The sequence below is a fragment of the Aquabacterium parvum genome, assembly GCF_001447195.1.
Classification (GTDB): Bacteria; Pseudomonadota; Gammaproteobacteria; order Burkholderiales; family Burkholderiaceae_C; genus Aquabacterium; species Aquabacterium parvum.
In genome coordinates, this window is sequence record NZ_LFRI01000206.1 from 1 (window position 1) to 47,915 (window position 47,915).

The following is a 47,915-nucleotide window of genomic DNA, read 5'->3' on the forward strand; positions in this document are numbered from 1 at the left end:
TGTGCTCATCTTCAGGTCCTCAAAACTCCCAGAAACTGAGCGTCATTGCACACAAACCTGGGAGTTCTGACCATCCCCAGTTGCCAGGTTTGATCAGTGTTCATCGAGGATGTGGCAGTTTTGCAGGGCCGACTCTCGAACTCGGGCAGCAGCTCGTTCAACTTCTCGATCGACAACCTCGTCACGTCGAGCGTGCCCGAACCCACCTCGCTGGCACTGACCCTGGTTGGTCTGGCGGCAGTGGGCGCCACCGCCGCACGCAAGCGCAAGTAAGCCCACGCCTCACGGGGCTGGATCGTTCAGCCCCGTTTGAGTGACAGGTAAATCACGTGCGCCATCACTCTTCTGCATCATTCGGGCGGTCGTCGAACGAGCCAGGCACCCGCTCTTCGCAGGTCTCGAAATGCAGCACGCCCTGCTCCTCCTGCTCATCAAGGTGGTCGAGCAAGGCGTCGATGTCAACGTCGGGTGGCACGTTGAGCGCCACGAAAGTGGCGTTCGCGCGCTCGACCTCCGCGCCCAGGGCCTGCAGGTGCTCGATGCAAGGCGCCTGCTGTTCGCGCTCGATGGCAAAGCTCACGCGTAGCGTCTGGTTGCCACTGCGCTCGACCACCTCGAGGATCTCCGGCTTGAGCTCGGGCGAAGCCGACACGGCCCGCACGGAGTCACCGAAGTTCAGGCCATAGGCACAGAACGGCACGTTCTGCAGCTCGTAGAGGTCACCGCCAAGGGGCTTGACCCAGAAGGACTCGCCCTTGAGCCACCAATGGTTAGGCAGGTCGATGCAGACCTTGGTGAGGTTGTTAGCGGTTTGATTCATGGGATGAGGTGGCTTGCGTCAGGCCCGCTTGTTGTGAAGCCACGATGCCAGCAGCACGCCCGCACCACCCGCCAGGGCGCCCATGAACCCGCCGAAGGCCAGCGCGATGGGCCACATCGACGCCCCGCCACCCGAGTAGGGCAGAACGAACTCGGAGACCAGCACGAAAGCCGGCACCACGGCGCACGATGCCAGCCATGAGCGGGCTTCGCGCCGGGTGGCGGAGCACAGGGCGGCGCCTACCACGAATGCCAACAGCAGTGACAAGTACGCGGCCATGCAGGGGACTCCCAATCTGGTTTTTTGTGAGCCCCGATTGTGAGCGATGCCGGCTGCCCCGATCTACCGCCCGAGCGCGATGCCGCGCGCCTCGACGGCGATGACGGCTCAGGCACCAGGCAGCGCGCTGGGGGTCAAAGGCACGTACCCCGCTTCGAGCGGCGCGACCACGGAAATGAACTTCAGGGGCTCGGGGCTGGTGCACAAAACGCCGTGTACCTCGCCTTGTCTGGCGACGACGACATCGCCCGGCACCACGTTGACGAAACCGCCCTGCTCGTCCGTTTGGTACTGCCCATGGCCAGACAGGATGGTCCAGGTGTCCTGGCCCTCGGGGTGGGTGTGCGCAGCGATGCGTTGACCCGGTGCCACGTGCCACGCGACGATGACCGAGTGCTCGGACTCCAGCACCACCGAGCGCTCGGGCTCGCGGTCGGACGGCTGCATGTGTTCGCTGGACTTGTAGACGCGTTGGCTGTTCATGGTTGGATCCATCTGTGACGGTGTGCATGGAGCAAAAACTGCGCCTCACATGGCGCCTGGCCGCCGATTCACCGGGTCAGGAAGTTGAAGATCAGCACCCCTGAGGCGGCCAGCAAGGCCGTGAACGTCATGACCATGCCGGAGACCCGGAAGACGAACTTTTCGTTCATCTGGCTCATGCCGTGTGCGTGCACGCAGCGCCCGACCAGGAGCAAGGCACCGAGCCCATGGATGACCCAGGGATGCGCACCCTGGAACTCGACGAAGCCAATCAGCAAGAGCGTGAGGGGCGCGTACTCGGCGAAGTTCGAATGCACGCGCATGGCCCGGAGCATCTCGTCGTTGTCCTTGGCGCCGACGCCGATCTTGAGCCTGCGGCGCAGGCCGATGGTTCGGATGCTCAGGTAGAAAAAGAGCAGGCCCAGCAGGGCGGCGTAAAAGGGGAGGATGTGCATGAAGCCTGTGCTCTGCTCTTTGATTGATAGGGTGACCGCCGTATACATTTGCACATCTCACACTCCGCACAAGGTGTGTCGACCTGCAGACAAGCAAGAATGCCGAAGCTCAAGGGACATCAATACACGCGAGGCTGCCAGGCGTGATGGCGTTTTTGCTGGACACGTATTCAAACCTCAACACCCTGCTCCACGCTTCAAAGGGCCTCGCCTCGCCATAAGACCACGTGCAAGCTTTGAGAACTCCTCCCTCGCACGAGAAGCTGCTAGAGCCGGAGGGTGAACGAGATTGGGACCAGAGGATGTAGGAGGCAATGAAGTGACTGACGCCTTTCCCTGGGAGGTCGCACTGGAGCAGGTTCTCTTGAATCATCAGATGGGGATCTTGCATCAGGGCAAGCAGAGCCCGCTTTGATTCCTCGGAATACCCACTCTTTGATTTCGAGTCAGCCACAACATACCCAACCACACCGCCCATGAAGAATGCCATGGTCGTGAGCATGATGCAGAGCGACTTACGCACGGTCCAATTCGCAGGCTGAGCTGACTCGTCACTCATCTCCACCCCCCTTCCTTTTGCGCCAGCGGTCCGTGAATGTTCTTAGGTCGCACCTCCCTGGCATCCGGCCAGCGCCTCGGCGCCCCAGCCGCCACTGCAGCACCGCCACCACCAGCGCCATCACCATCACGCACAGCGCCAGCTCGGTCATGGCCACCTTGTCGCCCAGCGTGCGGGGCGCGTCAAACACGGTGTAGGGCGCCTGCACGAAGCGCACAAAGGCAAACACCATGGCCGTGAGCACCAGTTGCCAGGGGCCGAACACCGCCCACAGCGGGTAGGCCAGCATGGCCGCGTACAGCACGGCCACCAGGGTGCCAGGCACGAAGACGGCCAGGTAGCGCTCAAGCGAGCCGGGGGGCGCGGCCTTGATCACCTCGTTCATGAAGTCCAGGTTGCCCACCAGCACCGCGTACACCTGAAAGCCCACGAACAAGGTCGTGCACCACAGCAGCACGCGCACCAGCCAGTTGGGCTGCACGCCCCTCTGGCGCCAGCGGTGGGCGCCCCACCAGCTCAGGGCCAGCAGGGCCAGCAGCAGGGCCAGGCCGTTGGGGTTGCGGTCCATGGCGCTGGACCACCAGGGCGAGCCCACCAGCCAGGCCAGGCACAGCAGCGCCGTCAGCTTTTGAGCCATGTGCCCTCCCCTCGCCTTCTCGCGGTTCAGGCCTTGGGGCCCTGGGCCAGCGGGGTGTGCCACTTGGCCTGGGGCACCACCTTGGGCTCGGTCGGGTCCAGCATGTAATGCGGCGACATGATCTGCACGCCGTTTTCGTTGAACACGTCCTGGATGTTGGCGTGCAAGGCGCTGAGCACCTCGGCGCGTGGGCGCGGCTGATCGGGTATTGCTTGGGCCACCAGGCGGTACTCGGGGTACCAGTCGCTCAGCGCGGTCTGGTAGACGCGGGGCGCTGGGGTGTCCAGCACACCGGGCGTGCGGCGCGCGGCTTCGATCAGCATGGCTTCAACTTGCCGCCAGGGCGTGTCGTAGCCGATGGTGACCACGGTGTCGACGATGTAGCCGGGGCCTTGCACCTCGCGCGAGTAGTTCTTGGTGGCCGAGCTGGCGATGATGTTGTTGGGCAGCACGATCTCTTCGCCCAGCCCGGTGCGGATGCGGGTGTTGAAGGCGCCCACTTCCAGCACGGTGCCTTCGTGTTCGCCCACGCGCACGTACTCGCCTTTGCGCAGCGTGTTGCTGTAGGTCAGGATCAGGCCGGCCGCGACCTGGGCCACGAAGCTCGACGCACCGAGCGACAGCATCAGGCCCACCAGCACCGACATGCCTTTGAAGGCCTCGGTTTCGGCGCCGGGCAGGTAGGGGTAGGCCATGGCCAGCGCGAAGATCCAGATCACCCACGAGGCCACGCGGCGGGTGGGCGTGGCGGCGTCGGGGCGCAGCCAGCTCAGCGTGAGGTGGCCGGTTTCAACGCGGTGAAAGACACGCGCCAGGGCGCCCACCACCGCGCGCGCCAGCAGCAGGATCAGGCCGGCCACCACCAGGCCGGGCACGGCGTTCACCACGCCACTGCCCAGCTCCAGCACGGCGTTGACCAGGAAGCGTCGCAAGCCCTCGCCCCAGGGCCGCGTGTACGGGAACTGCTGCAGCGAAAAGCTCAACCAGCCATAGGCCACCAGCAGGCCCAGGCCCCAGCTCAAGGCGGTGTCGAGGTGGCCAACGGCCTGGCGCACGCGGCCGCGGCGCAGCACCTGGGCGTCGGCCAGCTTGCGGGTCTTGGTGTCCAGGAAGCGTTCGAGCAGGCGCAGGGCCGCGTCGCGCAGGTGGCCCAGGGCCCACAGCAGCGCAGCGGCCACGGTGGTGGCGCCCAGCACCCAGGCCAGGCTGATCAGCAGGCTGCGGGTGTCGCGGCCTTCCTGGGTTTCGCGGATGGCCAGGTTCAGCGCGGCCACGGTGCGGTCCATCAGGCTGGCCAGGGTGTCGCCCAGCAGCGGGTCGGCGTCGGCGGCGTGCAGCACGATGGTCATCACGCCGTCGATGAAGATCAGCTCGCCTTCGGGCGTGGAGCGGGTGGTGACGCGGCCCGGCCCGCCAGCGGCCAGCGCCTGGTCGATGTTGTGGCTGGCGCGGCGCACGCGCTCTTCGGGCGTCATGCCCAGGAAGGCCGTCTGCAGCGTGAGGATGGGCCGGTTGGCCACGTGCAGCGTGGCGGGCTCTTCGATGACGGCTTCGGGGGGGCGGGTGGTGTTGGCCCCTGCGTTGGGCGCCGTGTTGGCGGCGGCCGGCTGGGAAGCGCCGTGCGTGGCCGGGGTGGACGCGTGGCTGGCGGCGTGGTGCGGCTTGGCTTGCGCTGGCGTGGGCGCCACGGTGGCGAGGGTGGCGCCAAGCCCGAAGGCCAGGCCCAGGATCAGGCTGAACAGACCGGTGCGGGTCAAAGGCTGAGGGCGCATGTTGGGCAAGGCAAGGGGCTGACGGTGCCCGGCCTCGCCTGCGTCAAACCACCAGGCGCGCCGGGTCCAGGAACTGCTGTCGGTATGCCTCGAATGTAAGGCGGTCTGTGGCCTCGATCTCGGCCTGGGCCTGCCACGAGCGGTTGGCGCGCAACAGCGCGGCTTCGCGCTCGGCCGCGTTCAAGGGCTGGGCCAGCAGGGCCTGGCCCACGCGCTCGGAGGCGGCCAGGCCAAAGGCCGCGTGCTCGCCCGCGTGCAGTTGCCGCATGGCTTGCAAGGCGCGGGCCGAGGGCAGTTGGTCGGCCTGTTGCAGGTCTTGCGTGGCCTTGTGCCAGGCTTGCGTGAAGGCGTCGGTGTTCTGCACCTCGTCGAGGTGGCGCGCCAGCGGCAGGCCTTGCGCCATCACGTCGGCGGCCCAGTCGGTCAGCAGCACGTCTTCGCCGGCGCGGCGCAGCTTCAGGCCCGGCTCGCGGCCACGAGAGGCCACCAGGCGCTGGTTGTCGACCAGCTCGCGGATCTCTTGCGGCGAGTCGGGTGGGCTCTCGGACGTCATCGCCCACAGCAGGAAGACATCCAGCACGCGCAGGGTGTGCTCGTCGATGCCCACGGTGAGCTCGGGCTGCAGGTCCATGCAGCGCACCTCGACGTACTCGACGCCGCGCTCGCGCAGGGCGTGCAGCGGGCGCTCGCCAGGCTGGGTCACGCGCTTGGGGCGGATGGGGCTGTAGAACTCGTTTTCGATCTGCAGCAGGCTGGTGCCCAGTTGGCGGTAGCTGCCATCGGGCGCCTGGATGCCCAGGGCCTCGTAAGGCGGGTGCGAGCCGACCAGCGCGCCACGCAGCGAGCGCGCGTAGCCGTCGAGGTGGTTGTAGCTCACGCACAGCGCGCTTTGTGCGTCGCTCTGGTAGCCCAGGCGGCCCATGCGCAACGAGGTGGCATGCGGCAGGTGCAGTGTGTCGTCGCCCAGGGGCTGCAAGCCGTGGTCGAGCCCGGCCACGAAGCCCTTGGTGACGGCGGGCGATGCACCGAACAGCATCAGCAGCACGAAGACGTGCCGGCGGAAGTTGCGGATCAGCGCGAAGTAGTCCTCGGTGGTGGCGCCTTGCACCGACCAGTTGTAGTGGATGCCGCTGATGGTCTGCATGCGCGCGCCGTAGCGGTGCACCAGCCCGTTGCGATACACGCGCTTGGCCTGGCCCACGTTGGAGGTGCCGTAGTAGCCAATGGGGATGGCGCCGTCGGGCGGCAGGTGGCCGGGCATGGAGCTGGCCCACATGCGCTGCGGGCCGATGGCTTGCAGCACCTCGCGGTGGATGTCGGTGAGCTCGCGCAGGCAGTCGTCGATGCTGGCGTGCACGCCGGTGACGAGTTCGAGCTGCGACTCGCTGAAGTCGGTGGTGATGTGCGGGTGGGTCAGGGCCGAGCCCAGGGCGCGCGGGTGGGCGTCGGCCGCCAGGGTGCCGTCGGGCAGCACGCGCAGGCCTTCTTTTTCGATGCCACGCCGCATGGCGGACACGTCGAGGCGCTGAAGGCGGTCGAGTGGGCTGGGCACGGGCGGTCTCCTTGGTGGCATCGGGCGGGCGCACCCTCAAGGCACGCAGAGGGCGCGATTGTGCGCCATCGCGTGTGACCTTGCATGAACGCCCGCCTATGGCCTTGGAGCCCAGGCAACCCGCTCGGATTTCACAATCCGATGCCCAGTGCCGTGGCCGTGTCCCAGACCAGGCATTGGTGCTTGGCGTAGATGCCGCCCAGGTAGTTGGTCGACACCTGGGGCGTGGTCAGCTGTTGCGTGGCCGAGGTGAGTTTGTTGAAGCGCGGCCAGTTCAGCTGACCACCGCCGTTGGGGTTGCCCGTGGCGGCAAAGCGGCCCCAGTACTGCGCCATCTGGGCCGACAGTTGCAGCTGCGCCGGCGAGGCCACCTCGAGCGGGTCCGGGCTGGGCGGTGTGGTCGCGATGCGGGACTGGAACAGGAAGGGCAACTCGGACGCGTGGTAAGCCCCCCAGTTCATGAAGGGATCGGGTGCGAGCTGGGGCACCAGCGGCTCCTGGAACTCGTAGGCGTAGGTGGGCACGTAGGCCGACAGGCTGCGCGCAGCCGACTGCGTGCCGCAGGCGAACATGGCGTCGGTCATCAGGGCCGATGCGGCCAGGTTGGGCGAGCCCAGTCGCTTGCTGGAGTAGTCCAACATGACGATGGAAGCCAGCGTGGCGCTGCCCGCGATGTCGGTGACCAGGGCCTTGTATTCGGCCTCGGTGAGCGGTGAGCCGCGACGCAGGTCGTAGGCCAGCGCCACGAACAGACGGCCTTCTTCCCGGGTGGCGCCCACCATCGTCGGCACGCGGTGGAACTTGCCTTGGCGCACCAGGTCCTTGGGCGCAGCGGGCAGGATCACGCCGTCCACCCAGGGCGACAGCCCCAGCAAGGTCTTCGGGTTCTCGAAGTCGATCGAGGGTGCGGCGTTGAAGACCTCGTCGGTGGACTTGCTGCGCAGGCAGGCGAGCTGTGATGGGCCGGCTGGGCAGCCCAGCTTCTTCGCCAGCGCGTTGCCCGTGGCCACGGACTGCTCGCGCTTCAAAGTACCCAGGGTGCAGGGCCCGCTTTGCAGGATGGCGCGCTGGAACAGGCCGGCAGCCGCTGGCGAGACGAACTGCTGGCACACGCTGATGCTGCCGGCCGACTGGCCGAACAGGGTCACTCGCTTGGCGTCGCCGCCGAAGTTGGCGATGTTGCGCTGAACCCAGCGCAGCGCGGCCTGCTGGTCCTGCAGCGCGTGGTTGCCGGCCGGGTCTTCGGCGCTCAAGGCGTCCAGCGCCATCAGGCCGAAGATGCCCAGGCGGTAGTTGACGGTGACGACGATGGTGCCGGTGGACTGCGCCAGGCGGCTGCCGTCGTACTGCGAGCCAGCGCCAGTCAGGAAGGCGCCGCCGTGCACCCACACCATCACCGGCGCGTTGCTGCCGGCTTGCACGCCGGGCGGCACGTGAACGTTGAGGTAGAGGCAGTCTTCGCTGGAGCCGGGCACGCCGGCTGGCGGCAGCGTGGCGTCTTGCTTGCAAGCGGGGCCGGCACGGTCGGCCAGGCGCACGCCCTGCCAGGGCTGCACGGGCGCGGGGGCCTTCCAGCGCAGCTCGCCCACAGGGGGCTGGGCAAAGGGCAGGCCCATGTAGACCGTGCCGCCGTCGGAGCCGCTCAGGCCCTGCACCCAGCCGGCCTGCGTGGACACCGGCGCGGGTGCGGCTTGTGCAGTGCCGGCCCAGCTGGACAGCGCCAGCGCAACGGTGGCAAGGGTGGCCAACGCGGCCCCGGTGATGCGCCTGGTGGCGGGTGCTTGCGGCATGTCTGCGTCCTCCTGAAGGGTCAAAGGTGGGCGCATTGTGGTCAGGCGCTGCGGGGCGCAGGTTGTCATTTCCATGCATCGACTTGTCATTTCTCTGCAGCCACGCACGACACTGGTGAAAGTCCTTAAGTCGCCCCCCTGAGGCGTTCCCGCAGCATCCCCCGCATGAGCAAAACAAACAAGGTTCCGGCGCGCTACGTGGCGCTGCTGGTTCAGATCCTCGAGGAGCAAGGCATCGATTGCACGCCGGCCCTGGATGAAGCCGGCGTGGCCCGCGCCAGCCTGCGCCACAACGATGCGCTGCTGTCGCCCGATCAGGTCATCGCGGCCACGCGCCTGCTGACCGAGGCCAGCGGCGGCCAGCGTGACCTGGGCATGCGCATTGGCGCCACGACGGGGCTTGGCCAATTCGGCGAGCTGGGCTTGGGCATGCTCAGCTGCGCCAACGTCAAGGCATGCATGGACCTGTGCGCCCAGTACTACGTGCTCGTCACACCCAGTTTTTCGATGCACACGCGCATGCTGGGCTCGGCTTACGAGCTGAGCTGGCAGCCCATCCAGCCGGTGCCTTATGACGTGATGGTGCTGGCCTACGACCTGACCTTGATGAGCTTTCACACGCAGCTGCAAGGCCTGTTGCGTGACGACATGCCCAGCTACGACGCCTACCTGTTCTCGCCCGCGCCGCCCGACATGCAGCGCTACGAGGCACTCAAGCCAGGCCGCTGCCACTTCGGGCAAGGCGGGCTGCCCACCCTGCGCATCGTCATCGACGCCGAGGTGCTCGAGCGCACGCCCATGCCCCTGGCGCACGCCACGAACCTGGACGAGATCCGGCAGCGCCTGGACGTCAAGCTGATCCACCACCTGGAGCAAGACCAACGCGACTGGCGCGGGTGGGTGGCGATGATGCTGTCGCAGGCCCAGGCGCACCAGCCCACGCAGGACGAACTCGCCGCCATCGTGAACGTCTCGACCAGCACGCTGGCTCGCCACCTGGCTGCGCAGGGCACCACCTTTCGCGAGCTGGCCAACGACATCCGCCACGAGCGCGCCTGCGAATGGTTGCGCGAAGGCCGGCTGCGCGTGGCCGACGTGGCCGAGCTGCTGGGCTACACCAACCCGGCCAACTTCATCCGCGCGTTCAAAGCGCGTGCTAGCGTGAGCCCGGCGCAGTACAGCAAGGCGCAGGCCGCCGGCGGCTGAGGGGCTGAGGGCGGCGCCCACAAAGGGCTGCGGGCAAGGCCTGCAAAAGCGTGCCAGGGCCCGTACGTCAAACAACGTATTGGGCGCATGCAGGCGGCTTCGAACAATGGCAAGGCTTTGTTCCGCCCGCCCATTTTGAGGAGCCCGCCATGCTTCACGGTGACATTTCCAGCAGCGACGACACCGTCGGCGTCGCAGTCGTCAACTACAAGATGCCCCGGCTGCACACCACGGCCGAGGTGCTTGAGAACGCGCACAAGATCCGCCAGATGATCGAGGGCATGAAGCTGGGCCTGCCTGGCCTGGACCTGGTCATCTTCCCCGAGTACAGCACCCACGGGATCATGTATGACAAGGCCGAGATGATGGAGACGGCCGTCAACATCCCCGGCGACGTGACCGAGGTGTTCTCGCAGGCCTGCCGCAACGCCAAGGTGTGGGGCGTGTTCTCGCTGACCGGCGAGCGCCACGAGGAGCACCCCAAGAAGGTGCCCTACAACACGCTGATCCTGATGAACGACCAGGGCGAGATCGTCCAGAAGTACCGCAAGATCATGCCGTGGACGCCGATCGAGGGCTGGTACCCCGGCGACCAGACTTACGTGTCGGACGGCCCCAAGGGCCTCAAAGTCAGCCTCATCATCTGCGACGACGGCAACTACCCCGAGATCTGGCGCGATTGCGCCATGAAGGGCGCCGAGCTGGTGATCCGCTGCCAGGGCTACATGTACCCGGCCAAGGAGCAGCAGGTCATGATCTCCAAGTCCATGGCCTGGGCCAACAACTGCTACGTGGCGGTGGCCAACGCGGCGGGCTTCGACGGCGTCTACAGCTACTTCGGGCACAGCGCCATCATCGGCTTCGACGGGCGCACGCTGGGCGAGTGCGGCGAAGAGGACTACGGCATCCAGTACGCGCAGCTGAGCAAGCGCCTGATCCGCGACGCGCGCTCCACCGGCCAGTCGCAGAACCATTTGTTCAAGCTGCTGCACCGCGGCTACACCGGCAAGATCAATTCGGGCGAAGGCGACAAGGGCGTGGCCGAATGCCCGTTCAGCTTCTACCGCGAGTGGGTGGCCGACCCGCTGGGCACGCAGGCCAAGGTCGAGGCCATCACGCGGCCCACGGTGGGCACGGCGGAATGCCCGATCGAGGGCATCCCGAACGACGCGCGGCTGAAGTACGAGTGAGCCGCGCGGGCAGCGAAGTTCACCAGATGGAGTGGTGATCTTCTGTGACGCCCAGAAGGTCTTTGACGGGGCGCGCGGGCGCGGTCAGCGTGGGCCGCACCGTGCCCTCGAACAGGCCCACGGGCTGGATGTAGCGGCTCGCGGCGATGACCACGCGCTTGTCGCCGCAGCGTGCACCCAGCGGTTTGAAGCGCAGGTCGACCAGGCCGTCGTCGGTGCGGATGCGCCAGTCGGCCAGCGGCTGCGCCGGATCGAACTCGAAGTGCGCCGAGCCCAGCGGGATCAGGTCACCATCGAGCCACAGCGCGTTTTCCTGATCGCCGAAATAGCCTGACTGCAGGTTCAAGCCGAGCCCTGGGCGGTGCGCACTGGCCCAGCGCCAGGCCGTGTCACGCGCCAGCAGGCCATTGGAGCTGTCGATGCTGGCGTTGCCCTCGTTGAGGCTCAGGCGCTGCCCATCCATCGACACCCAGCCGCGCACCGACAGCGCCGAGGTCTTGTGCGTGGCGTGCGCCAAGCCACCCTTGGGCGTGCCGATGGCCAGCAGGCTGGGCGGCATGCGGCCCAGGTCAAGCTCGGCCTGCAAGTGGACGTGCTTGGTGCGCCAGTCGATGTGCAGCGTGTCGTCCGCGGCAGGCCGAAAGGCCAGCCGACCGTTGAACGAGCGGAACCACGCCTGACCGGTTTGCAGGGCCCCGTTGTTCACCTGGCCTGACAGCTTGGGCAGGCCCACCGCGTCCCAATCGACCACCAGGCGCTGACGCAGGCGGTCGAACACATAGGCGAATGCGGTCGTGGACCAGCCCAGGTCGACGATGGCCATGCCGATGAACAGCGTGGGCGAGCCGATGCCGACGTAGGTCCAGCGCTTGTGGTGGCAGCGCAGCCACCAATCGGGGCGGGCCTGGGCGTCGTGCAGGCCAGCCCAATCGACCTCGGGCAAGCGGCCCACGTAGCGCCCGGCCTGCAAGCGACCATGGAGCACCGCCGCGTCAGGGGCGAGGGGCAAGGCGTCGGCAGCGAGGTGAGGCAGCGCGGCGTTCACGGTGGGCGGGTTCAGAGACGGGCCAGGGCTGCGGCTCAAGCCGCTTCGAGGCGATGGCGGCGGCGCCACTGCGCGGGCGGCAAGCCCGTCCAGGCGCGGAAGGCGCGGGTGAAGGCGCTTTGCTCGGAATAACCCAGCAGCAGCGAGATCTCGGCCAGGTCGAGGTGGCCATCGAGCAGGTGGGCCTCGGCCAGGTGGCGACGCGTGTCGTCGAGCAGTTGCTGGAAGGTCGTGCCCTGCTCGGCCAGGCGGCGCTGCAGGGTGCGCGGGCTGCTGTGGTGGGCCTCGGCCAGCGCGGCCAGCGAGGTGCGGCCCTCGCGGATCAGGGGCACCAGGGTGAGCCGCCAGGCGTCGACCACGGCCGGCACCTTGGAGACCTGCTGCAGCAACTGGCGCGCCTGCTGGTCGAGCAAGTCGGCCAGCGCCGGGTCGGACTTGCGCAGCGGCATGGCCATGTAGGTCATGTCGAAGACCACGCGGGTCAGGGGCATGTTGAACAGCACCTCGCCCCCGAAGAAGTCGCGGTAGGGCTGAACGTCGGCCGGCGGCGGGTTGACGAAGGCAACCTGGCGCACCGGCCAGTAACGGCCCGTCATGTCGCGGGCGAGCTGCACCAGCGAGGCGATGGCAGTTTCATCGACCAGGGCACCAGGGCGACCGCGTTCGACGCCCCATTCGATGGTGACGCCCTTTTCATCGAGCGAAACGTGCGCCGGGTTCACGTCGTACACGGAGGCGTGATAGCGCTCCATGCGCTGCATGGCTTCGGCGAGGTTGCTGCAAGCCAGCGCGGCGTAGCCCACCACGCCGAAGTGCCTGGCGCTGACGCCTTCCGCAATGCGCAAACCCAGCCCGGGGCGGCCCTCGAGGGAGTCGACCCGGCGCAACCAGTCTTGCCACTGGCTCATCGGCACGAAGTGCTGCGATGGCTCCGGGCGAGGACCCAGCACGCGCTGACCATCGAGCCCCTGGCGGTCCAGGTACTCGTACAGCAATTGGGCAAAGGACGCGGCGATGCGGGTTTCGGCCATGGCAACAGCACCAGAGGCACAACAGTGGATCGCGAATCATGCACGCCCGCCCCCACCCTGCCCATTCGGGCTAGATGGGAGGCGCCGCACATCACATTGACGCCATACGTCAAGAAAATGTCTGAGCAGGTCAAGCCAGGATCGGCCGAAATGACGAGCATAGGAACGCCAAACGCTGCCCACCGCAGCGGTTTACCCCGATTGCCCGCCGCCCGACATGACCCTGCTGAGCGCCCTGCCCGATCTGCTTTCTGCCTACGTCACCTCCTCGCTCACGCCTTTCGGGGGGGTGGACCCGCACGTGGACTGGCGCGACGCCTTCCTGATGCTGCTGTCGCCCTTGTTCTTCGCCGTGGTGGTGGCCGAGTGGCTGCGCATGCGCGGTGAAAAGCGCCAGGGCAAGGCCGTCTACGACTGGCGCGACTCGCGCGACAGCATGGTGCTGGGCGGCGTCTACACCTGGCTGGACGTGGTGCTGGTGCTGGTCTTCGTGCTGCCAGCCATGAACTGGGTGCACACCCACCACCGCCTGACCAGCATCGAGCTGACGCCACTGAGCTTTGCGGCGCTCTACCTGGGCGTGGAGTTCTGCTACTACTGGTTCCACCGCGCCAGCCACCGCATCCGCTGGTTCTGGTGCGCCCACGTGGTTCACCACGGCTCGGAGCACATGAACTTCACGACCGCCATGCGTCAAAGCTGGCTCTACACCTTCGCTGGCAACTGGCTGTTCTACCTGCCCATGGTGTGGATCGGCTTCGAGCCCAAGGCAGTGCTGCTGGCGCTGTCGTTCAACCTGGGCTACCAGTTCTTCGTGCACACGCAGTGGGTCGGCAAGCTGCACCCGCTGATCGAGCTGATCTTCAACACGCCCTCGCACCACCGCGCCCACCATGGCCGCAACCCTCGCTACATCGACAAGAACTACGGCGGCACGCTGATCGTCTTCGACCGGCTGTTCGGCACCTTCGTGGAAGAGACCGAAGCGGTGGACTACGGCCTGGTGCGCCAGGTGCACACGCACAACCCGTTTTGGCTGACGCTGCACGAGTGGGCGGCCATGTTGCGTGACGTGATGCGCCCCGGCCCGCTTTCTTTGCGACTCAAACACATCTGGGCCCCACCAGAATGGGAACGCCCGGGCACACAAGCAGCGGATAATCGCGCCCATGCATCCGAAAGCGCTCCTCGACCTCACGACCCAGCTCATCCGTGAGGTGCTCAAGCTCGACGCCCCGGCCGACAGCATCGTTTCCTACTTTTTCCGCAAGCAAAAGGCCCTGGGCCAGCGTGAGCGGCACGCCCTGGCCGAGACGGCCTACGCCGTGCTGCGCCAGCGCCTGCTGTGGGCCCACCTGGCGCAATCGGGCCACGGCCCGCAAGAGCGCCGCCTGGCCCTGCTGGCCTGGCAGGGCCTGCCCCATGTGCTGAAAAACGGCGCCACGCCGGACGAACTCGCCTGGCTGGCCCGCACCGCCACCATCGACCGCACCCAGCTGCAAGACAAGCTGCGCCACAACCTGCCCGACTGGCTGGCCAACCGCCTGCGCGAGCAACTCGACGACGAAGGCTTCTGGGCCCTGGTCGAGACCTTCTCGGCGTCCGCCCCGCTTGATTTGCGCGTGAACACGCAAAAGGCCAAGCGCGAAACCGTGCTCGAAACGCTGGCTGCCGCGCAGATCGAAGCCGGCCCCACGCCTTATTCGACCATCGGCATCCGCATCCCGGGCAAGCCGGCGCTGCAGAAGATGCCGATTTACACCGAAGGCCACGTCGAGGTGCAGGACGAAGGCAGCCAGTTGCTGTCACTGCTGACAGCCCCCAAGCGCGGCGAGATGGTGGTGGACTTCTGCGCCGGCGCCGGTGGCAAGACCCTGGCCCTGGGCGCACTGATGCGCAACACCGGCCGCCTGTACGCCTTCGACGTGTCGGCCCACCGCCTGGACAACCTCAAGCCGCGCATGGCGCGCAGCGGGCTCTCGAACGTGTACGCCACGCAGATCGCCCACGAGAACGACGACCGCATCAAGCGCCTGCGCGGCAAGATCGACCGCGTGCTGGTGGACGCGCCCTGCTCCGGCCTGGGCACGCTGCGCCGCAACCCCGACCTGAAGTGGCGCCAGTCACCCAAGGCCCTGGAAGAACTCAAGGTCAAGCAGACCGCCATCCTGGACAGCGCAGCGCGCTTGCTGAAACCGGGCGGGCGCCTGGTTTACGCCACCTGCAGCGTGATCCCCGACGAGAACGAAGGCATTGCCGATGCGTTCACGGCGGCACACCCCGACTTCGTGCCGCTCAACGCCGCCGAGGCGCTGACTTCGGCCGGGGTCGAGAACGCGGCCAACCTGGTCACGCCAGCGGGCCACCTGCGCCTGTGGCCGCACCTGCATTCGACCGATGGGTTCTTTGCGGCGGTGTGGCAGAAGAAGGATTGAGCCGAACCGATAGGTCAGGAGAGGTTGGTAAGACGCTGGTGGCCCAAAGCACGCCGGGATCACCTGCCCCTTGAGCCATACCAATTGGTTGGAGAAAGACCGGAGGAAGACCGCTGCACAACTGGCCCGCGGCGGTGTAAGTTGCGGCTGATGGCGCGCTGACTTGGTCACCTCTGCCTCGTTTGAGAGATGCCCCCCTTGTCTTGGCCTGAGGTGCTGTTTGTTGCGGCACCTTGCCACAATCAAGAGACACTGCTGCGTGCAAACTGCGCGTCCGAGGGCCATGCCACCGGCCCAGCAGCATGCGCTTGAACATCGACAGGGCGCATAAGCTTAAGGACCTCCACCGTGCGTGATCTCTCGCCTGTACAAGCCCTTGAACTTGTGGGCGATGTCGCCCAGTCCAGCACCTCATGCAGCTTCATGGTTGATGCAGCCTTGACCATCGGCAGTGCACCGAATGGGGGAAAATAGGGCATCGCGCATCTATGCGACCGTGATGCCTCAGATGGCGCAAGCCGCAGGCCAGTTGTGCAGCAGTCTTCCAGCGGCTCATGAACGTCTAGAGAAGCCTAGGCGATTCAGCTTCAGAGAACAGCACCAACAGCACCAACAGCAAGATCCGACATGGATCGCAATATCTGACAAGCCCATCAAAATAGGCAGAAATACGATGCCCTCATCAAACAACCACTCAAGGAGAGATGATGAGCATCGAAAAAATACTAGGGCGACATGAAGTCAAGACGCCGGCGGATTTCAAGAAAATGCCACTCGAATATCAGGAGCTTGTTCAGCACTTGATGATCGTGCATACAGAGGGTGAGTTAACAGGCGCAGATGACTACACCCAAGTTTTTTACAACATGGCCCCCAATGCCTACGAGAAAAAAATATGCTGCGAACGCGCTGCTGAGGAAATAGAACATTACGAACTGAGCGCTCAAGTATTAAAAGATATTGGGGTGGACACCAGCCACATGCTCACCCAAAACTTCAAAGACAGGCCATACTACGCAAACGAGCTGGTGCGCGGAGTAAAAAACTGGATGGAGCGAGGAATATTCTCCTTCTTGGGGGAGGCTGTCGTGCTCGAGCACCTCCTTGAGCTGAAGGACTGCAGCTATCTACCTTTTGCGGAAATATTCGATCGGCAAATCATCAAGGACGAGCACGTTCATGTCGCCCACGGCTTTCGGATTGTCCGTGAGGCCTGCGGGACTGAAGCTGGTCGACTGGAGGCCCAGGCAGCGCTTGATCGATTGTGGCCCCATATATTGGCCTTGTTTGGATCAGAGCAGTCCAAGCGGTCGCAGGACTACGTGAAATGGGGTTTGCGCCGAACCCTAAACGGAGAATTGCGCGCCACCTTCCGCCAGAAGATCATCCCAAAACTCTCGAGCCTCGGGCTGTCTGTGGATCGAGTAGAAGAAGGGGTGAACCAATGATGCGCAGCCATATTAAAATTCATAGTTCTGTTAACGAGCAGGCAAACCTGCTACTGCGCAACGAACCTGGGTGGTATGAACGCTTCGAGGCGGTCAAGCGATTCTCCAGCACAGTGCGTGCATCCGAGTACCACCTTACAAATGCATGCAATATCCGATGTAAAGGTTGTTGGTTCTTTGAGTTTGGACATGACAAGACAGCGAAAGAAGAGAAGTCCCTCAGTGAATGGGAGGCGTTTATCCTCCGCGAGCGTGCTCGCGGCGTGAACTCCGCATTGCTCATTGGTGGAGAGCCAACCATGTTCCCTGAGCGTATTGCCGCTTTTGCTCGCGTCATGGATACTGTCTCGGTTTCAACCAATGGTCTTCTGGCCTTGCCGATGAACGAACTGTTTAGCAAAGTCACGGTGTTCATATCTCTGTTCGGAGGTGGCCCACTTGACGACGAACTGCGAGCCATCAAACCAAGCGGAAAGGCGTTTACAGGCCTCTTCGACACTGCGCTCGGCCACTATAATGGCGATCCGAGGGTGACATTTGTCTATGCGGTTACAGAAGATGGTGTGCCCTATATTCACGATACCGTCAAACGCATCCATGAAAACGGCAACAAACTGACCTTCAATTTTTACAGCAAATATAATACCGGGCACCCCCTTCGGATGCAAAACGAAGGGCGACTACTGGCCACCATGACCGAGATGAAGGAGAAGTATCCCGATGCTGTTTTGAATCATCCGGAACACATTCGCGCAATCGTCACAGGTTTGGCATGGTGCGGTACGTTCGGCGGTGATGTTTGCCCAAGCGTGAGTTTCAACCATCCCGAAAACGCGGAGCGGTTGGCCAATGGTCATCCTGTTTTGCCTGGCTTCAATGCGGTAAAGGCAGATCTGAAAACGCTGGAGCGGTGCTGCACCTCGGGACACTGCCGTGACTGCCGCGACAGTCAAGCGGTCTACAGTTGGCTGATGGTTAGCTTGAAGTCTTCGCTTGACAGCACGCAGGCGCTGAAGTTCTGGGTTGAAGCTGCTGAGTCTTATTGGAGCCAGTTTATTTGGTCGCCATACCGAAAGGCTACTCAGTTTGAACAGGGCCGTCTTTTCGCAGCGTAGTCATAAAGCAAACGGGCGCGGCCGTCAGGCTTGCTAGCCAAGAGGCAGTGTCCGATAAGCCTTTAGCCAACGTGTACCTCTGTCCGCGAGCATCACTTCCTTTCGGGCGCCCCGACATCCTGCATGCGCTGAGCCCATGGCCTCGACACCTGGCTACCTGTCAAGCTCCCCTCAAAACAGGACATCGAACGAACAAACGGAACTGGCCGATCTGATCCTGTCTGGCAGGTGTCGTCCTCCTGCTCGTAGAATCGCTCTGACCTCGGAGTAAAGCCAGCCCCTACTGCCGCGACTAGCGGCGGGTAGGCCTTATGATGGTGTGCGGCGCATCGTCTGCGACGCTCTCTGAGCGCGATCAAAAGCATAGAAGTATTTACGAATATATACAGGGAAGCAAATGAATTCTGAAAAATTTCTTTCCGAAAGGATGAGGCGGGCGCAGTCATCTGCGGTTCGCGAACTGCTGAAACATAGCAAAATTCCCGGCATGCTTTCGCTCGCAGGTGGAATTCCAGCGGCCGACCTGTTTGATATCCAGGGACTCAGAGCCGCTGTCGAAAAGGAAGTTGATTCTGAGGACGTTGGCATTTTTCAGTATGGACTAACTGAAGGCGACCCAGATCTCCGCAGCGCGGTTTCTGATTTGATGACGCAGCGTGGGGCACCTGTTGAGGCGGAGCAGGTCATCATTACCAGCGGCTCACAGCAGTTCCTTGAAATGGCATGCAAGGCCTTTATCAATGAAGGTGATGCCATCCTTGTCGAACGTCCAACATATTTGGCGGCACTTCAGGTCTTTGATTTGGCTGGTGCTCGTGTTGTATCAGTGGAGGGTGACCAGGACGGAATCAGAGTGGATCAGGTAGATCGCGCGTTGGCGCAGTCTCCTGTGAGGCTCATATACGTCGTAACCAACTTCGGCAATCCAACTGGAGCAACGCTTTCACTTGAGCGTCGAATCCACCTTGTCGACTGTGCAGTCCGACATGGGGCCCTAATCCTAGAAGATGACCCCTATGGAGAGTTGCGCCTCAGTGGCTCGCCTCTGCCGAGCCTTTACCAAGTGGGCAAGGAGCGCCACGGCAGTAACTCACCCGTGTTGTATATGTCATCCTTCTCCAAAATCCTAGCACCTGGGCTGCGCGTTGGGTGGGGTGTGGTGCCTGCCGAGTTCAGCAACTATCTAACAATAGCTAAGCAGGCCATCGACCTGCACGCCAGTTCCCTGTCGCAGCGAATCGTGATCCGATACCTCGCTGAGGGGCGACTGCCCGAGCGACTCGATTTCCTGCGCGAACAGTACCGCCAACGCCGCAATGCATTGCACAAAGCCTTGTTTGATCAATTGGGAAACCATATTGATTTCAATGTACCTGATGGCGGCATGTTCCTATGGGGGCGCTTAAAGAACGGGTTGAGCGCCGCTACTCTTTTGAATTTCGCCATAGAGCAGAAAGTGGTCTTTGTGCCGGGGGCTGCTTTCTACAGCGACAGTCCGGACCCTTACGCGATCAGGCTGTCGTTTGCAACCATTACGCCCGAAATGGCACGAGAGGCTGCAATTAGGCTATCAAAGGCAATCGACCAAGCGCTTGCGAGTTCGAAACCGAATATCGCAGGCTGACCCGCGCCCAATTTCAACTGAATTGATGACACAGTTATGTTATGCCCAAGTTTTGACTTGATGAAGCATGCCGACCGCAAGCGCCTCCTAGGACGCGAACCAATCAGAGAAAGCAGTGCGTTCGGCTGGAAATCCCTGTACTTCGAAAGGATCGAAGCCGATGAGTTCGAGACCATGGAACACACCCTGACCGACCATTACATGATGGTGAAGGTCAGTCCGCTGTCGCATGCAGAGCGTCGATTGGACGGGCGCACATGTCTGGAGCGCCAGATCCGGGGTAGCAGTGTGTACATCCCGAAAGGATGCCCTCATCAGGTGAGGTACACATCGCCGCTGGGGCAACTGTACTTGATGGTCATATCCTCCGACTTGATAAAGTCCGTTGCAATAGAGATGGGAGTCACCTCATTGCCAGAGAAACCCATTTTTACCAAGCAGAACAACTTTCTTCTTGAGGTTGCTTTGTCCATCGACCAAGAATTGCAAGCCCGCAACCCTCATGGGCCAGTTTTTTCAGAAATCTACGGTCGATTGCTCGCTTCGAAAATAATCGCGACGGTCGGCAACTCGAATATTGACAACACGTCGCGTCGGATTGCTTTGACCACCCGCCAACTCCGCTGGCTTGACGATTTCATCGACGCCAACTTGGCTCACAAGATTACTTTAGAGGACATGGCAGGGCAGGTCGCTCTCAGCCCATTTCATTTCTGCAGGGTATTCAAAGAGGCAACTGGCATCACGCCGCATGCGTACTTGACTGGCCGGCGGATCGATTGCGCCAAGAAGGGCCTTCAGTCCGATCATGCATCGATTCTTGACGTAGCTCTATCCGCTGGCTTCAGCGATGCATCACATTTCTCGCGTGTGTTCAATAAACACACAGGCGTCAGCCCAAGCGAGTACCGTCGCGAGGTGAATTGTTCAACGTCCAGAGCAATCTCATGAATCACGCCGAGTACTCACCAGGGTTTCACTTCGAGGAGATGATCGACATTCCCACCAAGGACATAAAGTTGTTTGCTAGTCTAGTGGGGGATGTCAACCCAATCCACCACGATCTCGCCACAGCCATGCACCGTGGTTACGAGGGCCTCGTCGCATGCGGGCCGCATGTTGCATCCTTGCTGGCCGCACTTTTAACCAAGCAGTTTTCGCCCCTGGGGCCTATGCTGGGACTGGGCTTCAACGCCCGGTTCACGCGCCCTTATCGGGTTGGGCCGGCATTATTTTCGTGGACTGTCGTTAACAGCCGCCAAAGCTCGAAGAACAATGGTTTGATACTTCGCCTGAATGGGACGGTACAGCAGGGTGCGGTTGGGATAATCCAAGCCACATCTACAGTGCTAATCATGCTCGAAACCGGCCCTGCTGTACATCACGGCTAACTTTCATGGTCTGAGAAAAGCCTGCATAAACCGACCTTGAAGGGCGGATTCATCAGACTTTCTCCCATCATCTCCTTACCAATCTCAGAAAAAAACAAGGGGGCCACAGCGCCCCCGTTGTCGTGTCCGGCAGGACCACTATCAGGTCAGAACAGGCTTTCCTTGACGTAAATGATGTCGTTGGGCTTGAGCTGGTCGTTCAGCCCCGGCTCGATCACCGTGACCTGGCCAGTGGCCTCATCGCGGCGGTGCACCTTGATGCCACGTTGCGTGCCGCGCAGCGTCAAGCCACCAGCGTTGGCCAGGGCCTGCAGCACGGTGGTGCCACGCGTCAGCACCTGAGCGCCCGGGCGCTGCACCTCGCCATACATGTAGACCTGCGGCGCGCGGTCCACCCAGACGGTGTCGCCATTGCGCAGCTCGAAATCCGGCTCCGAGCCCACCGAAGCGAACACCCGGGTGAAATCGATTTCCTTGCGGAAAGGCTTGCCGTCCCGCGTGCCGGACACCACCACGATGTCCGAGCCCGAGCCCGGGATGATGCCGCCGGCCATGCCCATGATTTCGCTGAGCTTGTTGTTCGAGGCGATCACCGGGTAGCGGCCAGGCTTGTTGACCATGCCCAGCACCGAAACCTGGTTGGCCGCTGCCGTGACCAGCAAGATGGAAACCTGGGGCTGCTTGACGAAATTGCCGCTCTTGAGGCCGTTGGCGATGGTTTTTTCAGCATCGATGACGGTCTGGCCGCTGAGCTTGACCGAGCCCAGCAGCGGGTAGCTGATGGTGCCGTCGTCGTTGATGCGGGTCTCCAGCGTCAGGTCCTGGTTCTGGTACACGTTCACGCGGATGACGTCGCCGGGGCCCAGGGCGTAGTCCTTGTTGGCCTGGACGGCCACCGATGCCGATGCCGATGCCGGGGCCTGCGCCAGGGCGGCAGCGCCAGAAAAGGCCATCAAGGCGACCATTGCTCCCTTGAGCATGTCACGCATCCAAATCATGTGCACGATCCTTGTCTTGAAAAATCCTGAAGCCGGACTCGCCTGAAGGCCACCGGCGGCGCCAATGTATCACCGCGCCGCGACACCCGAGCCTGGTGATGGATCGCCAACGGCCGTCCGGGTTCCCTTCTCCTGCCCCCCCTGTGTGCGGGACAGGTAGTCGGCCACCGACGCGGCCGGCATCGGGCGGGCGATGAAGTAGCCCTGGATGTCATCGCACCCCAGGGCGCGCAACATCACCAGCTGCTCCTCGGTCTCGATGCCTTCGGCAGTGGTGTCCAGATGCAAGGCCCGGGCCAGGCTGATGATGGCCGTCACCACGGCCTGGGCGTCCTCGTCGCTGTCGAGCGAGCGCACGAACATGCCGTCGATCTTGAGCTTGTCCAGCGGGAAGCGCCGCAGGTAGGCCAGCGACGAGTAACCGGTGCCGAAATCGTCCATGGCCACCCGCACCCCGCGGCTGCGCAGGGCCGACAGGGTGGCCTGGGCCCCATCGTGGTCCTCGATCAGGGCCGATTCGGTGATCTCCAGCTCCAGGCGCTCGGGCGCCAGGCCGGTCTGTTGCAGCACCTCGTCGACCAGGTCGATCAGCGAGGAGCTGCGGAACTGCACCGCCGAGAGGTTGACCGCCACGCGCAGCTCGCCCGGCCACTGGGTGGCGATGCGGCAGGCCTCGCGCAGCACCCAGGTGCCCAGGTTGACGATCTGACCGGTTTCTTCGGCCACGGGGATGAACTCGCCCGGACTGATGAGGCCGCGCTCGGAATGCTGCCAGCGCACCAGGGCCTCGAAACCGATGACCTCGCCGGTCTGCAGGTGGACCTGTGGCTGGAAGTGCAAGGTGAACTGTTCGGCGGCCAGGGCCAGGCCGAGCTCCTGCTGCAGGCGCACCCGCGAGCGGGCGGTCTCGGCCATGGGCAGGTCAAAGAAGCGATAGGTGTTGCGCCCTGCCGCCTTGGCCGCATACAGCGCCAGGTCGGCGCACTGCAGCAGCGACTGCGGGTCAGCCCCGTCTCGCGGCGCCAGGGCCACGCCGATGCTGGTGCGCGACTCCAGCATCACGTTGTCGCACTGGTAGGGCTCGGCCAGCAACACCAGCAGGCGCTCGGCCAGGGCGGCGGCCTCGGCCTCGTCGGCGTAGCGCCAGGTCAGCAGGGCGAATTCGTCGCCCCCCAGGCGGGCCAGCAGGTCACCGTCGACCACGCAGGTCTTCAAGCGGGCGCCCACCTTGCGCAGCAGCTGGTCGCCCACGCCGTGGCCGAAGGTGTCGTTGATGTTCTTGAAGTTGTCCAGGTCGATGAACAGCAAGGCACACGGCCGCTGCGCACCCTCCTGCCCCGCGCCCAGGCGTCCCAGCTCGGTGCTGAAGCGGTGGCGGTTGGCCAGGCCGGTGAGCGAGTCCTGGTTGGCCAGGCGGGCGAGCTCCTCACGAGCCAGGCGGGTCTGGGTGATGTCCGAGCCCACGCCACGCCAGCCGGCGGCACGCCCTCGGTCGTCGAACAAGGGCTTGGCCGACAGCGCCCACCAGTGCAAGTGCGGCCCCACCGACACGGGCAGCTCCAGGTCACGGAAGGGCTGCCCCATGCGGATGGAGGTGGTCAGGCTGGCCAGCGACTCGCGTGCCGCAGCGTCGTGTTTCGGCAGCAGCGAGGCCAGCAGCTCCAGGAAGGGCTGTTGCTGCAACTGCCGCTGAGACATGCCGAACGACTCCGCCAGGCGGGCCGAGACGTGGCGCAGGTGGCCGGTGGCGGAAATCTCCCACAGCCAATCGGAGGCATGCTCCTCGAAGTCCCTGAGCAACAGGTCGATCAGCTGCTTCTGGCGATCGGTTTCGGCATCCGCGCGCAGGCGGCTCATGAAGGTGCGCGCGTTGGCAAAGATCACACTCGACATCACCAGGGTGTAGACCACCAGCAGCACCATCAAGGAAGCGCTGGTGGCGTAGGTCGAACTCAGCAAGCCGATGATGCTGCCCACCCCCAGCGTGGCCACGTAAGCCCAGGCCGCCAGCAAAGTGGGGCTGAGCATGAAAGCGCCGCTGCAGATCATGCCGACCACCACGGCGGCGATCAACAGGGCCTCGGCGTGGCTGGCCTGGGGAAAGACGATGACCGGCATGACCGACCACAGCGCACCGTAGGCGATGACATGGGCCACCAGCGTGCGGGTGGCCCCCGGCATGGCCACGGGCCGGTGACCGGACGTGATCAGCTGGCGCCACCAGAAGATGGCGATCGGCAGCGTCAGGGACACGGTCAGCCCCCAGACCACCAGCCAGACATGCGGCAGCGAGTCCCAGAAGACGCTGCAGATGACCACGGTGTTGATGGCGTTGCCCACCGACACGAAGGGCATGATGCTCAGCAGCGCCAAAACCTGGCGCGCACGGAAGTACCTGGCCAGAGGGCCGTCAAGGGCCTCGCCGGGCATGGCATCCAGCATCCAGTGCTCGATGCGCGTCTTCCATTGGGTCGACCAGGATTGCTGGGTGGTGGACATCCCTGTCATGGCTGGGTAAAGCTGTGGCTGCTCATGAGATCGGCGCGCAGAGGTGAAACTTGACCGAAGCCCCGGGCCAAGTTCCACGCAGACCGGGCTTTCGGTCGCATGGCACACCGAATGTGGATACAGAGCGGTGCCAGATCCACCTCAGGCCAGGGCCAGCGGATGGCGTACCATCTCCGGCTCCCTGCATTGCGATGCTGTCATGAATTCCGACAAAAACCTGTCTGACGCCGAACGCTCTTTGCGAGACGCGGCCCTGGAATACCACCGCCTGCCCAGCCGCGGCAAGGTGGCCGTGAACCCGACCAAGCCCCTGACCAACCAGCGCGACCTGTCGCTGGCCTACTCGCCCGGCGTGGCTTACCCCTGCCTGGCCATCGAGCAAGACCCGACCCTCGCGGCCGAGTACACCTCGCGCGGCAACCTGGTGGCCGTGGTCACCAACGGCACCGCTGTGCTGGGCCTGGGCGACATCGGCCCGCTGGCCTCCAAGCCGGTCATGGAAGGCAAAGGCTGCCTGTTCAAGAAATTCGCCGGCATCGACGTCTTCGACATCGAACTGGCCGAGCGCGACCCGGACAAGCTGATCGACATCATCGCCTCGCTGGAGCCGACCCTGGGCGGCATCAACCTCGAGGACATCAAGGCGCCCGAGTGCTTCTACATCGAGCGCGAGCTGTCCAAGCGCATGAACATCCCGGTGTTCCACGACGACCAGCACGGCACGGCCATCATCTCCAGCGCGGCGCTGCTCAACGGCCTGGAGCTGGTGGGCAAGGACATCGCCCAGGTCAAGATGGCGGTCTCTGGCGCGGGCGCGGCCGCGATCGCCTGCCTGGAAGTGATGGTGGGGCTGGGGCTCAAGCGCGAAAACATCTTCGTGTGCGACTCCAAGGGCGTGATCCAGAGCGAGCGCGCCGACGCGCTGGCCGGCAAGCTCGACGAGTCCAAGCAGCGCTTCTGCCAGGTCACCTCGGCGCGCACGCTGGCCGACGTCATGGAAGGCGCGGACGTGTTCATGGGCTGCTCCACGGCCGGCGTGGTCACGGCCGAGATGGTCAAGACCATGGGCAAGCAGCCCATCATCCTGGCGCTGGCCAACCCCGAGCCGGAAATTCGCCCCGAGATCGCCAAGGCCGCGCGCCCGGACTGCATCATCGCCACGGGCCGCTCGGACTACCCGAACCAGGTCAACAACGTCCTGTGCTTCCCGTACATCTTCCGGGGCGCGCTGGACTGCGGCGCCACCAAGATCACCGAGGCCATGAAGCTGGCTTGCGTGCGTCAGATCGCTGATCTGGCCAAAGCCGAAATCTCGGACGAAGTGGCCGCCGCCTACCCGGGCCGCGAGCTGCGCTTCGGCCCCGACTACCTGATCCCGACGCCGTTTGATTCGCGCCTGATCCTGCGCATCGCGCCGGCCGTGGCCGAAGCCGCTGCCGCATCGGGCGTGGCCACCCGCCCCATCGCCGACCTCAAGGCCTACCGCGAATCGCTGTCGCAGTTCGTCTCGAACACCGGCCTGTTCATGCGACCGCTGTTCATCGGTGCCAAGGCCGCGCCGCAGCGCAAGCGCATCGCCTACGCCGAGGGTGAAGACGACCGCGTGCTGCGCGCCGCCCAAGTGGCGGTCGACGAAGAGCTGGCATTCCCGCTGCTGGTCGGGCGCCCCGACGTGATCACCACGCGCATCGAGCGCGCCGGCCTGCGCCTGCAGCCGGGCGTGAACTGCGAGATCGTCAACCCGGGCAAGGACGACCGCTTCAAGCAGTACTACGAGGCCTATCACAAGCTGCGCGCCCGCGACGGCATCAGCCCCGACTTGGCCAAGGTGGTGGTGCGCCGCTCGAACTCGCTGATCGCCACGCTGCTGGTCAAGATGGGCGACGCCGACGGCATGATCTGCGGCGTCATCGGCCGCTACGACTTCCACCTCGAGCACATCCGCGACGTCATCGGCGTGCGCGAAGGTGCGCACGGTCTGGCCGCGCTGAACGCGCTGATCCTGGAGCAGCACAACCTGTTCATCGCCGACACCTTCGTCAACGAAGACCCGACGGCCGAGCAGCTCGCCGACATCGCCATGATGGCGGTCGAGGAAGTGCAGCGCTTCGGCCTGCCGCCGCGCGTGGCCTTCCTGTCGCACTCGATGTTCGGCTCGAGCAACCGGCCTTCGGCCAAGAAGATGCGCCAGGCGCGCGACATCTTCGTGCAACGCATGCCCCACATCCCCGCCGATGGCGAGATGCAGGGCGACGCTGCGTTGAGCGAGTCGGTGCGCCACAAGCTGCTGCCCGACAGCACGCTGGACGGCACGGCCAACATCCTGATCTGCCCGAACCTGGACGCGGCCAACATCCTCTTCAACGTGTTGAAGATGACCGGTGGCAACGGCGTGACGGTGGGCCCGATCCTGATGGGCGCGGCCGCACCGGTGCACATCCTGACGCCTTCGGCCACCGTGCGACGCATCGTCAACATGACCGCCGTGGCCGTGGGCCATGGCACGCCAGCCCAGGCTCGCTGAGTCGGGCCGCGAAGCCTCGGGCGCCGTGAGGTTGCCCGGGGCACGCCCTGCACAACATCGGTGCAGCACATAGACTGCCGCGATGAGCCAGTCCGCCGCCACGCCCTCTTCGACCTCCCACCTCGGGCTCGGCTACGCCGCCGCACTCGGCACCGTGGCCATCTGGGCGGGCTTCATCCTGATCTCGCGGCTGGGTGGCAAGAGCGCCCTCACCGGCTGGGACATCGTCGCGCTGCGACTGGGCACGGCCGCGTTGATCCTGCTGCCGTTTTCGCTGAAGCTGCCTGCAGGCACCTGGCGCGACCGGCGCCTGTGGACGCTGGCGCTGATCGGTGGACTGCTCTTTCTGGTGTTGGCCTACGCGGGCTTCAAGCTCGCGCCGGCCGCGCATGGGGGCATCCTCATGCCGGGCATGCAGCCCTTCCTGGTGACGGCGCTGGCGTGGGCCATCCTGGGCACGCGCCCGCCGCGCCAGCGCGTGCTGGCTTTGCTGCCCATCGCACTCGGCGTGGTGTGCGTGGCCGTGCCGGTGATCGCGGGGCTGGGGCATGGCCCGTCCACGCTGCCCGGTGACGCGCTGCTGCTCACCGCGTCGGTGGCCTGGGCGGCTTACAGCGTGCTGGTCAAGAAGTGGGTTTACGACCCTTGGCTGCTGACCCGTTTCGTGGCCATCGCCTCGGCGCTGGTCTACCTGCCGGTTTACCTGCTGTGGCTGCCCAAAGGGCTGGATCAGGTGCCGGCTTCGATGCTGTGGCTGCAGGCGCTCTACCAGGGCATCGGTCCGACCATCGTGGCCATGATCCTGTTCCTCAAGGCGGTGTCCATCCTGGGGGCCGAGCGCATGGGCGCGCTCGTGGCCCTGGTGCCGGTGCTGGCCGGCCTGGGCGCGGTGCCGCTGCTCGACGAGCCGCTCACGCCCTGGCTGGTGGCCGGGCTGGCGCTGGTGTCGGGTGGCGCCTGGCTGGCGTCAAGGCCAATCCGACATTGAGGGACGGCTGGGCGTCATCCCTCATCTGCGGCATGGGCCAACCGTTGCGCCGGACTTAAACTGCAAGCAGATTCACCAGGGCACCTCAGTTGGTTGCCCTGAAACACCCCAAAACACCCCAAAACGCCCCGAACACCATGAACACTTTGCGCCCTGCCCTCCTGAAGTCGTTTCTGGCTGCCTGCATGGCGTTGGGCGGCGCAAGCGCCCATGCCTTGAGCTTCGAGTGCGTCAACCTGAGCAACGACTGCACCACCGCAGGCACCAGCATCGCCAGCTGGAGCTTGTCGAACAACGTCCTGAGCATCAGCAACGCAGCCACGGTCGGCAACCAGGCCGTCATCACCGGCATCAGCTTTGACCTGGCCGCAGGGCAGTCGGTTTCACTGGCCGGCACCCAGGGCACTGGCGTGCTGTACACCACCGGCAGCGGCGCCAACCTGCCCGCCAGCCTGGGCTGGAGCATCGACGCGGAGTTCAAGCCCGCCACCAAGCCCATGACCAACGGCATCAACGCCGGCGAAACGCTGTCGTTCCTGCTGGGTGGCGTGTCCCTGGCAGACATCCAGAGCGGAGCGTTCCGCTTTGGTGTGCATGTGCAGGCCCTGCCGACTTTGGGTGGCAGCGAGAAGCTGATCAACACCACGGCCGTGCCCGAGCCGCAATCGCTGGCCCTCGCGCTGGCAGGTTTGGGTTTGGTCGCGAGCCTGGCACGCCGCCGTCGTGCGTCGGCTGCGCGCTGAAAATTCGCTGAGTGCTGCTGGACGACCCGGACACCGCCGGTCGCCGCCCCGATCAAACCGCCCCTGTCACCAGGAGGCGGTTTTTCCATGCCTCACAAGCTCAGCTGCTTGGCGATGATCTCGTTCATGATCTCGTGCGTGCCGCCGCCGATCGCGAGGATGCGGTTGTCGCGGTAGAGGCGCTCGACCACCGACTCGCGCATGTAGCCCATGCCGCCAAAGATCTGCACCGCCTCGTAGGTGACCTTGTCGGACACCTCGGTGGCGAAGTTCTTGGCCATGGACACCTCCTGCACCGCAGGCTTGCCGGCCTGCATGCGGGCGGCGACGCGCAAGGTGTACTCGCGGGCCACGTCCACCTGCGTGGCCATCTCGGCCAGCTTGTGGCGGATGACCTGGTGCTTGGACAGGGGCTTGCCGAAGGTGACGCGGTCCTTGACGTAGTCCAGGCAGGCTTCGAGCGCCATCTGCGCGGTCATGTAGGCCATGACGGCCAGGGCCAGCCGCTCGGCCTGGAAGTTGGCCATGATCAGCATGAAGCCGGCGTTCTCGGGGCCGATGAGGTTGCCCACGGGCACGCGGCAGTCTTCGAAGAACAGCTCGGCCGTGTCAGACGCCCACCAGCCCATTTTTTGCAGGTTGCGGCCCACGCTGAAGCCGCGTGTGCCCTTGTCGATCAGCAGCAGCGACACGCCACCGTAGCCCTCGCCACCGGTGCGCACGGCCACCGTGTAGTGGTCGGCGCGCACGCCCGAGGTGATGAAGGTCTTGCTGCCGTTGACGACGTAGTGGTCGCCATCGCGCACGGCGCGGGTGCGCAGGTTGGCCACGTCGGAGCCGCCACCGGGCTCGGTGATGGCCAGGGCCATGATCTTCTCGCCGCTGAGCACAGCCGGCACGACGCGCTGCTGCACCTCGGGCGAGGCACCACGCCACACGGGCGGCAGGCCGATGTCGAGCGAGCCCAGGCTGGCCACCAGGCCGCCCGAGGTGCTGCGCATGAGCTCTTCGCTGACGGCCACCTTCATGAACACGTCGTGCTCGCCGGTGCCACCCAGGTGCTCGGGGTGCCCGATGCCCAGGATGCCCAGCTCGCCGCCCTTGCGGTAGAGCTCGCGCGGGAACGTGCCAGCCTCTTCCCACTCGGCGATGTGCGGCAGGATCTCCTGCTGCACGAAGCGGCGCGTGGTCTCGCGGACCATGTCGTGGGTTTCGTTGAAGTAGGTGGGGAAGCTGGGGTGGGTCATGGGTGGCTCTGGTGATCTGAACGTCGAGCGACGGGGTTGCCAAGCAGCCTAGGGAATCCCCTTGCCGCCTTCCATCGGTAGTTTACCTATATGGTCATTGATTGACGTTTACGTCACTCGCACACAGAATCGTTCCATCGATCAAGCTGGGTGCACTGCGCCCACGCTGGCCTTTCCTCACCTGCCGAAAACCACCCATGAGCACCCCAGCCCACTACGACAGCATCTTCCGCCCCGGTCTGTTCAAGGACCAGGTCCACATCGTGACGGGCGGCGGCTCGGGCATCGGGCGCTGCACGGCGCACGAGCTGGCCGCGCTGGGCGCCACGGTGGTCATCACCGGCCGCAACGAAGAAAAGCTGGCACGCACTGCCGCCGAGATCACCGAGGACGGCGGCAAGGTCTTCACCGCCGCCTTCGACATCCGCGACGAGGACCAGGTCAAGGCTGCCGTGGCTGCCATCGTCGAGAAACACGGCCGCATCCACGGCCTGGTCAACAACGCGGGCGGGCAGTTCCCCTCGCCGGTGTCGGCCATCTCCAAGCGCGGCTTTGACGCGGTGGTCACCAACAACCTGACCGGCGGCTTCCTGATGATGCGCGAGGTCTACAACCAGAGCATGGCCAAGCATGGCGGGGCCGTGGTCAACATGACGGCCGACATGTGGAACGGCATGCCAGGCATGGCGCACAGCGGTGCCGCACGAGCGGGCATGGCCAACCTGACCAAGACCGCTGCCTATGAGTGGGCCGCCTCGCACGTGCGCGTGAACGCCGTGGCCCCGGGCTGGATCGCGTCCAGCGGCATGGACAGCTACGGCCCGGCCATGGCGCCCATGATCCGCATGCTCAAGGACAACCTGCCGGCCAAGCGCATGGGCCTGGAGGCCGAGGTCAGCTCGGTGATCTGCTTCCTGCTCAGCCCGGGTGCCGCCTTCGTCACGGGCATCACGGTGGCCATCGACGGCGGCGCGCCGCTGCACAGCCCGGTCATGCCCACGCCCAACCACGCAGGGGCGCCCAGCTTCAATGGCTTTCACCGTGCGGTGACGCCTGGCGTGCTGCAGGGCGACGCGGGCTGAACCGCTGGGGCCTGAGCGCCCGGATCGGGACGCCGCTCAAGGCGTGACCAGCTTTTGTCCAGCCCTTTGGCACCAACATGGTCTTTGTCGCTGCCTAGAATCAATGCAACCTTGATTCAAAACAGCGACACCCCATGTCCATGCTGAACGCGGTGCTCGTCGCCGCAGCCCTGCTTTTCGCGGCCAAGTCCATCGCCTGGCTGATCCAGCGCCAGCAGGGCAACGGTGGCATCGTCGACGCCATCTGGGCCTGGGCGCTGGGCGGCCTGGCCGTTTGGTTCGCCCTTGCGGGCAGCGCCGCACCCGACGTGCGCTGGACCCTGGCCGCCATGGGTGGCCTGTGGGGCTTGCGCCTGGGCACCTACCTGTGGCGCCGCAACTGGCGCGCGGCCGAAGACTGGCGCTACGCCAAGTTCCGCGCCGAATGGGGCCCCAAGGCGCAGTCCAAGATGTTCTGGTTCTTCCAGTTCCAGAACCTGTTCACGTTGGCCCTGGCCTGCAGCGCCTTCCTGCCCGCGGCCTACCGCGACGGCTCGCCCGGCCCCGTGGCCCTGGGACTGGCCGTGGCCATCCTGCTGTTGTCGGTGTGGGGAGAAGGCCTGGCCGACGATCAGCTGCGCCGTTTCAAGGCGGACCCCAGCCAACGCGGCCGCGTCTGCGACGTGGGCCTGTGGCGCTACAGCCGCCACCCCAACTACTTCTTCGAGTGCGTGCACTGGCTGGCCTACCTGCCGCTGGCCTGGGGCAGCGACCTGTGGGCCTGGGGCCTGATCGCGCCGCTGGTGATGGTGCTGCTGCTGCTCAAGATTTCGGGTGTGCCCTTGCTCGAAGCCGAAATGGCCCGCCGCAAGCCCGGCTACGCCGAGTACATGCGCCGCACCAGCATGCTCGTGCCCTGGCCCCCCAAGGCTGGCTGAACGCATCGCCTCTGCACATTCGCTGCACAACCTTTGCATCCGATCGCGCATCGGCTGCGTAAGTCCAGTCAGTCCCCCGCGTCAATTCAGGAGATCCGACCATGATGTTCGCACTCGACTGGGCCGAAGCCGGCCTGCTGCCCGATGCCGTGATCCGCGCCGGCATGCGGCGCCTGATGGCGCAACGCCTGGCAGCGCACCACGACATGCCGCTGTCGCGCCGGACGGCCGAGTTCCGCGCCTTCGTCGACCAGCTCAAGGCCAGCCCGATCGCCATCCACACGGCAGACGCCAACGTGCAGCACTACGAGGTGCCGGCGCAGTTCTTCCACCAGCACCTGGGCCCGCGCCTGAAGTACTCGTGCTGCTGGTACGAGCGTGGCACCGAGACGCTGGCCGAGGCCGAAGAGGCCATGCTGCGCGTCTACGCCGAACGCGCCCAGCTCAACGCCCTGCCCCCCGGTGCCCGCGTGCTCGACCTCGGTTGCGGCTGGGGTTCGCTGAGCCTGTGGCTGGCTGAAAAGTACCCTCACCTGCAGATCGTCGGCTTCAGCAACTCGAATGGCCAGCGCGAGTTCATCGAAGGCCGCGCCCGCCAGCGAGGTTTCAACAACCTGCGCATCGTCACCGGCAACGTGGCCACCGACCCGATGCCCGCCGACGCGCTGCAGCAAGGCTTCGACCGCGTCATCTCCATCGAGATGTTCGAGCACATGCGCAACTACCAGCTGCTGCTCAAGAAGGTGCGCGGCTGGATGAAGGACGACGCCAAACTCTTCGTGCACATCTTCGCCCACCCCACCCTCGCCTACCCCTACGAGGTCAAGGACAAGAGCGACTGGATGACCCAGTACTTCTTCCTGGGCGGCATCATGCCCAACGAGCAACTGCTGGCCCAGTTCCAGGACGACGTCAAACTCGTCAACCAGTGGTGGGTGGACGGCACGCACTACCAGAAGACGGCCGAGCACTGGCTGCAAGGCATGGACGGCAACAAGGCCGCCGTGCTGGCCACCTTCAAGCAGTGCTACGGCGATGACGCCGAGCGCTGGGTGCAGCGCTGGCGCATGTTCTACATGGCCGTGGCGGAGTTCTTCGGCTACGAGCACGGCAGCGAGTGGGGCGTGACCCACCTGCTGTTCGAAGCACGTTGAGCGGGCGGCGCGCATGAACTTCATCAACCAGTTGCGCCTGACCGCCGTGGCCGCCGCCTCGGTGCTGGCGCACGACCTGTGCCTGGCCGAGACCGTGGTCGGCTTCGCGCGCGATGCGGCCACGCAGCGCTTCCTCTACGCCGAGGTGCACGAGTTCAACCGCGCGCCAGACGGCAAGGTGCTCACGGCACAGGCGCGCTACCTGGATCCTCAGGGCCGCGAGATCGCCCGCAAGTCGCTCGACTACCGAGCCAACCGCTTCATCCCCGTCTACAAGATGGAGGTGCCTGCGCAGCGCTACACCGAGGGCATCCGCAGCAACGCGGACCCGGTGGTCGTGTTCAAGCAGGATGGCGAGCGCGAGGAGACCAAAAGCCTGGCGCGCGAGCCCGGCCTGGAGGCCGCCGACTCGGGCTTCAATCACCTGCTGATGGACCAGCTGCCAAGGCTGCTTCAAGGCGAGACGGTGGGCTTTCGGCTCATCGTGGCGGGCCAGATCGACAGCTTTCGGTTTCGCGCCAAACAGGTGGGAGAGACCACCTTCGAGCAGACCCCGGCCGTCAAACTTCGCGTCGAGCCCGACTCGCTGCTCCGGCTGGTGGTCGACCCGCTTGAGCTGGTCTATGACCGCCAGGGCACGCGGCTGATCAGCTACCGGGGCGTCTCCAACATCATCGACCCGCGCACGCAGCAGGTCTACAAGCAAGTCGTCATCACCTACGGTGGCCCGGTGCCGCCCGAAGCCCGCTGGCTTCAGCGAACGGCGGCCACGCCCTGAACGCCGCCCGCCTGGTGACGCCCCGTCCGCACCGCGATCTTGCGGTAGAGCTCGCCCACCGGCACCGGCTTGGGCACGTGGTCGTTCATGCCCGCTTCGAGCACCTTCTCGCGCTCGCCTGACATGGCGTTGGCCGTCATCGCGATGACGGGCACGCGCGACCACTCGGGCTGCTCGCGCATCAAGCGCGTGGCCATGTAGCCGTCCATCTCGGGCATCTGGCAGTCCATCAGCACACAGTCGAACTCGCCCGCTTTCAGGCAGGCCAGCGCCTGTTGCCCGTCGCCAGCCAAGGTCACCTGGATGCCGACTCGCTCGAGCAAGGCCACGGCCAGTTCCTGGTTGACCTCGTTGTCCTCGACGAGCAGCACGCGCAAGCCAGCCAACTCCGGGTGGTCGGCGGCCCCGGGCAGGCTCATCAGGCGTGTGACGGTCGCCGTCGGCATCGACACGGGGGCTTCGGCCACCACGCCAAAAGGCAGCTCGACCCAGAAGGTGCTGCCATGCCCAGGCTCGCTGGCCACGTCGATGCGCCCGCCCATGCGCTCGACCAGCTGGCGGCTGATGGCCAGGCCCAACCCAGTGCCACCGAAGCGGCGAGACGTCGATGCATCGGCCTGCGTGAAGGGCTGGAACAGGCGGCTCATCTGATCGGCGGTCATGCCAAGGCCCGTGTCTTGCACCATGAAGCGAAGGCGCAGCCCCTGACCCGCCTCACCCTCAGAAGCCACAGGCGCCACCGTGTCGACCCGCAAAGCCACCCGGCCCCGGGCGGTGAACTTGACGGCGTTGCCCATGAGGTTGAGCAGCACCTGCTGCAAGCGCAAGGGGTCCCCGCGCAGGCGAGGCGGCACGTCGGGGGCCACCTCGGAACTCAGGATCAGGCTCTGCTCGCGGGCCCTCACCCCGACGATTTCGCTGACGCTGCGCACCACGTCGTCGAGGTCGAAATCAACGGTGTCGATGTCGAGCTTGCCCGCCTCGATCTTGGAGAAATCGAGGATGTCGTTGAGGATGCCCATGAGCAGGTCGGCCGAGGAGCGCACGCGCTGGATGTAGCCACGCTGGGGCTCGGGCAGGCCGCTGTGCAGGGTCAGGTCGGCCATGCCGATGATGGCGTTCATGGGCGTGCGGATTTCGTGGCTGACGTTGGCCAGGAATTCGCCCTTGGCTGCGCTGGCCAGCTCGGCCGCTTCCTTCTCGACGGCCAGTTGCTGGGCCTGACGCTCCATGGCCTGACGCGTCTCGACCTGTTCAAGCAACGAGGCCCGCATGTCGTTGATCGCTACGGCCAGCACGTCGATTTCATCGGGTCCGTCGTGGCGTGGGCGCTCCAGGTGCAGCGGCTGGTCGAGTTGGTCCAGGCCGAGCTCGCCCGCGTAGCGCGAGACCTGCTGCAACGGGCGCAACACCAGCTGCCGCACGCCCACCAGCAACACCAGCGCCAGGGCCGCCGAGCGCACCAGCTCGGTCAGCAAAATGCCCAGGGCCATGTTGCCCACCCGCCCCAGCAAGCCGCTGAGCGAGACCTCGACGCGCAAGGTGCCCACCGACTGGGCGCGCACACCGGGCTGGATGCCATCTTCGTCGGGCGCCAGCAGCGGGTACTCGCGCACCTCGGTTGGGGCCGACCAGATGGACCACCCTGATTTGACGGGACCGACCACAGGGGCCACCGCGAAAGGCAGGTCGCTGTCGATGCTCACCCGGCTCACATCGGGGTAGCGTGCGATGCCCGCCAGCTGGTGGCGAATCTGACCTTCATCGAGCTACCAGACGCTGGCCGACAGGGCCGGCACGTGGGTTGCACCGATGCGCTCAAGGAAAGCATCCAGGTCGTCCTGGCCGCTGCGGTAAGCCGCGTGAAGCTGGTAGGCCGCTGCCAGGCAGGCCACCACCACGCTGATCAGCAGCACCTGCCGAACCAGTCGGCGCGAGATCGAGCGGATCATCGTCGCCCCTTCGCGGCCTCAGCCGGCGCCGACTCGGAGGCCGGCGCCCACTGTCGACGCAGCTCGTCCAGCATGCGCTGGTGCTCACCCGAGCGTTTGATGGCGCGCAGCCCTTGCTCGAATGCATGCGCCAGTCGCTCGCCCTCAGGCCTGGCGCGGGTGAAGCCCAGCCAGAACCCATCGACGCTGATGCGTCCCACGCGCTGCACCCGTCCACTCAGGGTTGGGTCGACTTGCAAGCGGTACCAGGCGGGCAAGGTGTTGACCAGGATGTAGTCGACGCGACCAGCGGCCAGCATGTGCAGCAAGTTGCCGTCGGACGTGGCTGGTTTGCGCTGGATGCGGGGATCCGACATGAACGAGGTGGGGTAGGTGTAGCCCACGGTGATGCCAACACTGCTGCCGCGCAGGTCTTCCTGCACGAGTTGTCGCATGGGCACAGAGGTGTCCGGGCTGCGCCTGGCAAAGATCGCCAGCTCTTCCTCGAACATGGGAGTTGGGTGCCAGTGGTAGAGGGCCTCGTTGGCCGCCGTGCGCGTGGCGTTGAAACAGGCCACGACGGTGCCCTTTTCAGCCTCCAGCATGCAGCGCGCGAACGGCAACGTGCGGAAGCGCACCGACACGCCCTGGCTGGCAAACGCCTGGCGCACCAGGCGAGGTGTCAGGCCCTGCGGCTCGTCGTTGCCAGCCATGCGATAGCTGTAAGGCGGCCAGTCGTCCTCGGCGCCGATGACGATGGTTTCGGCGCGAAGCGAAGCCGCGCCTGCGCCCAAAGCGCACGCCAAACCCATCCACCGAACCGCCCGACCGAGCATCACCACCTCCTGGTCTCGAAGGTGACTGTATCGTCCTTTGGTGCGACTGCCCACCCGCATGAACACGGGCCTGTGCGGTGTTGCGGCGCCAGGGTGACGCACCAGCGTTTGACGTTAGACGATGGCCTGCGCACCAGGGTGCACTCAATGGCGCAGCGGGGCCTCTTCGTCAGAGCACATCCACCGGCAGCTTCAGGTATCGGCGGCCATCGGCCTCGGGCGGTGGCAGGTGCCCTGCCCGCACGTTGACCTGAATCGACGGCAGGATCAGGCGCGGCATGGCCAGCGTGGCATCGCGCGCCTGGCGCATGGCCACGAACGCGGCCTCGTCCACACCCTGGTGCACATGGACATTGCCCTGGCGCTGCTCGCCGACCGTGCAAACGGCCAAGGGAGCGCGGTCGGTGACCGGGTAGTCATGGCACATGAACAAGCGCGTCTCAGGCGGCAGGGCCAGCAGACGCTGGATCGAGCCGTAGAGCGCATGCGCGTCGCCGCCGGGGAAGTCGCAGCGCGCCGTGCCCACGTCAGGCGGGAACAGGGTGTCGCCCACGAACACGGCATCGCCCACCACGTAAGCCAGGTCGGCCGGCGTGTGCCCGGGCACGTGCCAGGCCTGGGCCTTCAAGGCCCCGATCGAGAACACTTCGCCGTCGGCGAACAGGTGGTCGAACTGCGATCCATCGGTGGCGAAACCGGGCTCCAGGTTGAAGATGGGTTTGAACACACCCTGCACGCGTCGAATGGCCTCGCCGATGGCGATGCGCCCTCCCAACTCGGCTTTGAGGTACGGTGCCGAGCTCAGGTGATCGGCATGCGCGTGGGTTTCCAGGATCCAGTCCACCGTCAAGCCCTTGGCGCGCACGAATGCGATGACCGCATCGGCCGAGTCGCGCCGGGTGCGACCACTGGCCGGATCGAAGTCCAGCACCGGGTCGACGATGGCGGCGCGGCCACCGACCTGGTCGTAGACCACGTGGGTGAAAGTGCTGGTGGCTGGGTCGAAAAACGACTGGACAAGGGCGGGGGCGGCGGAGGGGCTCATGGGACTCCCGATGACGGCTGCAAAGAGCCGAGTTCAAGCTGATGCAATCACTTTATTGACAAACAATCTATTCGTCAACATAATTTAATTCATGCAAGTGAAAGACCCTGCGCAAGAACTCACGCGCCCTCGCCCGCCCAAGCCCGACCTGGCATCGCTGCAAGCCTCGGCCAACCAGGCCTGCGCGCTGCTCAAGGTGCTGGCCCATGGCGACCGGCTCATCATCCTGTGCCGCCTGGCCCAGGGCGAGTTCTGCGTGGGCGAGCTGGAAGAAGACCTCGGCATCCGCCAGCCCACGCTGTCGCAGCAACTCGGCGTGCTCCGGCAAGAAGGCCTGGTCGCCACCCGCCGCGAAGGCAAACACATCTTCTACAAGCTGGTCAGCGAAGACGCACTGGCCGTGCTCACCGTGCTGCACGAGCGCATGTGCAGCCAGGCCATGCCCGAATGAACCCATGTTGACGACTGCCTTGCTGGGCGCCCTCATCGGCCTGGTGCTGGCCTTGACCGGCGCGGGCGGTGGCGTGTTGTCCATCCCGCTGCTGGTGCTGGTGCTGCATCAGCCCATGGCACAAGCCGCCCCCGCGGGCTTGCTGGCCGTGGGGCTGGCTGCGGCACTGGGCGCGGTGCTGGGCCTGCGGCAAGGCATCGTGCGCTACCGCGCTGCGCTGCTCATCGGCCTGATGGGCATGCTGGCCGCACCGCTGGGCGTGTGGCTGGCGCACCAACTGCCCGCCATGCCCCTGCTGCTGGGCATGTCGGCGCTGCTGGCCTGGCTGGGCTGGCGCGCGTGGCGTGACAGCGCCTTGCCGGGCGGCGAGGCCACCCGGCTGGAGCAGGTGCCGTGTCAGGTCATCGCGCCGGGCGAGCCCTTGAAGTGGACCGCTCCTTGCGCACGCGCTTTGGCCGTCACAGGTCTGCAATCGGGCCTGCTCAGTGGCCTGGTGGGCGTGGGCGGTGGCTTCGTGATCGTGCCCGCCTTGCAGCGCCACACCGACCTCGACCTGCCCAGCGTGCAAGCCACGTCGCTGGCGGTGATCGCGCTGGTGTCCATCAGTGGTGTGGGCGCGGCCATCGGGCACGGGTCGGTGTCGGTCGAGCTCGCCCTGCCCTTTGCTGGCGGGGCCGTGCTGGCCTTGTTGGCAGGCCGGCGCTGGGCCGACCTGCTGCCCGTGAGCTGGATGAAGCGGGGCTTCGCCGTGCTGAGCCTGCTCACCGCCGCGCTGATGCTGGCGCGCGCAGCGGGCGGGCTTTGAGCCATGGGGCCAAGGCGGCCCGGATCGCTCGGCCGGGGGCGTCAGCCGTTGATCGTCGCCGGGCTGTAGCACAGGCGGCTGGGCCGAATGCCCATGCGCACCAGCGAGATCAAATAGCCGATGCCCGCCTGGTTCGGGTCGATCACCGGCACATAGGCCTGCAGCGCTTCGCTCAGCAGCACCGAGAGCTTCTCGGCCACGCCCACGAAGCCGGTGCAGCCCAGCAAGAGCGACTGCGCCCCGCGCTCGTTGATCAACTTGAGCGCCACCGGGAAGGACTTGGCCACCACCACGTCGACGTTCGAGAGTTGATCGACCGGGCAATCGATGGGAGCGATGCCGGCGAAGTTCTCTGACTGCCCATACGTCAGCACATGGCCCTGCTGCATGGCCAGCGTGCTGGGCAAAATCGTCAGGATGCCGAAGCGCTGGCTCAACCCCAGCGCCGTGAACGCCGAGGTCGGGAAGCCCCCGATGATCGGGATGTCGATGACCTCGCGAGCGGCCTCCACACCGCACATGTCGAAGTCGCTCAACCAGATGCCATCGAAGCCCTGGTCCTGCAGCGACTTGGCCAGCTTCACCACCGGAAAGCCGTTTTCCAGCCAGTCGGTGCGGTTCTGGATGCAGTCGTGGCCCTGGTCGATGTTGTGCACGCTCACGTCCACATCGGGCGGCAGCACGGGCGCCACGGCCTTGAGCAACAGGTCGTTGAACTGGCTGGTGTTGACGGGCGCGATGATCGCGATGCGCAAACGGCGGGTTGCATCAGCCATGCTGAACCTCCTGGTGCGAAGCATGAACGGGCATGGCCGCGAGCTTTTCCACCGGCACGTATGGTCCGCGGTAGCCCAGCGTGTTGACCTGCTGCATGAAGCTGTCGAGGATGAGCCCGTTCGGCACGCGCAGCAGCGGGTTCGCAGACAGGCCCAGCAGCGTGACGGGTCGCCCGCGGTAAGCCGGGTTCAGGCTGCCATCGGGCTGAACGATGTCGCCATTCGACGCCACGACTTCGCCATCGCCCTCGAAGAACCAGCAGATGCTGTCGGGCGCCATGCACAAAGGCTGCGCGCGGTCGCTGGCCCAGGCCAGCAGCGACTCGTTCTGGTACAGCACCTCGGCCGTGTGGCCGCCTGCCTTGACGGTCACGGTGCCCAGGTCGAACCCACCGGTGGTGTCCACCGCCGCTTCCCACAACTCACCGGTGGGGAACAGCGCCAGTGCCTTCACGCCCCAACGGTCATGCAGCTGCTTGATCACCTCGTCCACGCTCTTGAAAGCACCGGCACGCACCGAACGACCGAACTCCAGCGCCCGCGTCAGCGTGCCCGTGATGGGCAGGGCCTCGCGCAGCTTGGCGGGCGTCATCACCCACATGGCCAGGCCACCGAATTGCTTGAACTCGGGGGCCGCCACGATGGGTCGCATCATCTGTTCGACGATGGTCGAAACATCCTGCTGATGCTGGCGGTCGCCGCCCGAACCCTTGGCCGGCGTGACATCGAGCTCCACCGCCAGGCCGTCCTGGCTGACCAGGATGGCGGGGCGCGGGTCCACGTGCCGGGCCGCAAAAGTCAGCATCGGCAGCGAAGGCACCGCGCGCCCTGCCCCGTCGCCATCGACCACCGCCAGGCCCAGCTTGGCTGCCACCAGGCAGGCGACCGAGAAGCCCAGCGCGCCGCTCTCGGGCGGCACCACGTAGCCCAGCTTGCGGCCCTCGCTTTTGAGGTGCGCCTGGATCTGCTCGACCGCCAGCACCGGGCCCACCGGGTAGGCCGCGCCGTCGATGGCCTCGGGCGAGCCCATGTAGGCCACCATGACCGACTCGCCATCGGTGGCCTCGTCCACGGTCACCACCCGGACCTCATCGCTCGGGTAGTAAGACCCCTTCTCGAAATGCGCGACCAGCCCCTGGGCCGATTCGATCGTGCCGCCGCCGCCGCTGCCAAAGAAACATCCGCCCAGGAGCAAAGGCTCCAGGTCGACCCGCCTGAGTGTCATCGCCATCGCGCTCTCCCCGGCCCACCATGGGCCTTACGCAAGGAGGCTCATGTTGCGAGTTGTTCGAGCAGCGTCAAAGCCCGATGCAAGCCGGAAAAAGGGGCGTTCTTGTCGAGCGGCCTGAGGGTCTTGTCGAGCAGGTCGCGCGCGGAGCGGGTGCGACCCGAGGCGTGAAGCAGCTCGGCCAGGTGGGTGGCGGTGCGGATGCGCGCCGGCATCGCGCCCAGCGCCAGCGAGGTGGACATGGCGCTGCGCAGCGCGTCTTCGGCGCCTTCGAGGTCACCCATGGCCTGGCGCGCCCTGCCCTGCACGTCCAGCAGCTCGCCGAGGTAGGCGCGGTCCTGGTGGTCCAGGCAGACGTCCATGGCCTGGCTGATGAGGCGGTCACTCTCGGCGGCATGGCCAGCCAGCAGCAGGGCCTCGCCCAGCTTCCAGGCGTGGAAGGAGTAGAACAGCTTGCCCCCGTTGCGCAGCATGTGCATCTCGAAGCCGTCGCGGATGGCGGTCTCGGCCTCGTCAAAGCGGCCTTGCGCCGTCAGGTGCACACCACGGAAGATCTGGCCCACGCCCAGGTAGAACACGAAGCCGTGGCGAGCCGAGAGCTTCTCCAGGTCGGCGGCCAAAGGGCCCAGCGCGTCCATGTCCTCGAACAGGCAGGCCAGCCAGGCGGCACCTTGCAAGGCGATGGCCTGGTTCAAGGGGTGCTCGGCCGTCTGCTCTGCGCGGCGCACCAGGCGCTGGCGCACGGCTTCGGCCCGTGCAAAGTCGCCCACCTGGAAAGCGGCCAGGCCCTCGAAGTTCAGCGCCAGCCCGACCAGGTCAAAGCCCTGCGTGCGGCCGCGCTCCTGATCGGCCACCGGCGCCAGGCCACCACGCTGCAGGCAGGCCAGGGCCTCGGCGCTGTCGCCCAGCCAGAACAGGGTGTTGGCCATGGCCACATGGGCTTCGGCCACCAGGTCGGCGTCGCCACTGCCCTGTGCGCGCTGCAGCATCTCCTGCACCGTGCCGCGGGCCTTGCCCAGGTCCATGGCCATGAGCTGGGTGGTCCAGATGCCGAACAGGATGGAGCTCAGCTCAGCGTTGTCGACGACGCCATCACCCGCGTGAAACGCCGCCTCGTAGGCTTGCAAAGCGTCGGCGCTGAGCCAGCCTTCGAGGCTGCGCAGGCTCACGCCCAGCAGGCGGTGCAGGTCGTAGCTCAGGCGCTGGGTCTCGGGTGAAGGGCCCACATTGCGCACGCGGTCCAGGCCCATGCGCAGCAGCGGCACGGCCTCTTTGAAGGCGGCGGCCTGGATGTGGCGCTGGGCTTCCTCCAGGCAGTCTTCGGCGGTGCGCTGGCGCTCGCTGCGCGCGGCGAGCCGACGCTCAACGGCCTTGCGGCTGACACCCAGCAGGCGGGCCGCTGCCGACTTGTTGTCCTCGCTGAGCTGCATGGCGCGGTCGATGAGCAACTGCTCTGCCGCAGCGAGCTTGTCTTCACCCGGCAGGGTCAGCAGGGCATCGGCCAGCGAAACCGGGTCGACTTGTTCGGTGATCGCCTGCGGGTTCAGGAAGTCAGCCAGCTCCTCGGCGGTGATGTGCGATTTCTCGGACAGCACGCCCAGGCGATCGACCACGCTGCGCAGCTGGCGGATATTGCCCGGCCAGGCGTGGTGCTGCAGACGCTGCAGCGCGGCCTCGCTGAAGGTGATCGGGCGGGGTTGCAGCGAGGCGAAATGTGTCGCCAGCTCGGGGATGTCCTCGCGGCGCTGATCCAGGCCCGGCACGTCGAGCACGAACACCGCCAGGCGGTAGTAAAGGTCTTCGCGGAAGTGGCCGGTGCGCACCAAGGCTTCGAGGTCGCGGTGGGAGGCTGCCACCACCCGGCCCATGAAGCGGCGGACTTCGGTCGAGCCCACGGGGCGGAAAGAGCGCGTCTCCAGCACCCGAAGCAGCTTGGGCTGCAGGGACAGGGGCAACTCGCCGATTTCGTCCAGGAACAAGGTGCCCGTGCCCACGCGCTCGAAAAAGCCGGGGTGGTTGGCCACGGCACCGGTGAAAGCGCCCTTGGCGTAGCCGAACAACTCGGCCTCGGCCAGGTGCTCGGGCAAAGCGCCGCAGTTGATGTCCAGGAAAGGCGCCAGCGGATCTCGGCTGCGGTGGTGGATGAGCTGCGCCATCACCTCCTTGCCCGACCCGGTCGGCCCTGAGATGAGCACCGCACGGTCGGTGTGAGCCACCCGGTCCAGCAAGCGCAACAGGTGCAGGAAGGCGGGCGCGCGCCCGACCACCCGGGGTTCGATCGCTGGCAGGCCTGCGGGGATGTCGCGCATGGGGTACTTCAAATGACAAGAGGTGACATCCTACCCATTTCGTCCACCCTGCGGGTGAATAGCGGACGAATTCGTCCACAAAAAACACCCAGAAAGGCTTGAAAAGGCTCGATACGAGGCTGATGCGGGGCAAATCCGACCTGGCACGACGGTTGCAGTAAAGGTGTCAAGGCCAGGCCGAAGCCCGTGACGTGTCAGCGCGAACGTCACGCCAGCGACGGCCACACACAACAAGGCATCTGCTCGGGGAATTCGCGCTGTCGAACAGGTGACTGTCGAAACATGCAGGCAACGGCACAGACTCAAGGGGTCACGAACCCCCATGCACTGGCGTCCATCATGAAGGCCAGTGAATCGTGTCACATCGTCGCCCAGGAGGACATCCTGGACGAAAACGGCACCAAGCTTTGGGCCAAGGGCCAGCCCGTTTCACGGGCCTTGCAACAGAGGCTGCTTGAGCGAAAGCTCAGTCAACCCCTGGAATCCTGCCTGCGGGCAGAAGACGGGGTCACCCATGGCGAAATGGTCGAAATGGCCCGCCGACTGGTGGACACCCTGACGCTGCTGCACAGCGCGATCAGCCCGTGGGCCAGCGACTTGCTCAGCGACATCCCCCGGTTGCCCCTGCACCCGGTGGCGCAACTGCTGTTGACCGCTGCGCGCGGCAGCAGCCCACAGGCCTACGAGCACGCGATCCAGTCGATGCTGCTGGCTGGGGCCCTGGCGCTGCACGCCGGTGGCGACCGCTACCAGCAGCGCCTGAGCATGCTGGGCGGGCTGCTGCACGACATTGGCGAGCTCTACATCCAGCCCGATTACCTTCGAGACGACCTGCCGCTGGGGCCGGAAGCCTGGCGCAGCATCTGCGTGCACCCGCGCGTGGGCGAGATGCTCCTGCAACGCCAGACGGACTACCCCAAGGAACTCTGTCGGGCCGTGGGCGAACACCACGAACGAGGCAACGGCCTGGGCTACCCGGCCCGGGTGCGCTACCTGTCTTGGCTGGGTGCGCGCCTGAGCGCGGTCGAAACCTTCATGGGGGTGCTGGGCTCGGAGCAGCCCGACGCCTGGGAACACGCCGCGTTGGCGGTGCGCCTGGTGCCGGGGGAGTTCGACGGCTCCGCCGTGTCGTTTGCCAGCCAGGCTGCGCGGCGCCACCAGGGCCAAGGGCGCATCACCCCTTGCCCGGATGGGCAGGTCGTTTGGGACGCCGCCCAGGAACTCAAGAACGGGCTCCAAGCTGCACTGAGGGAGTCGTGGGTGCTGGCCGCCAGCTCCGCGTCACCCAAGGTCAGCGGCACGGCCCGCATGGTCTCGCCCATCCTCGAGCAGCTGCTGCGCTCGTGCGACGCGCTGGGCCTGTGGGCGCCCCGTCACCTGGCGGGCGAGCACTTGCACGAGTTGCACCTGGCCCACCAGGAGTTGCGCTTTCGGGTGCAGTCCCTGCGCCGCGTGTCCTGCTGGCTGGACGAAAGCTGGCTGCCCCACGAGAGCGAAGAGCTTGACAAGCTGTGGAGCGTGGTTGGCAACAGCCTGGCGCCCCAAGCAGCCTGAAACACTTCAGCGCACGCGCTGACCCTGCGCGTCGATCACCACTTCGCCATCTTCTTTGGTGAAGGGCCCCTGCTGGGGCGCCGGCAGGATGTCGAGCACCAGCTCCGACGGCCGACACAGGCGGGTGCCCAGCTCGGTCACCACGATCGGGCGGTTGATGAGCACGGGGTGGGCCAGCATCGCGTCGATCAGCTCGGCGTCGGTGCGCGCCGCATCGTTCAAACCGAGCTCGCTGCACAGCGCTTCTTTCGAACGCATCACGTCTCGCACCGACAGGCCACTGGCCGCGATCAACTGCACGAGCTGTTCTCGCGACGGTGGGGTCTCCAGGTAGGCGACCACGGTGGGCTCGATGCCGGCGTTGCGGATCAGGGCGAGGGTGTTGCGCGAGGTGCCGCAACGCGGGTTGTGGAAGATGGTGACAGCGCTCATGGCTCAGGCCTGTGAAGAAGACGACGGGATGGGGGACGCGGCAGCCTTGCCCAGGCAGGCGTGCAGCAGCACCCCCACGGCGGCCCCAGCCAACTGCGCCAGCATGAACGCGGGCGCGCTTTGCGGCGCGATGCCGGCAAAGCTGTCCGAGAACATGCGCCCGAAGGCTGCGGCGGGGTTGGCGAACGAGGTCGAGGCCGTGAAGAAGTAGGCCGCGCCAATGTAGCAAGCCACCAGGGCCGACACGCGCTGCGGCGAGGCGCGCAAGATCACCAGCAGCAGGCCTGCCGTGGCCACCGCCTCGGCCAGCCACTGGCCGCCACCGGCGCGCAGCTTGCTCGACCACTGCAGGATGGGCATCTCGAACATGGCGTGGACCAACCAGGCCCCACAAGCCGCCCCGGCCAACTGGGCCACGATGTAGGCGAGCAACAGGGCTGCAGGCAGCTCGCGCCGCCAGGCCATGACCAGGCTGACCGCCGGGTTGAAATGCGCCCCGCTGACCGGGCCGAACACCTCGATCAGCACGAACAGACCGAACACCGTGGCCACGGTGTTGCACAACAAGGCCAGCGCCACGTTGCCCTGGGCCAGCCGCTCGGCCATCACCCCCGAGCCAATGACCACGGCCAGCAGCAGCAGCGTGCCCAGGAACTCGCCCAACAGGCGCCTCGACGTCGTCGGCATCATGGCCTCAGCTCCTGGCGATGGCTTGCAAGGCAGCCAGCAGCTCGTCACGCGGCAGGGTCTGCAGCGGCAGGTCCAGCAGCTGCAGCATGCGGTAGCCGATGGCCTGGCGCGTGAGCTCGAAGGCACGGCGCTTGCCCTCGTCGCCGCCTTCGGCGTTCGACGGGTCGGGGTAGCCCCAGTGCACCTTCACAGGCTGCCCATGGCCACCGAAGAAGACCGGGCAGGCCTCGGCCGCCGCGCTGTCGCACACCGTGATGACGATGGACAGCGGCGGAGCCTCGGGCGAGGTGAACTCGTCCCAGCTTTTGCTGCGGTAGGCCGCGGTGTCGATGCCGGCGTTGTTCAGGGCCTGCAGCGCGAACGGGTTGAGCCGACCGCTGGGCGCGCTGCCGGCGCTGTGCGCCTTGACGTCTTTGCCCAGCTTGGCAGCCAGGTGGTTGAGCATGCCTTCGGAAAGCACGCTGCGCGCGGAGTTGTGGGTGCAGAGGATGAGGACGTGGGTGGTCATGGTCACTCTCGGCCGATGGCGTCAAGTTTGGATTGCAGGGAAAGGGGTTCAAGTTTGTCGATGGGCAAGGCCAGCAGCAGCTCGATGCGGCGCTTGAGCACGTGCGCCACATCGAGGAAGCGTCGCTGTTGCTCGACCGCGTTGTCGCAAGGCACAGCCGGGTCGGGCACGCCCCAGTGCGCGGTCATGGGCTGACCAGGCCACACCGGGCAGACCTCGCCTGCGGCGTTGTCGCACACGGTGAACACGAAATCGAGCGCCGGGGCATCGGGTGCGGCGAACACGTCCCAGCTCTTGGAGCTCATGCCTTCGGCAGGCACGTGCAAGCCGACCAGGGTGGACAGCGCCATCGGGTGCACCTCGCCCTTGGGGTGGCTGCCCGCCGACCAGGCCCGAAAGCGGCCGTTGCCCAGGTGGTTGGCCAGGGCCTCGGCCAGGATGGAGCGGGCGGAGTTGCCCGTGCAGATGAACAGAACATTGAACGTGCGCATGCCAGACCTCAGCAGCAAGAAGAACCAACGGATTTGACGGGGATGCCGATGGGCTTGCCCGCAACGCGCGGTGTGCAGCAGGCCGATGCGTCGGCAGCCGCTGCGGCGCCAGGGACTGCACTGGCGCTGACAGCCTCCCCGGTCGGCGCAACGCTGGCGGCCTCGTCATTCACGGCCGATTCGGCTTCGCGGAACACCGGGATCGAGCCCAGCGTCTGGAAGTGCTCCCAGGGCAGGCCCTGCGGATCGATCACCCAGTGCTTGTCACTTCGGGCATAGCAGCAGGTGGTGGCGCCCTCGTCGATCAGCGACAGGTCAGCCGCCTGGGCGCGCGCCTTCATGGCGGCCAGGTCGGCGTCGTTGTCCACCTGGATGCCCAGGTGGTCAAGCCCGGTGTGGCCATGCCCGCGTGTGGAGATGGCGAAGTTCACCGCCGGGTCGTTGAGCATCCACTTGGCGTAGTCGGCTTCGACGCGGGCGGGCTGGGCGCCGAACATCTTCGAATAGAAGTCGATGTTGCGGGCCAGGTCTTGGACGTGAACGTGGACGTGAAAGCGCTTCATGGTGGACCTTTCTCAGCAGGTGGAACAGGGCGAGGCGGGCACACAGGCCGCTTCGTCACAGGGCCGGCCGGCGCAGCAGTGCTCGGTCAGGTAGGACAGCAAGGCGTTCATGTGCGCGAACACCGCGCGGTAGATGAGGTGCCGGCCCTCGCGCTCCTGGTCGATCAGGCCGGCGTGGGTCAGCTCTTTGAGGTGAAAGGACAAGGTGGTGGCCGCCACGCCGAGTTGCTCGGACAAGGCCGTGGGCGTGAGCCCGGCCGGGCCAGCCACCACGAGGGCGCGGAACACGCGCAGGCGCACGGGCTGGGCCAGGGCGGCCAGGGAGGCGATGACGGTCTCTTCTTCCATGCTTCAATTATTATTGAATAATTGAATTGGCGCAAGCACGAACTAGGGGCTGTTAACACTAATTGCAACGCTGGGCATCATGCTGGACACTGCCCGACATGGAGATCACACCCAAGCAATTCGCGCGCATCGAGCATTGCCTTCCACTGCAGCGAGGCAACGTGAGCCTGTCCAATC

46 protein-coding genes are annotated in these 47,915 nt (G+C 65.6%); 20 read left to right on the top strand and 26 right to left on the bottom strand.

What is annotated here, in order from left to right; translation table 11 throughout:
- Positions 1-96 precede the first annotated feature (96 nt).
- Positions 97-273, top strand: a complete 177-nt coding sequence (locus ABG80_RS21315) for a PEP-CTERM sorting domain-containing protein (RefSeq protein WP_083505904.1) — start codon at positions 97-99, stop codon at positions 271-273.
- A 64-nt stretch (positions 274-337) separates the two neighbouring features.
- On the opposite strand, the gene ABG80_RS07330 is transcribed toward ABG80_RS21315, so the two are convergent.
- The 8 genes from ABG80_RS07330 to ABG80_RS07370 all read right to left on the bottom strand — a co-directional run bounded on the left by ABG80_RS07330 (position 338) and on the right by ABG80_RS07370 (position 8,347).
- A complete protein-coding gene (locus tag ABG80_RS07330) occupies positions 338-820 on the bottom strand; it encodes a DUF4265 domain-containing protein (RefSeq protein ID WP_058087083.1) in 483 nt (160 codons plus the stop codon).
- Positions 821-838: 18 nt separating this feature from the next.
- On the bottom strand, positions 839-1,099 hold the full coding sequence (locus ABG80_RS07335) for a hypothetical protein (protein ID WP_058087084.1): 261 nt from the start codon (positions 1,097-1,099) through the stop codon (positions 839-841).
- Positions 1,100-1,207: 108 nt separating this feature from the next.
- Positions 1,208-1,582, bottom strand: coding sequence for a cupin domain-containing protein (locus ABG80_RS07340; protein ID WP_058087085.1), 375 nt, complete (start codon positions 1,580-1,582; stop codon positions 1,208-1,210).
- 68 nt (positions 1,583-1,650) lie between these two features.
- Positions 1,651-2,037, bottom strand: a complete 387-nt coding sequence (locus ABG80_RS07345) for an MAPEG family protein (protein WP_058087086.1) — start codon at positions 2,035-2,037, stop codon at positions 1,651-1,653.
- Between the two features lie 551 nt (positions 2,038-2,588).
- Positions 2,589-3,233, bottom strand: coding sequence for a hypothetical protein (locus tag ABG80_RS07355; protein WP_058087088.1), 645 nt, complete (start codon positions 3,231-3,233; stop codon positions 2,589-2,591).
- 26 nt (positions 3,234-3,259) lie between these two features.
- Entirely contained in the window at positions 3,260-5,005 is a 1,746-nt protein-coding gene (locus tag ABG80_RS07360) for a mechanosensitive ion channel family protein (protein WP_083505910.1), read from the bottom strand.
- Positions 5,006-5,048: 43 nt separating this feature from the next.
- Positions 5,049-6,512 (bottom strand): glutamate--cysteine ligase, encoded by a 1,464-nt coding sequence (gshA, locus tag ABG80_RS07365; protein ID WP_058087121.1) that lies wholly within the window; start codon positions 6,510-6,512, stop codon positions 5,049-5,051.
- 176 nt (positions 6,513-6,688) lie between these two features.
- Positions 6,689-8,347 carry a carboxylesterase/lipase family protein gene (locus ABG80_RS07370; protein WP_160322486.1) on the bottom strand — a complete coding sequence of 553 codons (1,659 nt, stop codon included), beginning with the start codon at positions 8,345-8,347 and terminating at the stop codon, positions 6,689-6,691.
- 165 nt (positions 8,348-8,512) lie between these two features.
- On the opposite strand from ABG80_RS07370, the gene ABG80_RS07375 reads away from it, so the two are divergent.
- Together ABG80_RS07375 and ABG80_RS07380 are read left to right on the top strand one after the other, a co-directional pair.
- Entirely contained in the window at positions 8,513-9,553 is a 1,041-nt protein-coding gene (locus ABG80_RS07375; RefSeq protein ID WP_058087091.1) for a helix-turn-helix domain-containing protein, read from the top strand.
- A 149-nt stretch (positions 9,554-9,702) separates the two neighbouring features.
- Positions 9,703-10,743 (top strand): aliphatic amidase, encoded by a 1,041-nt coding sequence (locus ABG80_RS07380; protein WP_058087092.1) that lies wholly within the window; start codon positions 9,703-9,705, stop codon positions 10,741-10,743.
- Positions 10,744-10,762: 19 nt separating this feature from the next.
- Here the strand turns inward: ABG80_RS07380 and ABG80_RS07385 are convergent, their stop codons facing one another.
- Positions 10,763-11,788, bottom strand: a complete 1,026-nt coding sequence (locus ABG80_RS07385) for a DUF2804 domain-containing protein (protein WP_058087093.1) — start codon at positions 11,786-11,788, stop codon at positions 10,763-10,765.
- 35 nt (positions 11,789-11,823) lie between these two features.
- Positions 11,824-12,819, bottom strand: a complete 996-nt coding sequence (locus ABG80_RS07390) for an AraC family transcriptional regulator (protein ID WP_058087094.1) — start codon at positions 12,817-12,819, stop codon at positions 11,824-11,826.
- 217 nt (positions 12,820-13,036) lie between these two features.
- Here ABG80_RS07390 and ABG80_RS07395 point away from each other — a divergent pair, with 217 nt between their 5' ends.
- From ABG80_RS07395 to ABG80_RS07425, 7 genes are all read left to right on the top strand, one after another.
- The gene (locus tag ABG80_RS07395; protein WP_083505906.1) at positions 13,037-14,035 is read left to right on the top strand and encodes a sterol desaturase family protein; all 999 of its coding nucleotides are present in this window, start codon (positions 13,037-13,039) and stop codon (positions 14,033-14,035) included.
- A complete protein-coding gene (locus ABG80_RS07400) occupies positions 13,989-15,254 on the top strand; it encodes an RsmB/NOP family class I SAM-dependent RNA methyltransferase (RefSeq protein ID WP_058087095.1) in 1,266 nt (421 codons plus the stop codon). The genes ABG80_RS07395 and ABG80_RS07400 overlap by 47 nt, the downstream gene beginning before the upstream one ends.
- 707 nt (positions 15,255-15,961) lie before the next feature.
- On the top strand, positions 15,962-16,702 hold the full coding sequence (locus tag ABG80_RS07405; protein ID WP_235513775.1) for a Phenylacetic acid catabolic protein: 741 nt from the start codon (positions 15,962-15,964) through the stop codon (positions 16,700-16,702).
- Positions 16,699-17,817 (top strand): radical SAM protein, encoded by a 1,119-nt coding sequence (locus tag ABG80_RS07410; protein WP_235513776.1) that lies wholly within the window; start codon positions 16,699-16,701, stop codon positions 17,815-17,817. Before ABG80_RS07405 ends, ABG80_RS07410 begins: the two co-directional genes overlap by 4 nt.
- Positions 17,818-18,214: 397 nt before the next feature.
- On the top strand, positions 18,215-19,441 hold the full coding sequence (locus ABG80_RS07415) for an aminotransferase-like domain-containing protein (RefSeq protein ID WP_083505907.1): 1,227 nt from the start codon (positions 18,215-18,217) through the stop codon (positions 19,439-19,441).
- 60 nt (positions 19,442-19,501) lie between these two features.
- Positions 19,502-20,392: a helix-turn-helix transcriptional regulator gene (locus tag ABG80_RS07420; RefSeq protein ID WP_160322487.1), complete on the top strand. Its 891-nt coding sequence runs from the start codon at positions 19,502-19,504 to the stop codon at positions 20,390-20,392.
- Positions 20,389-20,832 (top strand): MaoC family dehydratase, encoded by a 444-nt coding sequence (locus ABG80_RS07425; protein WP_058087098.1) that lies wholly within the window; start codon positions 20,389-20,391, stop codon positions 20,830-20,832. The genes ABG80_RS07420 and ABG80_RS07425 overlap by 4 nt, the downstream gene beginning before the upstream one ends.
- Before the next feature lie 146 nt (positions 20,833-20,978).
- On the opposite strand, the gene epsE is transcribed toward ABG80_RS07425, so the two are convergent.
- Both epsE and ABG80_RS07435 read right to left on the bottom strand, forming a co-directional pair.
- Positions 20,979-21,830: a polysaccharide export protein EpsE gene (epsE, locus tag ABG80_RS07430; RefSeq protein ID WP_235513777.1), complete on the bottom strand. Its 852-nt coding sequence runs from the start codon at positions 21,828-21,830 to the stop codon at positions 20,979-20,981.
- A 69-nt stretch (positions 21,831-21,899) separates the two neighbouring features.
- Positions 21,900-24,329, bottom strand: coding sequence for a putative bifunctional diguanylate cyclase/phosphodiesterase (locus ABG80_RS07435; RefSeq protein ID WP_058087099.1), 2,430 nt, complete (start codon positions 24,327-24,329; stop codon positions 21,900-21,902).
- A 208-nt stretch (positions 24,330-24,537) separates the two neighbouring features.
- On the opposite strand from ABG80_RS07435, the gene ABG80_RS07440 reads away from it, so the two are divergent.
- From ABG80_RS07440 to ABG80_RS07450, 3 genes are all read left to right on the top strand, one after another.
- Complete coding sequence (locus ABG80_RS07440) at positions 24,538-26,862, top strand: NADP-dependent malic enzyme (RefSeq protein WP_058087100.1); 2,325 nt, start codon at positions 24,538-24,540, stop codon at positions 26,860-26,862.
- Between the two features lie 82 nt (positions 26,863-26,944).
- Positions 26,945-27,850, top strand: a complete 906-nt coding sequence (locus ABG80_RS07445) for a DMT family transporter (protein ID WP_058087101.1) — start codon at positions 26,945-26,947, stop codon at positions 27,848-27,850.
- Between the two features lie 137 nt (positions 27,851-27,987).
- Complete coding sequence (locus ABG80_RS07450; protein ID WP_058087102.1) at positions 27,988-28,593, top strand: PEP-CTERM sorting domain-containing protein; 606 nt, start codon at positions 27,988-27,990, stop codon at positions 28,591-28,593.
- 92 nt (positions 28,594-28,685) lie between these two features.
- On the opposite strand, the gene ABG80_RS07455 is transcribed toward ABG80_RS07450, so the two are convergent.
- Positions 28,686-29,840 carry an acyl-CoA dehydrogenase family protein gene (locus ABG80_RS07455; RefSeq protein WP_058087103.1) on the bottom strand — a complete coding sequence of 385 codons (1,155 nt, stop codon included), beginning with the start codon at positions 29,838-29,840 and terminating at the stop codon, positions 28,686-28,688.
- A gap of 197 nt (positions 29,841-30,037) precedes the next feature.
- On the opposite strand from ABG80_RS07455, the gene ABG80_RS07460 reads away from it, so the two are divergent.
- The 4 genes from ABG80_RS07460 to ABG80_RS07475 all read left to right on the top strand — a co-directional run bounded on the left by ABG80_RS07460 (position 30,038) and on the right by ABG80_RS07475 (position 33,771).
- Positions 30,038-30,922 (top strand): SDR family oxidoreductase, encoded by an 885-nt coding sequence (locus ABG80_RS07460; RefSeq protein WP_058087104.1) that lies wholly within the window; start codon positions 30,038-30,040, stop codon positions 30,920-30,922.
- 134 nt (positions 30,923-31,056) lie between these two features.
- On the top strand, positions 31,057-31,839 hold the full coding sequence (locus ABG80_RS07465) for a DUF1295 domain-containing protein (protein WP_058087105.1): 783 nt from the start codon (positions 31,057-31,059) through the stop codon (positions 31,837-31,839).
- Positions 31,840-31,940: 101 nt separating this feature from the next.
- On the top strand, positions 31,941-32,993 hold the full coding sequence (locus ABG80_RS07470; protein WP_200964281.1) for an SAM-dependent methyltransferase: 1,053 nt from the start codon (positions 31,941-31,943) through the stop codon (positions 32,991-32,993).
- A 13-nt stretch (positions 32,994-33,006) separates the two neighbouring features.
- Entirely contained in the window at positions 33,007-33,771 is a 765-nt protein-coding gene (locus ABG80_RS07475) for a hypothetical protein (RefSeq protein WP_058087106.1), read from the top strand.
- Here the strand turns inward: ABG80_RS07475 and ABG80_RS07480 are convergent.
- The 4 genes from ABG80_RS07480 to ABG80_RS07495 all read right to left on the bottom strand — a co-directional run bounded on the left by ABG80_RS07480 (position 33,747) and on the right by ABG80_RS07495 (position 37,583).
- Complete coding sequence (locus ABG80_RS07480; protein WP_235513778.1) at positions 33,747-35,486, bottom strand: ATP-binding protein; 1,740 nt, start codon at positions 35,484-35,486, stop codon at positions 33,747-33,749. The genes ABG80_RS07475 and ABG80_RS07480 overlap by 25 nt on opposite strands.
- Positions 35,487-35,540: 54 nt before the next feature.
- The gene (locus ABG80_RS07485) at positions 35,541-35,723 is read right to left on the bottom strand and encodes a hypothetical protein (protein WP_058087108.1); all 183 of its coding nucleotides are present in this window, start codon (positions 35,721-35,723) and stop codon (positions 35,541-35,543) included.
- Positions 35,720-36,538 (bottom strand): substrate-binding periplasmic protein, encoded by an 819-nt coding sequence (locus ABG80_RS07490; protein WP_083505908.1) that lies wholly within the window; start codon positions 36,536-36,538, stop codon positions 35,720-35,722. Before ABG80_RS07490 ends, ABG80_RS07485 begins: the two co-directional genes overlap by 4 nt.
- 169 nt (positions 36,539-36,707) lie before the next feature.
- Positions 36,708-37,583 carry an MBL fold metallo-hydrolase gene (locus ABG80_RS07495; RefSeq protein WP_058087109.1) on the bottom strand — a complete coding sequence of 292 codons (876 nt, stop codon included), beginning with the start codon at positions 37,581-37,583 and terminating at the stop codon, positions 36,708-36,710.
- Positions 37,584-37,674: 91 nt separating this feature from the next.
- On the opposite strand from ABG80_RS07495, the gene ABG80_RS07500 reads away from it, so the two are divergent.
- Both ABG80_RS07500 and ABG80_RS07505 read left to right on the top strand, forming a co-directional pair.
- Positions 37,675-38,034 carry an ArsR/SmtB family transcription factor gene (locus ABG80_RS07500; protein ID WP_058087110.1) on the top strand — a complete coding sequence of 120 codons (360 nt, stop codon included), beginning with the start codon at positions 37,675-37,677 and terminating at the stop codon, positions 38,032-38,034.
- Between the two features lie 4 nt (positions 38,035-38,038).
- A complete protein-coding gene (locus ABG80_RS07505; RefSeq protein ID WP_058087111.1) occupies positions 38,039-38,839 on the top strand; it encodes a sulfite exporter TauE/SafE family protein in 801 nt (266 codons plus the stop codon).
- A 41-nt stretch (positions 38,840-38,880) separates the two neighbouring features.
- Here the strand turns inward: ABG80_RS07505 and ABG80_RS07510 are convergent, their stop codons facing one another.
- Genes ABG80_RS07510 through ABG80_RS07520 form a run of 3 tightly spaced genes read right to left on the bottom strand, consistent with a single transcriptional unit; the run spans position 38,881 to position 43,152 of the window.
- Entirely contained in the window at positions 38,881-39,615 is a 735-nt protein-coding gene (locus ABG80_RS07510) for an aspartate/glutamate racemase family protein (RefSeq protein ID WP_058087112.1), read from the bottom strand.
- Positions 39,608-40,846 carry a DUF917 domain-containing protein gene (locus tag ABG80_RS07515; RefSeq protein WP_058087113.1) on the bottom strand — a complete coding sequence of 413 codons (1,239 nt, stop codon included), beginning with the start codon at positions 40,844-40,846 and terminating at the stop codon, positions 39,608-39,610. Before ABG80_RS07515 ends, ABG80_RS07510 begins: the two co-directional genes overlap by 8 nt.
- A gap of 41 nt (positions 40,847-40,887) precedes the next feature.
- Positions 40,888-43,152, bottom strand: coding sequence for a sigma-54-dependent transcriptional regulator (locus ABG80_RS07520; RefSeq protein WP_058087114.1), 2,265 nt, complete (start codon positions 43,150-43,152; stop codon positions 40,888-40,890).
- 339 nt (positions 43,153-43,491) lie between these two features.
- Here ABG80_RS07520 and ABG80_RS07525 point away from each other — a divergent pair, with 339 nt between their 5' ends.
- Positions 43,492-44,706 (top strand): HD-GYP domain-containing protein, encoded by a 1,215-nt coding sequence (locus tag ABG80_RS07525; protein ID WP_058087115.1) that lies wholly within the window; start codon positions 43,492-43,494, stop codon positions 44,704-44,706.
- 6 nt (positions 44,707-44,712) lie between these two features.
- Here ABG80_RS07525 and arsC read toward each other — a convergent pair whose 3' ends face one another.
- Genes arsC through ABG80_RS07555 form a run of 6 tightly spaced genes read right to left on the bottom strand, consistent with a single transcriptional unit; the run spans position 44,713 to position 47,738 of the window.
- Complete coding sequence (arsC, locus tag ABG80_RS07530; protein WP_058087116.1) at positions 44,713-45,138, bottom strand: arsenate reductase (glutaredoxin); 426 nt, start codon at positions 45,136-45,138, stop codon at positions 44,713-44,715.
- 3 nt (positions 45,139-45,141) lie between these two features.
- A complete protein-coding gene (locus tag ABG80_RS07535; protein ID WP_058087126.1) occupies positions 45,142-45,825 on the bottom strand; it encodes an aquaporin in 684 nt (227 codons plus the stop codon).
- Positions 45,826-45,832: 7 nt separating this feature from the next.
- Positions 45,833-46,336 (bottom strand): arsenate reductase ArsC, encoded by a 504-nt coding sequence (locus ABG80_RS07540; RefSeq protein WP_058087117.1) that lies wholly within the window; start codon positions 46,334-46,336, stop codon positions 45,833-45,835.
- 2 nt (positions 46,337-46,338) lie between these two features.
- A complete protein-coding gene (locus ABG80_RS07545) occupies positions 46,339-46,827 on the bottom strand; it encodes an arsenate reductase ArsC (RefSeq protein ID WP_058087118.1) in 489 nt (162 codons plus the stop codon).
- An 8-nt stretch (positions 46,828-46,835) separates the two neighbouring features.
- The gene (locus ABG80_RS07550) at positions 46,836-47,390 is read right to left on the bottom strand and encodes an ArsI/CadI family heavy metal resistance metalloenzyme (protein ID WP_058087119.1); all 555 of its coding nucleotides are present in this window, start codon (positions 47,388-47,390) and stop codon (positions 46,836-46,838) included.
- Positions 47,391-47,402: 12 nt separating this feature from the next.
- Positions 47,403-47,738 (bottom strand): ArsR/SmtB family transcription factor, encoded by a 336-nt coding sequence (locus tag ABG80_RS07555; protein ID WP_058087120.1) that lies wholly within the window; start codon positions 47,736-47,738, stop codon positions 47,403-47,405.
- Between the last annotated feature and the right edge of the window lie 177 nt (positions 47,739-47,915).

Excerpts from the sequence above, each read along its gene's own strand:
- ABG80_RS07520 (WP_058087114.1), bottom strand. The coding sequence starts at position 43,152 with ATGCGCGACATCCCCGCAGGCCTGCCAGCGATCGAACCCCGGGTGGTC.
- ABG80_RS07395 (WP_083505906.1), top strand. The coding sequence starts at position 13,037 with ATGACCCTGCTGAGCGCCCTGCCCGATCTGCTTTCTGCCTACGTCACC.
- ABG80_RS07400 (WP_058087095.1), top strand. The coding sequence starts at position 13,989 with ATGCATCCGAAAGCGCTCCTCGACCTCACGACCCAGCTCATCCGTGAG.
- ABG80_RS07555 (WP_058087120.1), bottom strand. The coding sequence starts at position 47,738 with ATGGAAGAAGAGACCGTCATCGCCTCCCTGGCCGCCCTGGCCCAGCCC.
- ABG80_RS07485 (WP_058087108.1), bottom strand. The coding sequence starts at position 35,723 with ATGATCCGCTCGATCTCGCGCCGACTGGTTCGGCAGGTGCTGCTGATC.
- ABG80_RS07515 (WP_058087113.1), bottom strand. The coding sequence starts at position 40,846 with ATGGCGATGACACTCAGGCGGGTCGACCTGGAGCCTTTGCTCCTGGGC.
- ABG80_RS07370 (WP_160322486.1), bottom strand. The coding sequence starts at position 8,347 with ATGCCGCAAGCACCCGCCACCAGGCGCATCACCGGGGCCGCGTTGGCC.
- ABG80_RS07375 (WP_058087091.1), top strand. The coding sequence starts at position 8,513 with ATGAGCAAAACAAACAAGGTTCCGGCGCGCTACGTGGCGCTGCTGGTT.
- ABG80_RS07475 (WP_058087106.1), top strand. The coding sequence starts at position 33,007 with ATGAACTTCATCAACCAGTTGCGCCTGACCGCCGTGGCCGCCGCCTCG.
- ABG80_RS07340 (WP_058087085.1), bottom strand. The coding sequence starts at position 1,582 with ATGAACAGCCAACGCGTCTACAAGTCCAGCGAACACATGCAGCCGTCC.
- ABG80_RS07510 (WP_058087112.1), bottom strand. The coding sequence starts at position 39,615 with ATGGCTGATGCAACCCGCCGTTTGCGCATCGCGATCATCGCGCCCGTC.
- ABG80_RS07545 (WP_058087118.1), bottom strand. The coding sequence starts at position 46,827 with ATGCGCACGTTCAATGTTCTGTTCATCTGCACGGGCAACTCCGCCCGC.
- ABG80_RS07355 (WP_058087088.1), bottom strand. The coding sequence starts at position 3,233 with ATGGCTCAAAAGCTGACGGCGCTGCTGTGCCTGGCCTGGCTGGTGGGC.
- ABG80_RS07490 (WP_083505908.1), bottom strand. The coding sequence starts at position 36,538 with ATGCTCGGTCGGGCGGTTCGGTGGATGGGTTTGGCGTGCGCTTTGGGC.
- ABG80_RS07345 (WP_058087086.1), bottom strand. The coding sequence starts at position 2,037 with ATGCACATCCTCCCCTTTTACGCCGCCCTGCTGGGCCTGCTCTTTTTC.
- ABG80_RS07495 (WP_058087109.1), bottom strand. The coding sequence starts at position 37,583 with ATGAGCCCCTCCGCCGCCCCCGCCCTTGTCCAGTCGTTTTTCGACCCA.
- ABG80_RS07440 (WP_058087100.1), top strand. The coding sequence starts at position 24,538 with ATGAATTCCGACAAAAACCTGTCTGACGCCGAACGCTCTTTGCGAGAC.
- gshA (WP_058087121.1), bottom strand. The coding sequence starts at position 6,512 with ATGCGGCGTGGCATCGAAAAAGAAGGCCTGCGCGTGCTGCCCGACGGC.
- ABG80_RS07535 (WP_058087126.1), bottom strand. The coding sequence starts at position 45,825 with ATGCCGACGACGTCGAGGCGCCTGTTGGGCGAGTTCCTGGGCACGCTG.
- ABG80_RS07330 (WP_058087083.1), bottom strand. The coding sequence starts at position 820 with ATGAATCAAACCGCTAACAACCTCACCAAGGTCTGCATCGACCTGCCT.
- ABG80_RS07435 (WP_058087099.1), bottom strand. The coding sequence starts at position 24,329 with ATGTCCACCACCCAGCAATCCTGGTCGACCCAATGGAAGACGCGCATC.
- ABG80_RS07390 (WP_058087094.1), bottom strand. The coding sequence starts at position 12,819 with ATGGCCGAAACCCGCATCGCCGCGTCCTTTGCCCAATTGCTGTACGAG.
- ABG80_RS07335 (WP_058087084.1), bottom strand. The coding sequence starts at position 1,099 with ATGGCCGCGTACTTGTCACTGCTGTTGGCATTCGTGGTAGGCGCCGCC.
- ABG80_RS07360 (WP_083505910.1), bottom strand. The coding sequence starts at position 5,005 with ATGCGCCCTCAGCCTTTGACCCGCACCGGTCTGTTCAGCCTGATCCTG.
- ABG80_RS07505 (WP_058087111.1), top strand. The coding sequence starts at position 38,039 with ATGTTGACGACTGCCTTGCTGGGCGCCCTCATCGGCCTGGTGCTGGCC.
- ABG80_RS07380 (WP_058087092.1), top strand. The coding sequence starts at position 9,703 with ATGCTTCACGGTGACATTTCCAGCAGCGACGACACCGTCGGCGTCGCA.
- ABG80_RS07470 (WP_200964281.1), top strand. The coding sequence starts at position 31,941 with ATGATGTTCGCACTCGACTGGGCCGAAGCCGGCCTGCTGCCCGATGCC.
- ABG80_RS07525 (WP_058087115.1), top strand. The coding sequence starts at position 43,492 with ATGAAGGCCAGTGAATCGTGTCACATCGTCGCCCAGGAGGACATCCTG.
- ABG80_RS07415 (WP_083505907.1), top strand. The coding sequence starts at position 18,215 with ATGAATTCTGAAAAATTTCTTTCCGAAAGGATGAGGCGGGCGCAGTCA.
- ABG80_RS07445 (WP_058087101.1), top strand. The coding sequence starts at position 26,945 with ATGAGCCAGTCCGCCGCCACGCCCTCTTCGACCTCCCACCTCGGGCTC.
- ABG80_RS07500 (WP_058087110.1), top strand. The coding sequence starts at position 37,675 with ATGCAAGTGAAAGACCCTGCGCAAGAACTCACGCGCCCTCGCCCGCCC.
- ABG80_RS07465 (WP_058087105.1), top strand. The coding sequence starts at position 31,057 with ATGTCCATGCTGAACGCGGTGCTCGTCGCCGCAGCCCTGCTTTTCGCG.
- ABG80_RS07540 (WP_058087117.1), bottom strand. The coding sequence starts at position 46,336 with ATGACCACCCACGTCCTCATCCTCTGCACCCACAACTCCGCGCGCAGC.
- ABG80_RS07420 (WP_160322487.1), top strand. The coding sequence starts at position 19,502 with ATGAAGCATGCCGACCGCAAGCGCCTCCTAGGACGCGAACCAATCAGA.
- ABG80_RS07460 (WP_058087104.1), top strand. The coding sequence starts at position 30,038 with ATGAGCACCCCAGCCCACTACGACAGCATCTTCCGCCCCGGTCTGTTC.
- ABG80_RS07550 (WP_058087119.1), bottom strand. The coding sequence starts at position 47,390 with ATGAAGCGCTTTCACGTCCACGTTCACGTCCAAGACCTGGCCCGCAAC.
- arsC (WP_058087116.1), bottom strand. The coding sequence starts at position 45,138 with ATGAGCGCTGTCACCATCTTCCACAACCCGCGTTGCGGCACCTCGCGC.
- epsE (WP_235513777.1), bottom strand. The coding sequence starts at position 21,830 with ATGATTTGGATGCGTGACATGCTCAAGGGAGCAATGGTCGCCTTGATG.
- ABG80_RS07410 (WP_235513776.1), top strand. The coding sequence starts at position 16,699 with ATGATGCGCAGCCATATTAAAATTCATAGTTCTGTTAACGAGCAGGCA.
- ABG80_RS07450 (WP_058087102.1), top strand. The coding sequence starts at position 27,988 with ATGAACACTTTGCGCCCTGCCCTCCTGAAGTCGTTTCTGGCTGCCTGC.
- ABG80_RS07455 (WP_058087103.1), bottom strand. The coding sequence starts at position 29,840 with ATGACCCACCCCAGCTTCCCCACCTACTTCAACGAAACCCACGACATG.
- ABG80_RS07425 (WP_058087098.1), top strand. The coding sequence starts at position 20,389 with ATGAATCACGCCGAGTACTCACCAGGGTTTCACTTCGAGGAGATGATC.
- ABG80_RS07405 (WP_235513775.1), top strand. The coding sequence starts at position 15,962 with ATGAGCATCGAAAAAATACTAGGGCGACATGAAGTCAAGACGCCGGCG.